The sequence below is a fragment of the Mycolicibacterium fluoranthenivorans genome, assembly GCF_011758805.1.
Classification (GTDB): domain Bacteria; phylum Actinomycetota; class Actinomycetes; order Mycobacteriales; family Mycobacteriaceae; genus Mycobacterium; species Mycobacterium fluoranthenivorans.
The window spans coordinates 1,943,107-1,999,427 of the sequence record NZ_JAANOW010000001.1 but is presented as its reverse complement, the minus strand read 5'-3'; the positions used below and the strand labels follow the sequence as shown (position 1 = coordinate 1,999,427).

General features: G+C 66.6%; 57 protein-coding genes and 1 other RNA gene (2 of these 58 only partly in view). 43 read left to right on the top strand and 15 right to left on the bottom strand.

What is annotated here, in order from left to right; translation table 11 throughout:
* A protein-coding gene (locus FHU31_RS09790) for a UTP--glucose-1-phosphate uridylyltransferase (protein ID WP_167157821.1) crosses the window boundary here: on the bottom strand, window positions 1–634 show its 5' portion. The gene continues 293 nt to the left of window position 1, outside the view; 634 of the gene's 927 nt are visible here — the first part of the coding sequence; the start codon lies at window positions 632–634; the stop codon falls past the left edge of the window.
* 619 nt (window positions 635–1,253) lie between these two features.
* On the opposite strand from FHU31_RS09790, the gene FHU31_RS09785 reads away from it, so the two are divergent.
* Window positions 1,254–3,605 (top strand): glycosyltransferase family 2 protein, encoded by a 2,352-nt coding sequence (locus FHU31_RS09785; RefSeq protein WP_167157820.1) that lies wholly within the window; start codon window positions 1,254–1,256, stop codon window positions 3,603–3,605.
* 53 nt (window positions 3,606–3,658) lie between these two features.
* Here FHU31_RS09785 and FHU31_RS09780 read toward each other — a convergent pair whose 3' ends face one another.
* Entirely contained in the window at window positions 3,659–4,687 is a 1,029-nt protein-coding gene (locus FHU31_RS09780) for a glycoside hydrolase family 26 protein (protein WP_167157819.1), read from the bottom strand.
* On the opposite strand from FHU31_RS09780, the gene FHU31_RS09775 reads away from it, so the two are divergent.
* Both FHU31_RS09775 and FHU31_RS09770 read left to right on the top strand, forming a co-directional pair.
* A complete protein-coding gene (locus FHU31_RS09775; RefSeq protein WP_234901173.1) occupies window positions 4,686–5,984 on the top strand; it encodes a glycoside hydrolase family 26 protein in 1,299 nt (432 codons plus the stop codon). The two genes, FHU31_RS09780 and FHU31_RS09775, sit on opposite strands and share 2 nt — an antisense overlap.
* A gap of 249 nt (window positions 5,985–6,233) precedes the next feature.
* The gene (locus FHU31_RS09770) at window positions 6,234–6,890 is read left to right on the top strand and encodes a helix-turn-helix transcriptional regulator (protein WP_167157818.1); all 657 of its coding nucleotides are present in this window, start codon (window positions 6,234–6,236) and stop codon (window positions 6,888–6,890) included.
* Window positions 6,891–7,008: 118 nt separating this feature from the next.
* Here FHU31_RS09770 and ssrA read toward each other — a convergent pair.
* Together ssrA and FHU31_RS09760 are read right to left on the bottom strand one after the other, a co-directional pair.
* Window positions 7,009–7,380: a transfer-messenger RNA gene (gene ssrA / locus FHU31_RS09765) on the bottom strand.
* A 79-nt stretch (window positions 7,381–7,459) separates the two neighbouring features.
* On the bottom strand, window positions 7,460–8,293 hold the full coding sequence (locus FHU31_RS09760; protein WP_263988140.1) for a maleylpyruvate isomerase family mycothiol-dependent enzyme: 834 nt from the start codon (window positions 8,291–8,293) through the stop codon (window positions 7,460–7,462).
* A 109-nt stretch (window positions 8,294–8,402) separates the two neighbouring features.
* On the opposite strand from FHU31_RS09760, the gene FHU31_RS09755 reads away from it, so the two are divergent.
* The 6 genes from FHU31_RS09755 (at window position 8,403) to FHU31_RS09730 (ending at window position 14,373) form a co-directional block, all read left to right on the top strand.
* Window positions 8,403–8,615 carry a hypothetical protein gene (locus FHU31_RS09755; protein WP_167154297.1) on the top strand — a complete coding sequence of 71 codons (213 nt, stop codon included), beginning with the start codon at window positions 8,403–8,405 and terminating at the stop codon, window positions 8,613–8,615.
* Between the two features lie 31 nt (window positions 8,616–8,646).
* A complete protein-coding gene (locus tag FHU31_RS09750) occupies window positions 8,647–10,494 on the top strand; it encodes a serine/threonine-protein kinase (RefSeq protein WP_167157817.1) in 1,848 nt (615 codons plus the stop codon).
* Window positions 10,495–10,609: 115 nt separating this feature from the next.
* On the top strand, window positions 10,610–11,350 hold the full coding sequence (locus tag FHU31_RS09745) for a CDP-alcohol phosphatidyltransferase family protein (RefSeq protein ID WP_234901172.1): 741 nt from the start codon (window positions 10,610–10,612) through the stop codon (window positions 11,348–11,350).
* Window positions 11,347–11,958, top strand: coding sequence for a lysophospholipid acyltransferase family protein (locus FHU31_RS09740; RefSeq protein WP_167157816.1), 612 nt, complete (start codon window positions 11,347–11,349; stop codon window positions 11,956–11,958). The genes FHU31_RS09745 and FHU31_RS09740 overlap by 4 nt, the downstream gene beginning before the upstream one ends.
* Window positions 11,942–12,790 (top strand): phosphatidate cytidylyltransferase, encoded by an 849-nt coding sequence (locus tag FHU31_RS09735; protein ID WP_167157815.1) that lies wholly within the window; start codon window positions 11,942–11,944, stop codon window positions 12,788–12,790. The genes FHU31_RS09740 and FHU31_RS09735 overlap by 17 nt, the downstream gene beginning before the upstream one ends.
* On the top strand, window positions 12,787–14,373 hold the full coding sequence (locus FHU31_RS09730) for an ABC transporter ATP-binding protein/permease (protein WP_167157813.1): 1,587 nt from the start codon (window positions 12,787–12,789) through the stop codon (window positions 14,371–14,373). The genes FHU31_RS09735 and FHU31_RS09730 overlap by 4 nt, the downstream gene beginning before the upstream one ends.
* A gap of 67 nt (window positions 14,374–14,440) precedes the next feature.
* On the opposite strand, the gene FHU31_RS09725 is transcribed toward FHU31_RS09730, so the two are convergent.
* From FHU31_RS09725 to prfB, 7 genes are read right to left on the bottom strand one after another with little or no spacing between them, the layout of a single operon-like run.
* Window positions 14,441–15,274, bottom strand: a complete 834-nt coding sequence (locus FHU31_RS09725) for an EamA family transporter (RefSeq protein ID WP_263988139.1) — start codon at window positions 15,272–15,274, stop codon at window positions 14,441–14,443.
* Between the two features lie 8 nt (window positions 15,275–15,282).
* Complete coding sequence (smpB, locus tag FHU31_RS09720; protein WP_090355375.1) at window positions 15,283–15,777, bottom strand: SsrA-binding protein SmpB; 495 nt, start codon at window positions 15,775–15,777, stop codon at window positions 15,283–15,285.
* Window positions 15,778–15,779: 2 nt separating this feature from the next.
* Window positions 15,780–16,673 (bottom strand): permease-like cell division protein FtsX, encoded by an 894-nt coding sequence (ftsX, locus tag FHU31_RS09715; protein ID WP_167157811.1) that lies wholly within the window; start codon window positions 16,671–16,673, stop codon window positions 15,780–15,782.
* The gene (ftsE, locus tag FHU31_RS09710; protein WP_167160842.1) at window positions 16,674–17,363 is read right to left on the bottom strand and encodes a cell division ATP-binding protein FtsE; all 690 of its coding nucleotides are present in this window, start codon (window positions 17,361–17,363) and stop codon (window positions 16,674–16,676) included.
* Window positions 17,364–17,398: 35 nt separating this feature from the next.
* On the bottom strand, window positions 17,399–17,929 hold the full coding sequence (locus FHU31_RS09705) for an Rv3103c family proline-rich protein (RefSeq protein WP_263988138.1): 531 nt from the start codon (window positions 17,927–17,929) through the stop codon (window positions 17,399–17,401).
* Entirely contained in the window at window positions 17,926–18,834 is a 909-nt protein-coding gene (locus FHU31_RS09700) for a mechanosensitive ion channel family protein (RefSeq protein ID WP_234901171.1), read from the bottom strand. The genes FHU31_RS09705 and FHU31_RS09700 overlap by 4 nt, the downstream gene beginning before the upstream one ends.
* A 3-nt stretch (window positions 18,835–18,837) precedes the next feature.
* Window positions 18,838–19,962, bottom strand: a complete 1,125-nt coding sequence (gene prfB, locus FHU31_RS09695; RefSeq protein ID WP_167157809.1) for a peptide chain release factor 2 — start codon at window positions 19,960–19,962, stop codon at window positions 18,838–18,840.
* 140 nt (window positions 19,963–20,102) lie between these two features.
* Between prfB and FHU31_RS09690 the strand changes: the two genes are divergently transcribed.
* Complete coding sequence (locus FHU31_RS09690; RefSeq protein WP_167157807.1) at window positions 20,103–21,458, top strand: FAD-dependent oxidoreductase; 1,356 nt, start codon at window positions 20,103–20,105, stop codon at window positions 21,456–21,458.
* On the opposite strand, the gene FHU31_RS09685 is transcribed toward FHU31_RS09690, so the two are convergent.
* Window positions 21,459–21,866, bottom strand: a complete 408-nt coding sequence (locus tag FHU31_RS09685) for a PPOX class F420-dependent oxidoreductase (protein ID WP_090355387.1) — start codon at window positions 21,864–21,866, stop codon at window positions 21,459–21,461.
* Between the two features lie 125 nt (window positions 21,867–21,991).
* On the opposite strand from FHU31_RS09685, the gene FHU31_RS09680 reads away from it, so the two are divergent.
* A complete protein-coding gene (locus FHU31_RS09680; protein WP_234901170.1) occupies window positions 21,992–22,939 on the top strand; it encodes a type IV toxin-antitoxin system AbiEi family antitoxin in 948 nt (315 codons plus the stop codon).
* Here the strand turns inward: FHU31_RS09680 and FHU31_RS09675 are convergent.
* Window positions 22,936–23,283, bottom strand: a complete 348-nt coding sequence (locus tag FHU31_RS09675; RefSeq protein WP_167157803.1) for a hypothetical protein — start codon at window positions 23,281–23,283, stop codon at window positions 22,936–22,938. The two genes, FHU31_RS09680 and FHU31_RS09675, sit on opposite strands and share 4 nt — an antisense overlap.
* A gap of 23 nt (window positions 23,284–23,306) precedes the next feature.
* On the opposite strand from FHU31_RS09675, the gene hisN reads away from it, so the two are divergent.
* The 4 genes from hisN to FHU31_RS09655 all read left to right on the top strand — a co-directional run bounded on the left by hisN (window position 23,307) and on the right by FHU31_RS09655 (window position 28,278).
* The gene (hisN, locus tag FHU31_RS09670) at window positions 23,307–24,083 is read left to right on the top strand and encodes a histidinol-phosphatase (RefSeq protein ID WP_167157801.1); all 777 of its coding nucleotides are present in this window, start codon (window positions 23,307–23,309) and stop codon (window positions 24,081–24,083) included.
* Window positions 24,084–24,163: 80 nt separating this feature from the next.
* Complete coding sequence (locus tag FHU31_RS09665) at window positions 24,164–25,540, top strand: acyl-CoA dehydrogenase family protein (protein WP_167157799.1); 1,377 nt, start codon at window positions 24,164–24,166, stop codon at window positions 25,538–25,540.
* Between the two features lie 20 nt (window positions 25,541–25,560).
* Window positions 25,561–26,769: an acyl-CoA dehydrogenase family protein gene (locus tag FHU31_RS09660; protein WP_090355394.1), complete on the top strand. Its 1,209-nt coding sequence runs from the start codon at window positions 25,561–25,563 to the stop codon at window positions 26,767–26,769.
* Window positions 26,770–26,883: 114 nt separating this feature from the next.
* Window positions 26,884–28,278 carry an FAD-dependent oxidoreductase gene (locus FHU31_RS09655; RefSeq protein WP_208410185.1) on the top strand — a complete coding sequence of 465 codons (1,395 nt, stop codon included), beginning with the start codon at window positions 26,884–26,886 and terminating at the stop codon, window positions 28,276–28,278.
* A 67-nt stretch (window positions 28,279–28,345) separates the two neighbouring features.
* Here the strand turns inward: FHU31_RS09655 and FHU31_RS09650 are convergent, their stop codons facing one another.
* Window positions 28,346–29,314 (bottom strand): esterase family protein, encoded by a 969-nt coding sequence (locus FHU31_RS09650; protein ID WP_167157797.1) that lies wholly within the window; start codon window positions 29,312–29,314, stop codon window positions 28,346–28,348.
* A gap of 231 nt (window positions 29,315–29,545) precedes the next feature.
* Here FHU31_RS09650 and FHU31_RS09645 point away from each other — a divergent pair, with 231 nt between their 5' ends.
* The 28 genes from FHU31_RS09645 (at window position 29,546) to nuoN (ending at window position 56,041) form a co-directional block, all read left to right on the top strand.
* Entirely contained in the window at window positions 29,546–30,112 is a 567-nt protein-coding gene (locus tag FHU31_RS09645) for a TetR/AcrR family transcriptional regulator (protein ID WP_167157795.1), read from the top strand.
* Window positions 30,113–30,156: 44 nt separating this feature from the next.
* Window positions 30,157–31,314: an acyl-CoA dehydrogenase family protein gene (locus FHU31_RS09640; RefSeq protein ID WP_167157794.1), complete on the top strand. Its 1,158-nt coding sequence runs from the start codon at window positions 30,157–30,159 to the stop codon at window positions 31,312–31,314.
* On the top strand, window positions 31,314–31,754 hold the full coding sequence (locus FHU31_RS09635; protein ID WP_167157792.1) for an NAD(P)H-dependent oxidoreductase: 441 nt from the start codon (window positions 31,314–31,316) through the stop codon (window positions 31,752–31,754). The genes FHU31_RS09640 and FHU31_RS09635 overlap by 1 nt, the downstream gene beginning before the upstream one ends.
* A 153-nt stretch (window positions 31,755–31,907) precedes the next feature.
* Window positions 31,908–33,011, top strand: a complete 1,104-nt coding sequence (locus tag FHU31_RS09630; RefSeq protein ID WP_167157790.1) for a homogentisate 1,2-dioxygenase — start codon at window positions 31,908–31,910, stop codon at window positions 33,009–33,011.
* A gap of 8 nt (window positions 33,012–33,019) precedes the next feature.
* Window positions 33,020–34,210, top strand: coding sequence for an alpha/beta hydrolase family protein (locus tag FHU31_RS09625; protein WP_167160838.1), 1,191 nt, complete (start codon window positions 33,020–33,022; stop codon window positions 34,208–34,210).
* Window positions 34,207–35,409, top strand: coding sequence for a CaiB/BaiF CoA transferase family protein (locus FHU31_RS09620; RefSeq protein WP_167157788.1), 1,203 nt, complete (start codon window positions 34,207–34,209; stop codon window positions 35,407–35,409). The genes FHU31_RS09625 and FHU31_RS09620 overlap by 4 nt, the downstream gene beginning before the upstream one ends.
* Complete coding sequence (locus FHU31_RS09615; RefSeq protein WP_167157787.1) at window positions 35,406–36,296, top strand: hydroxymethylglutaryl-CoA lyase; 891 nt, start codon at window positions 35,406–35,408, stop codon at window positions 36,294–36,296. The genes FHU31_RS09620 and FHU31_RS09615 overlap by 4 nt, the downstream gene beginning before the upstream one ends.
* A gap of 1 nt (window position 36,297) precedes the next feature.
* Window positions 36,298–36,912, top strand: a complete 615-nt coding sequence (locus tag FHU31_RS09610; RefSeq protein WP_167157784.1) for a TetR/AcrR family transcriptional regulator — start codon at window positions 36,298–36,300, stop codon at window positions 36,910–36,912.
* Window positions 36,913–36,932: 20 nt separating this feature from the next.
* Window positions 36,933–38,171 carry an acyl-CoA dehydrogenase family protein gene (locus FHU31_RS09605; RefSeq protein ID WP_167157783.1) on the top strand — a complete coding sequence of 413 codons (1,239 nt, stop codon included), beginning with the start codon at window positions 36,933–36,935 and terminating at the stop codon, window positions 38,169–38,171.
* Window positions 38,168–39,148, top strand: a complete 981-nt coding sequence (locus FHU31_RS09600) for a phosphotransferase family protein (protein ID WP_263988137.1) — start codon at window positions 38,168–38,170, stop codon at window positions 39,146–39,148. Before FHU31_RS09605 ends, FHU31_RS09600 begins: the two co-directional genes overlap by 4 nt.
* Complete coding sequence (locus tag FHU31_RS09595; RefSeq protein WP_167157781.1) at window positions 39,145–39,471, top strand: DUF6285 domain-containing protein; 327 nt, start codon at window positions 39,145–39,147, stop codon at window positions 39,469–39,471. Before FHU31_RS09600 ends, FHU31_RS09595 begins: the two co-directional genes overlap by 4 nt.
* Before the next feature lie 19 nt (window positions 39,472–39,490).
* Window positions 39,491–39,859 carry a nuclear transport factor 2 family protein gene (locus tag FHU31_RS09590; RefSeq protein WP_167157779.1) on the top strand — a complete coding sequence of 123 codons (369 nt, stop codon included), beginning with the start codon at window positions 39,491–39,493 and terminating at the stop codon, window positions 39,857–39,859.
* The gene (locus tag FHU31_RS09585; RefSeq protein WP_167157777.1) at window positions 39,856–40,365 is read left to right on the top strand and encodes a YceI family protein; all 510 of its coding nucleotides are present in this window, start codon (window positions 39,856–39,858) and stop codon (window positions 40,363–40,365) included. The genes FHU31_RS09590 and FHU31_RS09585 overlap by 4 nt, the downstream gene beginning before the upstream one ends.
* 10 nt (window positions 40,366–40,375) lie before the next feature.
* Window positions 40,376–40,777, top strand: coding sequence for an Rv3143 family two-component system response regulator (locus tag FHU31_RS09580; protein WP_167157775.1), 402 nt, complete (start codon window positions 40,376–40,378; stop codon window positions 40,775–40,777).
* Window positions 40,778–40,936: 159 nt separating this feature from the next.
* Complete coding sequence (locus FHU31_RS09575) at window positions 40,937–41,311, top strand: NADH-quinone oxidoreductase subunit A (protein WP_167157773.1); 375 nt, start codon at window positions 40,937–40,939, stop codon at window positions 41,309–41,311.
* Complete coding sequence (locus FHU31_RS09570) at window positions 41,302–41,856, top strand: NuoB/complex I 20 kDa subunit family protein (RefSeq protein WP_090355436.1); 555 nt, start codon at window positions 41,302–41,304, stop codon at window positions 41,854–41,856. The genes FHU31_RS09575 and FHU31_RS09570 overlap by 10 nt, the downstream gene beginning before the upstream one ends.
* Window positions 41,853–42,527 carry an NADH-quinone oxidoreductase subunit C gene (locus FHU31_RS09565; protein ID WP_167157771.1) on the top strand — a complete coding sequence of 225 codons (675 nt, stop codon included), beginning with the start codon at window positions 41,853–41,855 and terminating at the stop codon, window positions 42,525–42,527. Before FHU31_RS09570 ends, FHU31_RS09565 begins: the two co-directional genes overlap by 4 nt.
* Window positions 42,527–43,852: an NADH dehydrogenase (quinone) subunit D gene (gene nuoD / locus FHU31_RS09560; RefSeq protein ID WP_167157769.1), complete on the top strand. Its 1,326-nt coding sequence runs from the start codon at window positions 42,527–42,529 to the stop codon at window positions 43,850–43,852. The genes FHU31_RS09565 and nuoD overlap by 1 nt, the downstream gene beginning before the upstream one ends.
* Before the next feature lie 7 nt (window positions 43,853–43,859).
* Window positions 43,860–44,570 carry an NADH-quinone oxidoreductase subunit NuoE gene (gene nuoE, locus FHU31_RS09555; protein ID WP_167157767.1) on the top strand — a complete coding sequence of 237 codons (711 nt, stop codon included), beginning with the start codon at window positions 43,860–43,862 and terminating at the stop codon, window positions 44,568–44,570.
* The gene (gene nuoF, locus FHU31_RS09550; protein ID WP_167157766.1) at window positions 44,567–45,871 is read left to right on the top strand and encodes an NADH-quinone oxidoreductase subunit NuoF; all 1,305 of its coding nucleotides are present in this window, start codon (window positions 44,567–44,569) and stop codon (window positions 45,869–45,871) included. The genes nuoE and nuoF overlap by 4 nt, the downstream gene beginning before the upstream one ends.
* A complete protein-coding gene (locus tag FHU31_RS09545) occupies window positions 45,868–48,237 on the top strand; it encodes an NADH-quinone oxidoreductase subunit G (protein WP_167157764.1) in 2,370 nt (789 codons plus the stop codon). The genes nuoF and FHU31_RS09545 overlap by 4 nt, the downstream gene beginning before the upstream one ends.
* Window positions 48,234–49,451: an NADH-quinone oxidoreductase subunit NuoH gene (gene nuoH / locus FHU31_RS09540; protein ID WP_167157762.1), complete on the top strand. Its 1,218-nt coding sequence runs from the start codon at window positions 48,234–48,236 to the stop codon at window positions 49,449–49,451. Before FHU31_RS09545 ends, nuoH begins: the two co-directional genes overlap by 4 nt.
* Window positions 49,444–49,983 (top strand): NADH-quinone oxidoreductase subunit NuoI, encoded by a 540-nt coding sequence (gene nuoI, locus FHU31_RS09535; protein WP_167157760.1) that lies wholly within the window; start codon window positions 49,444–49,446, stop codon window positions 49,981–49,983. The genes nuoH and nuoI overlap by 8 nt, the downstream gene beginning before the upstream one ends.
* A complete protein-coding gene (locus tag FHU31_RS09530; RefSeq protein WP_167157758.1) occupies window positions 49,980–50,717 on the top strand; it encodes an NADH-quinone oxidoreductase subunit J in 738 nt (245 codons plus the stop codon). Before nuoI ends, FHU31_RS09530 begins: the two co-directional genes overlap by 4 nt.
* Window positions 50,714–51,013: an NADH-quinone oxidoreductase subunit NuoK gene (gene nuoK, locus FHU31_RS09525; protein WP_090356218.1), complete on the top strand. Its 300-nt coding sequence runs from the start codon at window positions 50,714–50,716 to the stop codon at window positions 51,011–51,013. The genes FHU31_RS09530 and nuoK overlap by 4 nt, the downstream gene beginning before the upstream one ends.
* The gene (gene nuoL, locus FHU31_RS09520) at window positions 51,013–52,887 is read left to right on the top strand and encodes an NADH-quinone oxidoreductase subunit L (RefSeq protein ID WP_167157756.1); all 1,875 of its coding nucleotides are present in this window, start codon (window positions 51,013–51,015) and stop codon (window positions 52,885–52,887) included. Before nuoK ends, nuoL begins: the two co-directional genes overlap by 1 nt.
* Window positions 52,881–54,461 carry an NADH-quinone oxidoreductase subunit M gene (locus tag FHU31_RS09515; RefSeq protein ID WP_167160834.1) on the top strand — a complete coding sequence of 527 codons (1,581 nt, stop codon included), beginning with the start codon at window positions 52,881–52,883 and terminating at the stop codon, window positions 54,459–54,461. The genes nuoL and FHU31_RS09515 overlap by 7 nt, the downstream gene beginning before the upstream one ends.
* Window positions 54,458–56,041 (top strand): NADH-quinone oxidoreductase subunit NuoN, encoded by a 1,584-nt coding sequence (nuoN, locus tag FHU31_RS09510; RefSeq protein ID WP_167157754.1) that lies wholly within the window; start codon window positions 54,458–54,460, stop codon window positions 56,039–56,041. Before FHU31_RS09515 ends, nuoN begins: the two co-directional genes overlap by 4 nt.
* Here nuoN and FHU31_RS09505 read toward each other — a convergent pair.
* Window positions 56,031–56,321: the 3' end of an alpha/beta hydrolase gene (locus FHU31_RS09505; RefSeq protein WP_167157752.1), read on the bottom strand. The gene runs 600 nt beyond the window's last position; only the last 291 of its 891 coding nucleotides appear in the window; its start codon lies beyond the right edge, outside the window — the gene reads right to left on this strand; its stop codon occupies window positions 56,031–56,033. The two genes, nuoN and FHU31_RS09505, sit on opposite strands and share 11 nt — an antisense overlap.

The following is a 56,321-nucleotide window of genomic DNA, read 5'->3' as shown; positions in this document are numbered from 1 at the left end:
CGAAGTTCGAAGGCGCCGTTCCCGGAGCGGGCTTCTCGACCATTCCTTTGACCCGCAGAACATCTGGATTGATGATCGGCGGCATCGGAGCGACGTCGAAGACGCCGTACGCCCCGATATCCTCCTGGGGTACGTCGATCGCGCACAACACCGATCCGCCGAAAGCCTCGCGGACCGCCATCATCGTTTCGAGCACGCCCGTCGGGAATACCAGATCATCAGGCAGCAGAACAGTGATCGCAGTCTCGTCGGGCGAGAGCAGCGGTTCCACACACGACACCGCGTGCCCGAGACCCAGCGGTTCATGCTGAACAACCGCTTCGACCTTGATCAGCGCGGGGGCTCGACGGACTTTCTCCAGCATCGAGTGTTTCCCACGGGCCTCCAAAGTGCCTTCCAAGACAAGGTCCTCGACGAAATGTGCTACCACTCCGTCCTTCCCGGGTGAGGTGATGATGACGAGTCGCTCGGCGCCGCCCTCGGCGGCTTCTGCGGCAACCAGCTCAATTCCTGGCGTGTCGACCACGGGAAGAAGTTCTTTCGGCACAGTTTTGGTCGCGGGCAAGAAGCGGGTGCCGAGTCCTGCAGCGGGAACTACGGCGGTACGGGGCAGCAGTACCTGTGGCGCTGACATGGGTGAACGATAACCGAAAAGCCTCGGCGCGGCTTATCTCTCCCAGTAAATTTTCAGTGATTAGTACGTTCGTATCACTGAGTCGTTCAATCGTATGACGTCATACGTACTAATATCGGCATCGATATCGCCTTTCGTGATGCACATCACAGATTATGGCCTTATCTCGTCGCGCGGGTCCATGTGCAGGCTTGTATAAGTTAATCGAGGCGACGAGCCTTGATTGGGGGTGATTGTTGCGAGCGCAATCAAAGGGGACTGCGGGTATGTGCGATCACGCGGATTCCACGGGGAGGACTGCTGCTACGGACATATTTCTGCAGGTAATGCCTCATGCCTTCGTGAACGCCCGGGGGAACTTCGGGATTCACGGCCGCCAAAACGTTTCGGCTCGAATATCTCGATGAATTACCGTCTTGCGCGCCTTACGATTCTACGGCGCGGGCGATTAATACGCTTGAACGCTCTGATTTCATGAGCAGAATAGGACTACTTCGATAGGCGTCGCATCGAATACTCAAATTCAGTTGAACGTCGATATGACACTATCGATAAATGACAAACAATTAGCTGTTGTGCGATTTTGGCAACTCTAATATCGAGATGGAAAGAGCTCAGAATGACTAGTGGCCGACTCTTGGTCGTACGTTGTCTGGCACTGCTGGTCGTGGCTTTCGGCGGGACCTACATGGTGTGGCGGTGGTCGTCGACCATCGCCTGGGGCGCCTGGTGGATTGCCATTCCGTTGGTGCTGGCAGAGACCTACAGCTTCGGCGAATCCGTGCTCTATGGCGTGACCATGTGGAACTCTCGCCGACGACCCGCTCCCCCGCCGGCGCCGCGCGGTCGGACCATCGACGTCTTCATCGCGACGTACAACGAGCCACTCGAGATCGTGCTCACGTCGGCGATCGCGGCGCGCGACATGACCTACCCGCACAAGACGTGGATTCTCGATGACGGCAATCGGCAGGAGTTCGCCGACGCGGCCAAGCGGATCGGCGTGGGCTACATCGTCCGTGGTCCTGACTGGGATGGACGACCTCGATTTGCCAAGGCGGGCAACGTCAACAATGCGCTCTTCCGCACATCCGGCGAGTTCATCGCTGTTTTCGATGCTGACCAGGTCCCCGATCCCGCGTTCCTTGACCGCGTCCTGGGCTACTTCGACGATCCAGAGGTCGCGTTCGTCCAAACGCCGCAACGTTTCTGGAACGTACCGCGATCTGATCCCCTCGGCAGCGGTGCGGACCTGTTCTACGGTCCCATCCAGCAAGGTAAGGACGGTTGGGGTGCGGCGTTCTTCTGTGGATCCAACGCCGTCCTGCGTCGCGAAGCTCTTATGGCGCTTGGCCTGACCATGTTCTCGCGGTCAGCCGCAGAACGCGTTCGTAAGGCGCTACACGATGGGCGCCGGCGCGTACAGGCGGCCGTGAACATCCATCTCCCCGGCGACATCGGGCAGATCATCGGCCGGCGTGCGGTCGGGCTGCTGGTCGAAGCCGAGGCGCGGGTCCGCCGTGGCGACGTGCTCGCCGACGTGACCTACGTGCTGCGTCGCCAGATCAAGAGCATCGCCCTGTCGGACATGCTGCCCCAGCCCGTAATCGATGCGATCACCGACACTCTCGGTGCAGCAGAAGTGGCCCGCACCGACCGGGCACTGGCCATCGATCCGATCGTCACGTCATCCATCACCGAGGACATGGCCACCGCGATGCACCTGCATGCGCTGGGCTGGGCCAGCGTCTATCACCACGAGGTGCTGGTCCAAGGGCTTGCTCCCGAGGACGTGCGGACCATGCTCTCCCAACGCCAACGCTGGGCGACCGGAACCATGCAGGTTTTCTTCTCCGACAATCCGCTGTTGCTGCGTGGACTCACCATCGGTCAGCGCCTGATGTACCTGGCCACCATGACCAGCTATCTCAACGGGTTTGCCGCTGTCGTGTACATCGCGGCGCCGATGGTGTTCCTGGTCAGCGGGATCTTCCCGATCAGATGTGACTCGATCGCGTTCTTCGTGTACTTCATGCCGTTCTTCTTGTGCTCGCAAACGCTGTTCGTCGTCGCCGGCAATCGCTCCCGAGGGCTATGGCGCGGGCAGCAGATGTCGTTCGCGCTGTTCCCGACCTGGATTAAGGCCACGATTGCCGGGGCGAGTGCGGCGTTCTTCGGTAAGACGCTGACCTTCGCCGTCACCCAAAAGACCAAGCAAGCAACAGGTATCGGGCTACGGCACATCCGCCCGCAACTGATCGCGATGGCGGCCCTGGTGCTCGCCGGCGGGTACGGCGCCATCCAAGCGGCCGACGGTCAACGTCCGTTGTTCGCCTCGATCATCACCCTGATCTGGGTCGGCATCGATATCGTGCTGCTGTCGGCCATGACGCGCGCCGCGCGGTACCGCGGGCCCGGCCACATCGACAGCCCGTTCCCGCGGGCGCTGACCGATGAGGTGCGCGACGTCATCGTCGATATCCACCATCCCACCATCGCTGGAAGCACCGCCGCCAGCCAGCCATGCCACGCTCCGACACCCCCCGCCGCGAACGTGCCGGTCCGGGCAGCAGGCGCGGAGTTGGCCATCCTCCTCTATGCGGCAGCCAGATTCGATGCCGTCGCGGCGTTGGCATTGCGTTCTCACGTCGCGGAGAGCGTCCTCGACGGTGCACCGGTCGTCCTTGTCGATGTGTCCGGCGTCCGCACCATCACCCCGTCGGCCGTGGCCGTTGTCGTGGACCTGCTTCGGCTGCTGCGCACCAGTGGCGGCGATCTCAGAATCTTCGGCGACTCTCGCTCGTTCGCGTTGGCCTACGAGACGATGGCGCTGTCACACGTGACGCGATTGCACGGTGACCCGGAAGAGGCCGCCGACTCGGCATACGCGAACGGTCCGTGGCGCAGAGGCCCAGCACAGCGTGGCCGCGGGGCACACCGCCAATCCACGATCATGTCCGGCCCGAGGTGACGGCAAGAACATCGACGGATGCCGACGCCGAGATGAACTGTCGATCATGGCCGTTACCGGTCGGCGAGGGCCCGCTTGAAGGCTTCCTGGGATTGGCCGGACGAATTCAGGCGCCAATCACGCTCCTTGTCCATCTGAAACCAGACCACGGCAGCGACCCGGTCCTCGCGGCTGAGGAACTCGAACAGCTTGTTGATCCAAGCGGCCTTGTCGGTGCCCGACTGCGGTCCCTCGACGCTGGCTGTCTCGGCGATCACGATCGGACGATTTCCTTCCAATGCCCGAAGTTGGTTCAGACCATCGGTGAAGATCTGTTCCGGATTGCGCCATGTATGCCCGCTGCCGTCACCCCAGTTGTAGCCATCCAGGCACAACAAGTCGACCGACTCCGCACCGGGATAGGCGCCGGCAAGGTCGTTGGACCCCTCCCCTGGCGCATCGGGGCACCACATGAACGACACATTGCTCGCCCGTGCACGCGAAAAGCGTTCCCGCACATGAGTCCACGCCGCGCGGTAGTCCTGCGCCGAGTTGCCGTTGACGCCGACCGACCATGGATAGTGATCGCTGTTCATCTCGTGCGCGAAACGCAGCACGACGGGCTGGCCCCACTCTGCGAGGTTGTGCGCCCATGTGTCTATCTGAGGATCGAAATCACCAGAAGCGATATGCGACAGCGCATATTCTGGTTGGTCTACACCCGCGCCCGGCTGCCAAGGCTCCAAGGTGATGATCGGTTGCGCACCGGAACTCGCGATGACATTGAGTTCGGGAATCGGTGTGCGGTCGTCGAGCGCGGCGAACCGCATGACATAACGCGGCTGAGAGCCGGTCATTTCCCGGACGGTCCACAGATTGCTGGACGGCGCCCCGTCGTCGGGCAGGAAGACACCCCAGTCGATCCAGTGGGACGCACGCTCCCCGGCGACCGCCGGGGAGGTGTCATGCCCACAGCCGGTGAGCACCGCAAGTACGGAGACAGTCACAGGCAACGTCAACTGCGAGAACCTCGGCCGACGAAACGCAATGTCGCGGATTTTCGTCCGGTCATTCGACCTGTGTCGATGAAAGGCGCTGGGCATGACACATGATATGCACGACAACGGAGTTCGCACATTCCCTAGACCGGGCGAGGACAGTGACACCTCGGCCCGTCACGACGGGGAGGAACCGGAGTTCGTCGCCCACCCCACCCGTCGTCGACGGCGCGGCCAGAATGTCGTGGTGCCGCTGATCGCCATGCTGCTGGGCGTCATCCTGGTCATCGTCATCGAACCGCAGATCAGGCCCCTGCAGCTGCTGCTCGGACGATGCAAAGTCAGCAATGCCAGTGCGGTGATTCCGAAGGACGGCGTGCTGTTCGGCGTCAACCTGGATTGGAAGTCCGAAACACTCGGTGAGCACCGAGCGAACCTGGGGCATGCCCCGGCGATGGCGGTGGAATTCTCCGACATCCCGTACGACCGGCCGACCTGGGAACACACGAAAAGCGCTGCCCGCCAGATCAAAGAGAACGGTGGGGCATTGCTGTTGACGCTGGAGCCGCACGGTGGACTCGATACGGTGAGCCCCGAGGTGATTCGGACACTCGCCTATGACCTCCTCGATTTGAACAACAGCGGTGTCGCCGTCATCGTGCGGTTTGCCCACGAGATGAACGGATCCTGGTACGCCTGGGGCCAACAGCCCGACCACTACAAGGCGGTCTTCCGTCAGGTGGCTGATGCCGTGCACCATATCGCGCCGGGGTCGGCCATGATGTGGGCGCCGAATTATGGTGGCGGGTACCCATTCTCGGGTGGGAAGTTCGCCGCCGCGCCCGGCACCGAGGTCTATCACGAACTCGACACCGACCACGACGGTGTACTGACCATGACTGACGACTCCTACGAGCCCTACTATCCCGGCGACGCCTACGTCGACTGGGTTGGCGTGTCGCTCTACCACTGGGGTAACCGACGGCCGTGGGGCAACAACGAGATCACCGAGCCCCATAAGTTCATCGATATGTTGACCGGCACGTACGACGGAACAGCCGGCGACGACCTGGGAGTGCCCGACTTCTACCAGGTGTACGGAGTGCAGCACCACAAGCCGGTCGCCATCGTGGAAACAGCCGCCATCTTCACCCCGTCCCGCAGCGGCCAGTCCGAACTGGATGTCAAACAGGCATGGTGGCGTCAGGTGTTCTCGGCGGAGACACGCCGGCGCTTTCCGCAGCTCAAGATGATCAACTGGTTCGAATGGCGCAAGTTCGAGATCGAGATCAACGACTGGGTGGACTGGCGCGCGGCAGGTGCGCCCGCCATCAAGAACGCCTTCGTTGCCGACCTGCCGGATTGGTTGCACTACGCGGACTCCGTCGATGCCTGCGAGTGACGTCGACCGTCACCGGACGATCGGGGTCCTGTCGAGACGTGGCACAACGAGCAATTCAAAAGCGCATCTAGGTAGTCCACTACTCACGTGCGGAAATGAGGTGATATGTCATCATGAGGTTGAAACATAGCGAACCACCACCACTCTTCCTTCAGTGCCGAGGGTGAGCACCGGCCACGTCCATCGCTGGTTGGGTGCCGCGGGAACCTGCACGGGTGAGTGTGTTCAGGTGTGAGCCAAGGAGTGGGTATGGCCGAAGACCATCGGTCGCACTTATCGGTCGTCATCGTGTGCCCACCGACGCAGCGGTCCCACACCAGCATCTACAGGTGGCTGGAGGAGGTCGGCGCCCCGGCCACGGTGTCGGCCGTGTACACGACCCTGAGCGACTTTCTCGAAGGTTCACCTCTGTCGGCCACCACTCGCATCGACCTTGTACTCGTTGCGCGAACCTGCGATGACGACGACGCGGATATCGCGGCCACGCGACGAATCTCGTCTGCCGGGCACCGCGTAATACTCTTCGGGACAACCCTTCTCGATGATGCCGTGCTGCACTATCTTGACGCCGGGGCTGCCGCATTCGTCGCGGGAGACCGCCGACCGTCGGGCTACACCGCGGTGACCACGTGCACGGCGTCGGAGTTGTACGCTCCGGCGTCAAGCCCGGCCAGCGTCGCGTCGCCGGGCTTGACGCATCGGGAATCCGAGGTCCTCATCGCATGGTGTCACGCCAGCACCAAGGAGGATGTCGCCGAACGGCTGGCCATCGAACGCGCCACGGTGAGTTCACATCTGCAGCGGATCCGGGCGAAGTATGCCGCGGTGGGACGATCGGCCAGCACCAAGGCCGCCCTGATCGCACGGGCCGTCCAGGATGGATTGGTCGACGTCTACGAGTTGTAGACGCAATTCCGCGTCAGTGGATCGCCTGCGACGGCGCCCGGAGGTCTGGGCGGCAGTCGCGGCGCGGGACCGATCCGCATACGAAAGAAGGCCAGGGCTTGTGTGCCCTGGCCTTCTCTTGTGGAGCTGCCGGGAATTGAACCCGGGTCCTACGGCATTCCCTCAAGACTTCTCCGTGCGCAGTCCGCTATGCCTCTACTCGGATCTCTCGGTCACGCAGACAAGCCGAGATGACGATCCCAGTCGCTGTTTGGTGTCCCCACGGGTCCCGCGACCGAACCCGTGGGTGGGTCCCTCTAGCTGATGCCAGGGTCCGGGCCGAGGGCGCTCCCGGTCTGACAGACACGCAGTCGCTACTTAGGCAGCGAGGGCGTAGTCGCGCTGATTGGAATCGGCGCTTAATTGGTTGCAACGACGCTTACGGTGGTCTCTTGCCTGCACCGGCACGCTTCCCTTGATTCGATGCGCGAAGTCGAAACCGTTCAGCCCCTCGCATCCCCGCCGAGTTTCGGCAGGACGATCAATCATAGCGCTTTGTTCAACGACGGCCAGCGATTAAATGTTCCAGGTCAGATGACGAACGCCAGGTTCGCCACGATCAGCTCCCCGACCTCGACGTCTCCGTCGTACTCCACCTCGTCCGGCCTGGTCACCGCCAACGACCGGCCCCCGCAACGCCTGGTGAACTGCAGCCCGTCCATCCGGATCACCGTCGTCGGGTCACCGTCGAACTCCTCCACCACGGCCGCACGCTCATCGACGGCGACGCGGATCTCCCGCGACAGCGGCCCGGTCAACGAGAACAACACGCGTGATCCGGCAGGCGCCTTACCCTGCTTGCCGACGACACGGGCCATGCCCGCCGCGATCTCGTCGAGCGCCATCCGGGCACCCGGACAGGACAGGTCCTCATCGGTGGACGGCCGGCCCAGTCCCGCCCGAATGTCCTGCTCGTGCATCCAGCAATCGAAGATCCGTACCCGCATGAACCGGCCATAGGTCTCCGGCCCCACCGGTGTCGCCATCACCGCGTTCCACTCCTCGGTGGACATCGCCGTGAGTTCGGCCCGCCGTTTCGCGGTGACCTCCCGGAACCGGGCGAACAAGCGATCGGGGGTCAGCGCACCGAGGTGCTGCACCCAGGCCTCGTTCATCTCACCGATCGGGTTGCGTACATGGGTCAGGCCGGACACCTCGGCCGGCGGCGCCGACTCCCCCTGCAGGAGCAGTTCGGTACCCAGGACGTGGGCCACCACGTCGCGCACCCGCCAGGCGGGCAACGGCACCCGTGCCTGCCACCTCACCTCGGGAAGTCCGTCCAGCAGGCGGTCGATATCGGCCCAGACGCCGAACAGCGCCGGCACGACTTCGGCTTTGGGCAACACGGTGACGGGGCGGCTCACGGGGCAGACGCTACGTCGCCACGGCCCCGATCGGGCGGAAAACCACGCCAAGAATGCGCCAAGCGCCGCCGTGCAGGCTCGCCTCACCACCCCACCGAAAGGGCCCGAAATGCACAGCTTCAGGCAAGTAGTCCTCGCCACCGGTCTCGCCATCGCGAGCCTGGCCATCGCGTCCGGGACCGCCTCGGCGTTCAACCCCCAGCCGGAACCGCCCGGACTCACGGGCCACGTGACCCCGGCCGAGAGCCATGGCTTCAACCCGCAGCCCGAACCGCCGGGACGACCGGTCCTCAAGGTGAACACCCAGGTCAATCAGCACTGACCGGGGGCCCGCACTGGTTTATCTTGAACCCGTGGAGGGGACGCCTTTCGGCCGCTACCAGCTGATCGAACTGCTGGGCCGCGGCGGGATGGGCGAGGTATGGCGGGCGCACGACACCGAGATCGATCGTGTCGTCGCGCTGAAGATGCTGCTGCCGCACTTCGCCCGGGACCCTGACTACGAGACGCGGTTCCGCCGTGAAGCCCGCGCCGCGGCGCGGCTGGACGATCCGCATATCGTGCCCATCTACGACGTCGGCGAGATCGACGGGCGCCTCTACGTCACCATGCGCCTCATCAACGGCACCGACCTGCAGACCCTGATCAACAACGGTCCGCTCGATCCCGGACGTGCGGTGTACATCATCGCCCAGATCGCCTCGGCGCTGCACACCGCACACCAGGCCGGCCTCATCCACCGCGATGTGAAGCCCTCAAATATCTTGTTGGCGCCCAACGACTTTGCCTATCTCATCGATTTCGGCATCGCCCGCGCCACCACCGACACCGCACTCACGTCGGCGAACACCACGATCGGTACGTGGGCGTATATGGCACCCGAACGCTTTCGCACCGGCGAGAGCGGACCCAGCTCCGACATCTACGCGCTGACATGTGTGCTCTACCAATGCCTCACCGGCAACCTGCCCTTCCCGGGTGACACCTTGGAACAAGTCGCAGTCAGCCACATGATGATGCCGCCGCCACGGCCGTCGCAGGAACTCGCCACCGTGCCCGCCGCCATGGATCCCGTGATCGCCACCGGCCTGGCGAAGGAACCCGCCCAGCGCTTCCCCACTACCGTGGAACTGGCCGGCGCCGCCCACCGCGCCCTCACCTATCCTTCTGGTCCCCCCGGTCCTTCTGGTCCCCCCGGCCCCGACCCCGCTGCTCCCACCCAGTTGTGGCAGCAGCCGCCGGCACCGCGCAAGAAGCGCACCGGGTTGATCCTCACCGCACTGGCGGCGGTCGTCCTGCTCGTCGCCGGCGGCGTCGTCGCCACCGCCGCACTCACCAAGGACGATGCTCCCACCGCTGCGCCCACCACGACCACCAGCGCCTCCGTGGTCCCCGAGACGCCCCCGTTCACCGGGATCTACCAAGCCGTGTTCAGCGCGCCGACCCTGATCGACGGCGGCCCCTTGGACGACGCGAAGCCGTCGACGGCGATGTGGGCGGTGCGTTCGGCCTGTCGCCCCGACGGCTGCGTGGCCATCGCCGAGCGGCAGAGCGGCGACGGTGGTCCCCCGATGGCGAAGTTGGAGTTCGACCGGATCAACGACCGCTGGGTGGCCGTCGCGCTCGCCGCCGAGAAGTGCCACGACATCGCCGACGAGATCTGGTACGTCTTCACGCTGCGCGAACGTCCCAACGGCAGCCTCACCGGTGACTACACCGGCGCCGCGGGCAATTCGTGTTCCGGCAGGTCCACCCTCACCTTCAACCGCACCACCGACGTCGACGTGGACACACTGCCGGACCCCGCCGAGCTGCCCCCGCGGGTCGTCTCCCCGGCCGAAGCCCTGCACGGCACCTACCGCAGCACCCGGACCTTCCGCAATGGCGTGGCACCCATTCAGGGCGACTACACCGTCAAAACCGACTGCCTGCGGACCGGGGACCGGTGCATGAGCTACTTCCACAAACCCGAGGATTTCCGGCCGTTGCTGTTCACCAACGGCACCTGGTCACTCAACAGCCAATCCGAGGGTATGTGCGACGGCAAGGTCATCAAGATCACCGCGACCGGACAGTACCCGATGCCACAGCCGGCGCAGAAGCCGATCAATCTGCTACTGGGGCACGGTAATTGGGAGGAGTCTGCGCCCTGCGCGATGACGTCCGAGTTCGATGAGACCTTCACTCGTACCGGGGACTGACATCACCTGCGCGTATCGACGGCACGTCCTCGTTTCGTGACAAGAATCCCCCAAGCACGTGGCCGCAACCTGTTCGTGACCAGGCGACAACGCCTCGACACGAAAGGAGCCAGCCATGAACCAGCATGTGCCCACCCCGCAGCGACGCCGCATGGCCGGACTCTATGCGCTCAAGCCGTGGTTCACCGCCCGCCTCACCCCCATCCTCAATGCCGCCGTCGCCCATCACATCTCGCCTGACGTCTTCACCGCCGCCGGTGTGCTCGCCGCCGGGGTCGCCGGCGTGTTCATCGCCCAAGGCTGGTGGCATCTGGCGGCGGTGTTCCTGGTGCTGCGACTGGCCGGTGCCAACCTCGACGGTGCCGTTGCCCGCGCCCGCGGCGTCAGCCGGCCGTGGGGGTTCGTGGTCAACGAGATCGGCGACCGCACCGCGGATCTGCTCACCTTCGGCGGACTCGCGGTCTGGGCCGCCCGCCAGCACGGCCCCGGCCTGCACGTCCTGTCCTGGACCGTCCTGCAGGTGGTACTGGCCGCACTGGCCGCGACGCTGCCCACCTTCGCGTCGCTGGCCGCCGCCGGAGCGGGCGCCACCCGCGTCAACGGCGGCCCGCTCGGCAAGACCGAACGGTGCGTGTTTACCGTGCTGGCCACCGCGTTCCCCGGCCTGATGCCCCTCCTGCTGGCCCAGCTGGTCAACGGGTCGCTGATCACCACCGCGCTGCGGCTACGCGGTGCGCACCGCGAGCTGAAAGCACGGGCCGTCGCCGACGAGGACCCGATCACCGTGCCGATGACCCGCCCGCGGATCGTCGTCTCCAACATCCCGACCCGGCCGATGCGGGCGGTGGCGGCATGAGCGGCGCCGGCGTGCTGCGGCACTGGCTGTGGCGCACGGTCTGCGGCGCCTCGGGTGGATTGACCGTCACCGGCCGCTGGGAGGTCCACGGGGGCGCCGTGATCGTCGCCAACCACTCCTCCCACGCCGACACCGCGGTGCTGCTGGCCGCCCTGCCCCCTGCCGCGAAGGTGAGATTCGCTGCGGCCGTGGACTACTGGTTCGACATCCCGGCCCGCCGGCTGGTCGCCACCTCGCTGATCGGGGTGCTGCCGCTGCGTCGCTCCGGCGACGGCGGCTACACCGCCCTGCGTGATACCGCGGGTCCGCTGCTCGACGCGGGCCACACCGTGGTCATCTATCCGGAAGGCACCCGGTCCACCGACGGTGGAATCGCCGAATTCCGTTCCGGCGCAGTGCGCCTGGCTCGCGACTTCGGTGTTCCGATCGTACCGGTGGCCCTGTTGGGTATCGCCGATGTTCTGCCCAAGGGCGGCAGGTTCTCCCCCGGCTCCCCGATGGAGGTCCGCCTCGGCGATCCCGTCGACCCGCATCACACCACCGCCGCTCAGCTGCGCGCCGAGGTCGTGCAACTCGCCACCGGAGTGCGTCATGCCCTCGCTGCTTGACACCCTGCACTTCGACCGGGGCCCCTGGTTCCTGCCGATCCTGACGGTGAGCATCCTGGCCGTTGCCGGTGTCGCGGTGCTGATCTCGCGCAAACCCGAGCTGATCCGCAAATGGCGCACCTGGGTGCTGATCGCCCCCGCCGTCGGTGTCCCGACCGTCCTCGGCCCGGGCACCACCGCCGCGTTCGCCGCGGCACTGGCCGTGGTGGCCGTCATCGAGTACGGCCGGCTGGTCCGGCTGGGCCGCGCCGACACCGTCGTCCTCATCGCCCTCGCGGTCGGCTACCCGGTGGCAGCCTGGCTGCGTCCGTCGCTGCTGGGCCTCACCCCGCTGCTGGTGCTGCTGTGCGCGGTACCCGCGGTGCTGTCCGGTGATGTCGAAAACGGCGCGCGGCGTTCCGCTTTCACCGCCTTCGGGTCAATCTGGATCTGCTGGGCGCTGGCACATCTGGTGCTGGTCTGGCCGGCAGCGTTCCTGGTGTGCTTCGCGGTCGCCGCGACCGATGTCGCCGCCTGGTGCGGCGGAAACGGGTTGCGCTTCATGGCCTGGGCGCGGCGCCCCATCTCCCCGCTGAGCCCGAACAAGACCCTCGGCGGTGTGGTCGGCGCGCTGCTCGGCGCCACGGCGGTGCTGTTTCTGATCGGCACCGTCTCGGTCGGACTGGTCCTGGCCATCGCCCTCGGCGGCCTGTTCGGCGATCTGCTCGAATCGATGCTCAAGCGGCAAGCTCGCGTCAAGGACGCCGGCGACTGGCTGCCCGGATTCGGCGGCCTGCTCGACCGCATCGATTCTCTCCTGCTGGCCCTCCCTCTGGTGTACGTGCTGACATGACCACTCGATTGACCGATCCCAGCCTCGTCGTCCACGACGTCACCCTCGATACCCGACTGGACTCGGTGTCGTTCTCGGCCGCACCCGGCACGCTCACCGCGCTCATCGGGCCGTCCGGTGCGGGCAAGTCGACCCTGGCGCAGACCCTGGCCGGTGCCATCGCACCGGATTCGGGGACGGTGCGTTTCGACGGTTCCGTCGGCATGGTCCCGCAGGACGATATCGTGCACGGAAAGCTCACCGTCGCACAGGCATTGCTGTACGCGGCCGAACTGCGGGGTGCCGGCCCGCAGGCCATCGCGGGGGTGCTCGCCGAGCTGGAGATGACACCGCACGCCGGCACCCGCATCGACACACTGTCCGGCGGGCAACGCAAACGGGTCTCGGTCGCCATCGAACTGCTCACCGACCCGGCGCTGCTGATCCTCGACGAGCCCACCACCGGCCTGGATCCCGCATTGGATCGCCAGGTCATGACGATGCTGCGCACCCTCGCCGACGCCGGCCGGATCGTCATCGTGGTCACGCACTCATTGGCCTTCCTGAACGTCTGCGATCAGGTGCTGCTGTTGGCACCCGGCGGGCGGACCGCCTACTGCGGCACACCCGTTGATCTCGGGTCGTCGATGGGCAGCACCGACTGGGCCGAGATCTTCGCCGGCCTGTGCGCCGATCCCGAAGGGGCGCAACGGCGTTACCTGGACCGCCGCTGGGCGTCCAGCCCGCCGCCCCGGCTGCGTCTGATCACCCTCGCACCCACGCCGTTGCCCGAAAAGGTCACGCCGACAGATCAGTTCTTCATCCTGGCCCGCCGCCAGTTGCGGCTGCTGCTCGCCGACCGCGGTCCCTTGGCCCTGCTGGCCGTGCTACCGCTGCTCGTCGGGATCTTGCCGCTGACGGTGTCCGGGCATGCCGGATTTCTGAGCGCGGCCGCGTCGGCGCCGTTCGAAGCCAAGCAGGTGATCGCCCTGACCAACTTCGCCGCCATCCTGATGGGCGTCACGCTGACGGTGCGCGACCTGACCAACGAGCGGGCCCCGTTCCGCCGCGAGCAGGCGGCCGGGCTGTCGACGACCGCCTACCTGCTGGCCAAGATTGCCGTGTTCGGCGCGGTCGCCGTCGCGCAGTCGGTGGCGCTGGTGCTGATCGTCCGCCTCGGCAAGCCGGGACCGGCCGGCGCGTCGGCGCTGGGCAACCCGCTGCTCGAGCTCATCGTCGGTGTCGCGGCCGCGGGTCTGGTCGCCGCGATCCTCGGCCTGGCCATCTCGGCGCTGGCCCGCACGGCCGATCAGGTGATGCCGTTGCTGGCGGTGACCCTGACCGCGCAACTGGTGCTGGCCGGTGGGTTCATCCCCGTGACGGGCCGGCCGGCGCTGTCGGTGCTCGCCTCGCTGACCCCGGCCCGCTGGGGCTTCTCGGCGACGGCCTCGACCTCGGATCTGAGCAACTCGGTGGTCGGGATCGCCCAAGACGGGCACTGGCAGCACACCGCCAGCGCGTGGTGGTTCGACATGGTCATGCTCGGGGTGCTGGCGATCGGGTTCGCCGGTATCGCGCGGTGGCGGTTGTGTCGCGCTCGCTAGCCGCGAGGGTGCGCTGAATGCCGGTTTTCGCGGCGTGTCGGTGTGCAAACACGCACGGTCGCGGCGGTTAGCCGCCGGCGATCATGGCGACCGCGGCCAGCGCGGCGACCATCCCGACCACCTGCCAGCGCGTCACCTTCTCCTTGAGCACCAGCAGCGCCAGCGCGACGGTGCCCGCCGGATACAGCGAGATGAGCACCCCGGTCAACGACAGCAGGGAGTTCTGTAAAGCCCACAGCATGGCGATGTTGGCGACGGTATCCAGCACACCGGCCGACAGCGCCAGCCACAGCGGCACCCCGGTCGGCACCCGCAGTTGCCCGGCGACCAGGGCGATCAGCACCACCATCACCGAGGCGGCGATCCGCGCGAACACCAGCGGCCATAACCCGGCGTCGTGCGGGGCCTCGTTGATCACCACGAAGTTCAGCCCGAAGGCCAGGCCGGACCCGACCGTCAACCATGCCACCTTGGTGGTGAACCGGTGTTCGGTGACATCCTCATCGCTCACACCGCGGGACACCAGCACCACCGCCACCAGGGCCACCGCGATCCCGGCGAGGGCCACCGCGCTGGGGCGCTCGCCCATCAGCACGCCGAAGCCGACCGGGACGCCGGCCACCAGGATCGCGGTCAGCGGGGACACCACCGAGATCGGGCCCGAACCCAGCGCGGCGTAGAACCACCACACCCCGAATGCCTGGCAGAACCCGCACAGCAGACCCCACCACACCGCAGGGCCCGTCACGTGCCCGTCGACGAACAGCGCCAGCACGCTCAGCAGCACCATCGCCAGCGGGTAGGACACGATCACCACGCGCAGCGCGGCGACCCGGCGCGAGGCGATACCCCCGACGAAATCGCTCACGCCGTACCCGGCGGCCGAGACCAGCGCGAGCACTACGCCGATCAGCGCATGCCCTTGTTGCGCCGGCCCAACTCGCGGGTGATCTCACGCTGCGCGTCGCGTTTGGCCAGATCCTGACGTTTGTCGTGGGCCTCTTTACCGCGGGCCAGCGCGAGCTCCACCTTCACCTTGCCGTCGGTGAAGTACAGCGACAGCGGCACCAGAGTCAGGTTGCCGTCGCGGATCTTGCCGACCAGGTTGTCGATCTCACGCCGGTGCAGCAGCAGTTTGCGATTGCGCCGCGGCGCGTGGTTGGTCCAGGTGCCGTGGTGATACTCGGCGATGTGCAGGTTGCGCAGCCAGATCTCGCCGTCGTCGATGGTGGCGAACGCATCGACCAGCGAGGCCTGACCTTCGCGCAGGCTCTTCACCTCGGTACCCACCAGCACCACCCCGGCCTCGTACACATCCAGAATCGAATAGTTGTGCCGGGCTTTGCGATTGGTCGCAACAACCTGGTTGTTGGCCTTGTCGGGCTTGGTGGTTTTCTTGGACATCTCTATCTTCGGACGTACAGGCGCAACGTGACGTAGGACGTGAGCCCCGCCATCGCCACGCCGACGAATAGCAGGGCGGGGGTGATGTAGAAAATGTCAGCGTAGTCGATGGGCGCAATCAAATTAGCCTGCGTGAACTGGCTCAGCGCCTTGTCCAGGAACAATGCCCGCACCACGACCAGGCCGAGGATCGCGAGCACCACACCGATCAGCGCGGCCAGCATCGCCTCGACGAGGAACGGCAACTGGGTGTACCAGCGGGTGGCGCCGACGAGTCGCATGATGCCGATCTCGGTGCGCCGGGTGTACGCCGCGACCTGAACCATGTTGGCGATCAGCAGCACCGCACCGACGGCCTGCACCAGCGCGACCGCGAACGCGACACTGCTGATCCCGTCGAGCACGGCGAACAGCCGGTCGATCAGGTCCTTCTGGTTGAGCACGTTGAGCACACCGGGCTGGCCCTGCATGGCGACGTCGAAGTCCTTGTGCTGCTCGGGGTTGTCGAGCTTGACGATGAACGATGCCGGGAACGCGTCCTTGCCGGCGACGTCCTTGTACTGCGGGAACTTCCTGATCGCGTCGTCGTAAGCCTGGTCCCTGTTCAGGAACCGCACCGACTTGACGTCGTCGCGCGCCTCGATCTGGGCGCGCAGCGCCTTGCACGGATCCGAGTCGCAGGTCAGGTCGTTGGCCGACACGTCGTTGGTGAGGAAGACCTGGCTCTCGACCCGGTCCAGGTAGATGGTGCGGGAATGGTCGGCCAACAGCACCACCAGCAGACCACCACCGAACAGACCGATGGAGATGGCCGTCGTCAGGATCATCGCCACCGTCATGGTGACGTTGCGACGAAAACCGGTCAGAACCTCATTGACGAGGAAGCCAAAACGCACTTAGCGATCCATTCCGTAGACGCCGCGCTGTTCGTCGCGGACAAGCCGGCCCAGTTCGAGCTCGATGACGCGCTGACGCATGGAGTCCACGATGTGGTGGTCATGCGTCGCCATCAGCACGGTGGTGCCGGTGCGGTTGATCCGCTCGAGCAGATCCATGATGTCTTTACTGGTCTCGGGGTCCAGGTTGCCGGTGGGCTCGTCGGCCAGCAGCACCAGCGGCCGGTTCACGAACGCCCGGGCGATCGCCACCCGCTGCTGCTCGCCACCGGAGAGTTCGTGCGGCAGCCGGTTGGCCTTGCCGGACAGTCCGACCATCTCCAGCACGTCGGGTACCACCCGGTTGATGACATCGCCGCGCTTGCCGATCACCTCCAGCGCGAAGGCCACGTTGTCGAACACCGTCTTCTGCTGCAGCAGCCGGAAATCCTGGAACACGCAGCCGATCACCTGGCGCAGGTTCGGGATATGCCGGCCGGAGAGCTTGTTGACGTGGAACTTCGACACCCGGATATCGCCCTTGGACGGGTGTTCGGCGGCCAACAGCAGACGCATGAACGTCGACTTACCCGATCCGGACGGACCGATGAGGAAGACGAACTCGCCCTTGTCGATCTTGAGCGACACATCGTCGAGCGCGGGCCGCGCCGAGGATTTGTACTGCTTGCTCACTTTGTCGAGCGTGATCATCACGGCACGCCAGTGTAGCCGGAAGGTGACGCGTGTCAGCTGGCGCTGCGTGCGGGTGGCACCGGTGTCGCGGGCGCCGCGTTCGGATCGACCGTCGTCTGCGTCGTCACCGCTGGGGTCGGGCCCGGGATGACGGGCAAGGTCAGCGGCGGAATCGGACCGGGCCCGTCGGGGTCGATCACCGTCGTGGTCGGCGCCGCTGGAGTCGAGGTCGTTGTGGTCGGCGGCACACCCGGGGAGGTGGTCGTGGTGCCGGTCGACTCGGTGGTCGTGGTCGGCTCGGTCGTCGTCGGAGTCGGGGTGGTGGTCGTCGTGGTACGTGTGGTGCGCGGCGACTGCACGTTGGTGCGCGGCACCCAGGTGTACGCGGGGTCGGGCACGAAACCGGGCGGCACCACCTGCCGGGCCGGGACCGCCGGCTCCGGCGGCGGTTGATAGGTGTCGTACAGCCACCAGGTGAAGCAGAACGCGACGATCAGCCCGGCGGTGGAGGCGCGCACCCGGCCCCAGAACAGATAGTTGGGCCAGTGCCGGTTCTCGCCTTCGCGGCGCAGCGTGAATTTCACTGGTGCGGCTCCTGCGGCACGATCGGGGCCAATGCCGCGGACTCCGCGGGTGAGGCGATACCCGCGCCGGCCAGGGCGGCGATCACCAGCAGCCGCAGCCGGCGGCCCACCTCGAACTGCTTGCCGGGCAGCGTGCGGGCCACCATGCGCAGGTTCACCGTGTCGACCTGGATGCTCTCCACACCCATGAGCTGCGGCTTGTCCAACAGCAGTTCCCGCATCTGCGGATCGTTCATGGCGGACTCGCACACCCCGCTGAGCAACTCGTTGACGGTGTGCAGGTCTGCGGTGGTCGGCACGGGGATATCCACGACCGCGCGGGCCCAGTCCTTGGACAGGTTCACTGTCTTGACGATCTGGCCGTTCGGGATGGTCAGCATCTCGCCCTCCGACGAGCGCAGCTTGGTCACCCGCAACGTCACGTCGATCACCGTGCCCTCGGCGGGTAGTGCGATACCGGAGACGGTCAGCGCGACCAGGTCACCGAAGCCGTACTGCTTCTCGGTGATGATGAAGAAACCCGACAGCAGATCCTGCACCAGCCGCTGGGCGCCGAAACCGAGCGCGGCACCGATCACCGCGGCCGGTGCCACCAGCGAGGCGATGGGGATGGCCAGGATGTCGGTGAACTCGACGAAGACGATGACGACGAGCATCGCGATGGTCACCCAGGAGATGACCGAGGCGACGGCCTGACGGTGCTTGGTGGTCTCCGAGCGCACCAGAGCGTCGCTCTCGCGGAAGTCCGCATCGATGCGCTGGGTGATCTTCTGCGCGATCCAGTTGACGAACCGGGCGGCCAGCATCGCGGCGAGCACGAGCATGACGATCCGCAGGCCGCGGGTCAGGATCCATTCACCGATCTGACCGTGCCAGAAGTTGTGCCACTGCTGGGACCAGTTCAAGGGCTACGTCTCGTCATCGTCTTTGCGGTTACGCCAACGGATTCCCGCTTCCAGGAAGCCGTCGATATCGCCGTCGAGGACGGCGGACGGACTCCCCACCTCGTACTCGGTGCGCAGGTCTTTCACCATTTGATACGGGTGTAGCACGTATGAGCGCATCTGGTTGCCCCAGGAGCTGCCGCCGTCGCCCTTGAGGGCGTCCATCTCGGCGCGTTCCTCCAAGCGCTTGCGTTCCAGCAGCTTGGCCTGCAGCACCCGCATGGCCGACACCTTGTTCTGCAGCTGCGACTTCTCGTTCTGGCAGGTGACGACGATGCCGGTCGGGATGTGCGTGAGGCGCACCGCGGAGTCGGTGGTGTTCACCGACTGCCCACCGGGGCCGCTGGAGCGGTAGACGTCCACCCGCAGATCGCCTTCCGGGATGTCGATGTGGTCGGTGGTCTCCACCACGGGCAACACCTCGACATCGGCGAACGAGGTCTGGCGTCGGCCCTGGTTGTCGAACGGGCTGATGCGCACCAGCCGGTGCGTGCCCTGTTCCACCGACAGCGTGCCGTAGGCGTAGGGCGCGTGCACGGCGAAGGTGGCGCTCTTGATACCGGCCTCTTCGGCGTAGGAGGTGTCGAAGATCTCGACGGGATACTTGTGCGCCTCGGCCCAGCGGATGTACATCCGCATCAGCATCTCGGCCCAGTCGGCGGCGTCCACCCCGCCCGCCCCGGAGCGGATCGTCACGACGGCTTCGCGTTCGTCGTATTCGCCGGACAGCAGGGTGCGGACCTCGAGGGCCTCCAGGTCCTCGCGCAGCTGCGCCCGCTCGGCGTCGGCTTCCTCCAGGGCCGCCGTACGAGCGTCCTGGTCTTCCTCTTCGGCGGCCATTTCGTAGAGCACCGGCAGATCGTCGATGCGCTGGCGCAGTTCCTCGACCCGGCGCAGCTCGCTCTGGGCGTGCGACAGGCTGCTGGTCACCTTCTGCGCGTTGGCCTGGTCGTTCCACAGGTTCGGATCGGTGGCCTCGGCCTCGAGCGTGGCGATGCGGGCACGCAGACCGTCGACATCGAGCACCCGCTCCACGGTGGTGAGCGTTCCGTCGAGTGCGGCGATATCTGCAAGAAGGTCTGGATCCACGAAAGTTCAGGGTACCGGCCGCTTATCCAGAGTCCGCCCTCGATCGGCGCGGCGCGGCTAGCATCGGCCTGGTAACCGCTGCGGCGACGTCGCGACAGCCCCTTGCGCGCCGCCGGTCAGCCTCACGAAAAGGCTCGCACATGCGCCCGTACCACGTGGCGATCGTCGGCTCGGGACCCTCCGGGTTCTTCGCCGCCGCATCGCTGTTGAAGTCCGCCGATGCGTCGCAGGATCGGGAGATTCGCGTCGACATGTTGGAGATGCTCCCCACGCCGTGGGGCCTGGTGCGCTCGGGCGTGGCGCCCGATCATCCGAAGATCAAGTCGATCAGCGCGCAGTTCGCGAAGACTTCGGCGAACCCGCGGTTCCGTTTCTTCGGCAACATCACCGTCGGTGAGCATGTGCAGGCCGCGGAGTTGGCGCAGCGTTACGACGCGGTGGTCTACGCCGTCGGCGCGCAGTCCGACCGGGCCCTGGGCATCCCCGGTGAGGACCTGCCCGGCAGTGTCGCCGCCGTCGACTTCGTCGGCTGGTACAACGCCCACCCGCACTTCCAAGGCATCGCACCGGACCTCAACGCACAGCGCGCCGTGGTGATCGGCAACGGCAATGTGGCCCTGGACGTGGCGCGGATCCTGATCAGTGATCCCGAGATCCTGGCGCAGACCGATATCGCCGACCACGCCCTGGACTCGCTCGGTGTGCGCGGTGTGCAGGAGGTGATCGTGGTCGGTCGGCGCGGACCCGTGCAGGCCCCCTTCACGACGCTGGAACTACGCGAGCTGGGCCACCTGGAACAGATGGCCGAGGTGGACATCGTGGTGGACCGAGCCGACTTCGACGCCATCACCGACGAGGAGCTGGAGGCGGCCGGCAAGGCCGTCAAGCAGAACGTGAAGGTGCTGCGCGAGTACGCGGAGATGGACCCGCGGGGAGCCAAGCGCAGGGTGGTCTTCAAGTTCGCCACCTCACCGATCGAGATCCGTGGCGACGGCCGCGTCGAGTCGATTGTGTTGGGGCGCAACGAACTGGTGAACGAGGGCAGCCGGGTGGTCGCCAAGGACACCGGGGAGCGCGAGGAGATTCCGGTACAGCTGGTGGTGCGCGCGGTCGGCTACCGCGGGGTGCCGCTGAGCGGACTGCCGTTCGACGACCGCTCCGGCACCATCCCGCACACCGACGGTCGCGTCGAGGGTTCACGCAACGAGTACGTGGTGGGCTGGATCAAGCGCGGCCCCTCGGGCGTGATCGGTTCGAACAAGAAGGATTCGGCGGATACCGTCGCCACGCTTCTGGCCGGGCTCGGCGAACCCGGTTTCCCCGCCGACCATTCCGAGGTGCTCGTCGAGTGGCTGCTGTCGCGGCAACCCAAGCTCGTCACCGACGATCACTGGCAGCGCATCGACGCGCACGAGCGCGCCACCGGCGAGGCCCAGCACCGGCCCCGGGTGAAGCTGGTCAGCGTCGCCGACATGCTGGGCATCGCGCACGGTTGATCACCCACCCATGGGCGGGGTGATCTTGTCGGCTTCGATGGTGACGATGAGCCTTGTCTCGTCCGGGTTTCCGCTGAAGTTCGGGTACGGGATCCCGAGGTACTTGTGTGAGATCTCGTCGATGCTCTCCCTGCCGCCCTCGGTGGTGACGGCGCTGACCCGACCACGGACCGCGTAGAACCGGCGGATGTCGTCGGGATCGGCGATGTTCACCGCCACACGCGGGTCGCGCGCGATGTTCCGCGCCTTCTGGTGGCCGTCGACGATGTTGATGACGACATGTTCACCGTCGGTGTGCACCCAGGTCTCGGTGAGCTGCGGTGACCCGTCCGGCATCAACGTCGCGACGAAGCACGGGCTGGGCTTGCGCAGCAGGTCGAGCAGGTCTTCGGGCAGCGGCTGGGGCACGAATGTCAGCGTAGCCATCCCCCGCCCGTCCGCGAGATTGCCGTTATCGCGGACGCCACTCGCACTTGTGCACAACAACCGCAATGTCGAGGAGATCTGTCGGCACCCGGGGTGAACATCCCGGTATGAGGAAGCTCATCGTGGGCACGCAGGCCCTGGCGCACGGTTCGGTCACGCCACACGAATTGCGCCGCCACCACGACCGCATCCACCGTGACGTCTATGCGCCCAGGGGGCACGAATTGACCCTCGACGAGCGCATCGACGGCGCCTTCCTCCGCTCCCGCAAGCTGGGGGTCATCGCCGGCCTCGCCGCGTCGGCACTGCACGGCGCCCGCTGGATCGATATGGACATCGACGTCGAGATGATCTGGACCATCAGTCGGCCGCCGCCGGGGATCGTGGTGCGGCGCGACCGCCTCGGCGCCGACGAGGTGATGGTCGAGGATTGCGTCCGGGTGACAACGCCGGCCCGTACCGCGTTCGACCTGGGACGATACCGGCCGCGGACCGAGGCGCTCGCCCGGATGGATGAACTCAAGCGCGTCACGGCATTCGACACCGCGGACGTGTCCATGTTGGCGGAGCGCTATCGCGGCGTCCGTGGGCTCAAACAACTGCGCGCCATACTGCCCCTTGTGGACGGCGGCGCGGCCTCACCTCAGGAAAGCCGCCTGCGCTTGTTGTTCCTCGACACCGGCTTCCCGCGGCCGGTCACCCAGATCCCCATCCTGGACGGCCGCAGGGTGCTGCGCACCGTCGACCTGGGCTGGGCGGAGCATCTGGTCGTCGTCGAGTACGACGGAGATCAACACCGCACCAATCGGTTTCAGTACGTGAAAGACCTACGCACACTCCCCCGGATCGAACGACTCGGGTGGAACGTCGTGCGGGTGATCAAAGAGGACAGCGACTGGGAGATCCTGGAACGGACGTACCGCACCCTGCTCGCCCGCGGTTGGGACGGGAAACTCGGCCCACCACATCCGGCACGGGCCCGGCTCGCCGCGAGATTGCAGTTGCTGCGGCGTGCACTCGTTCTTTCGGGCGATAACTGCAATCTCGCGGGCTAGGACAACTCGCCCGGGTGGTCGGGCACCTGCGACGGCGCGAATCGCCAGTTGTCGGGATTCTTCGGCGAGTAGACGACGGCGATCAACTGGCCCACGGTCGGCCACTGGTCGACGTCGACCGCCAGCTGCTGGTACACCACGTGCTCGGCCACCGTGGGGCCGTTGATCACGCCGGTGATGGTGACGAACTGTTCACCGGTGGCGTCCGGCCGGGGGCTCAGACCGGTCACCAACAGCTGGCCGGACTGCCAATCGCCGGGAGTGCCCCGCCGGTTGCGCAGTCGCGGCACGACGATCAGGACCAACGCGCCGACCAACAGCAACAGCAGAGCGAATTCCCACATAGCCCCATGGTAGGACTGCAGCCATGAGTACCGATCTCACGCTCGCCCTGCAGCTCGCCGATCAGGCCGACGCGCTCACCATGGAGCGCTTCGGCGCGCTGGATCTGCGCGTCGAGACAAAACCGGATCTGACCCCGGTCACCGACGCCGACCAGGGCGCCGAGGAGGCGTTGCGCGCGGCACTGGCGCAGGCGCGGCCCGCAGACGCGGTGTTCGGCGAAGAGTTCGGCGGCGCAACGACTTCCGGGACGACAGCGGGCCGCATCTGGATCATCGATCCGATCGACGGCACCAAGAACTTCGTGCGCGGGGTGCCGGTGTGGTGCACGTTGATCGCTTTGGTCGACGACGGTGTGCCGGTGGTCGGCGTGGTGAGCGCACCGGCGCTGGGCCGGCGCTGGTGGGCCGCTGCCGGCGAGGGTGCGTACGCGTCGTTCAACGGGTCGACCCGCCGGATTCAGGTGTCCGGCGTGACCGAACTGAGCGCGGCCAGCCTGTCGTACTCCGACCTCACCACCGGGTGGGAGGACCGCCGTGAGGAGTTCGTGGCACTCACCGACGAGGTGTGGCGGGTGCGGGCCTACGGGGATTTCTGGTCGTACTGCCTGGTCGCCGAGGGCGCGGTGGACATTGCCTGCGAACCCGAGGTGAAGGTGTGGGACATCGCGCCGCTGGACATCCTCATCAGGGAAGCCGGCGGAACCTTCACCAGCGTGGACGGCCGGCCCGGCCCGCACGGCGGCAGCGCGCTGGCCACCAACGGCCTCTTGCACGACCAGGTCCTGCGCCGCCTGGTGTGAACTTAGTAACAGCTTTTGCCGATCTTACTCGGGAGTAAGATACGGTCATGGCACACCGCACCTACTAGACGAGGCTGCACATGACCCAGATCGAATCCCGCCCCAAGCGCACCGGACCCGAGAGTGCCATCGGGCTGCAAAAGCACAAGCGGACAGCGACCGATATTGGATTGGCGCTGATCACCCCCATCGTCGGCCAGGAATTCCTGGACCGCTACGGCCTGCGCGATCCGCTCAACAAGGGCCTGCGCTACGGCGTCAAGACGGCGTTCTCCGCCGCTGGCGCCTCGACGCGCCAGATCAAGCGCATCCAGGGACTCGGCAAGCCGGCCACCCGGCTCAAGCCCAGTGGATCCGACTACTTCGACCTCACGCCCGACGAGGATCAGAAGCTCATCGTCGAAACCGTCGAGGAGTTCGCCGCCGAGATCCTGCGCCCCGCCGCGCACGACGCCGACGATGCCGCGACCTACCCCGTTGACCTGATCGCCAAGGCAGCCGAACTCGGCATCACCGCCATCAACATCCCCGAAGATTTCGACGGGATCGCTGCCCACCGTTCCACCGTCACCACCGCGTTGGTCGCCGAGGCGCTGGCCTACGGCGATATGGGCTTGGCCCTGCCGATCCTGGCGCCCGGTGGTGTCGCCTCGGCCCTGACCCACTGGGGCAGCGCCGACCAGCAGGCCACCTACCTGCCCGAGTTCGCCGGCGAGAACGTCCCGCAGGCCTGCGTCGCCATCACCGAACCGCATGCGCTGTTCGACCCGACCGCGTTGAAGACGACCGCGGTCCGCACCCCCAGCGGGTACCGGCTGTCCGGCGTCAAATCGCTGGTGCCTGCCGCCGCCGACGCCGAACTGTTCATCATCGGCGCCCAGCTCAACGGCAAGCCGGCGCTGTTCATCGTCGAATCGAAGTCCGAAGGGTTGACCGTCAAGGCCGACCCGAGCATGGGCATCCGCGCCGCCGCCCTGGGCAAGATCGAACTCGACAACGTCGCCGTCCCGCTGCACAACCGGCTCGGCGAGGACGAGGCCACCGACAACGACTACTCCGAAGCCATCGCCCTGGCCCGATTGGGTTGGGCCGCACTGGCTGTCGGCACGTCACACGCCGTGCTGGACTACGTCATCCCCTACATCAAGGAGCGCCAAGCGTTCGGCGAGCCCATCGCCAACCGCCAGTCGGTCGCGTTCATGGCCGCCAACATCGCCATCGAACTCGACGGCTTGCGGCTGATCACCTGGCGCGGCGCCGCCCGCGCCGAGCAGGGCCTGTCCTTCACCCGTGAGGCCGCGCTGGCTCGCAAGTTCGGCGCCGACAAGGGCATGCAGATCGGCCTGGACGGCGTCCAGCTGCTCGGTGGCCACGGCTACACCAAAGAACACCCGGTCGAACGCTGGTACCGCGATCTGCGGGCAATCGGTGTCGCCGAAGGCGTTGTGGTTCTCTAAGACAAGCTCAGGAGGCTTGCATGGCAATCAATCTGGAACTCCCGAAGAAGTTACAAGCGGTCCTCGAGAAGGGCCACCAGGGTGCAGCCGAGATGTTGCGGCCGATCTCCCGCAAATACGACAAGGCCGAGCACGCCTACCCGGTCGAGCTGGACACCCTGGCCAGCCTGTTCGAGGGGATCTCGGAGGCCAAGACCCTCTCCCTGGCCGGCGCCGACGCGTTCACCGCCGGCGAGGGCTCCGAGAAGAACGTCAACGGCGCCAACATGTCTGCCCTGTTGAATGCGCTGGAGGTCAGCTGGGGCGATGTCGCCCTGCTGCTGACGGTGCCCTATCAGGGCCTCGGCAACGCCGCCATCTCCAGCGTGGCCACCAAGGAGCAGCTGGAGCGTTTCGGCAAGGTGTGGGCCGCCATGGCCATCACCGAGCCGAGCTTCGGTTCCGACTCGGCGGCCGTGTCGACGACGGCCACGCTCGACGGCGATGAGTACGTCATCAACGGCGAGAAGATCTTCGTGACGGCGGGCTCCCGGGCCACCCACATCGTGGTGTGGGCGACCGTGGACAAGTCACTGGGCCGGGCCGCCATCAAGTCGTTCGTGGTGCCACGCGAACATCCCGGCGTGATCGTCGAACGCCTCGAGCACAAACTCGGCATCAAGGCCTCCGACACCGCCGTGATCCGCTTCGACAACGCCCGCATCCCGAAGGAGAACCTCCTTGGCGATCCGGAAGTCAAGGTGGACAAGGGCTTCGGCGGGGTCATGGAGACCTTCGACAACACCCGGCCCATCGTGGCCGCGATGGCTGTCGGCGTCGCCCGGGCGGCGCTGGAGGAACTGCGCACCATCCTCACCGACGCCGGGATCGAGATCTCCTACGACAAGCCCGCACACGCGCAGAGCGCCGCCGCCGCGGAATTCCTGCGGATGGAGGCTGACTGGGAAGCCGGCTACCTGCTGACGGTGCGCTCGGCATGGCAGGCCGACAACAAGATCCCGAACTCCAAGGAAGCCTCGATGGGTAAGGCCAAGGCCGCCCGGGTGGGTACCGACATCACCCTCAAGACCGTCGAGATGGCCGGCACCGCAGGCTATTCCGAAGAGGCACTCCTGGAGAAGTGGGCGCGGGATTCGAAGATCCTGGACATCTTCGAGGGCACGCAGCAGATTCAGCAGCTGGTCGTCGCACGACGGCTGCTGGGGCTGTCCTCAGCCCAGCTGAAGTAATTTCACGACGTTGGCGGCGCCCGTACGGAATTTCGTGCGGGCGCCGTCGGCGTGTGCCGATTCGAGTACCGAATTACCCTACGTCGCGCCGACCAGCGCGCCGACACTCCAAGAATGGCTGTTCTCGGTGAGCACGCGGTGGTGTTGGGCGCGAGCATGGGAGGGCTACTGGCGGCGCGGGTGCTGTCCGAGCGCTATCACCGCGTCACGATCGTCGAACGCGATGAGCTGAACGACGAGCCCGTCCCCCGCCGCGGCGTGCCCCAAGGCCGGCACGGGCACGTCCTGCTGGCCCGAGGCGCGCAGATACTCGAAGAACTGTTCCCCGGGTTCGGTGACGAACTGGTCCGCGACGGTGCCGCCACCCTGTCCACCGAGATGACGCGCATGCAGGTGGCGATTGCCGGCCACGTCCTGGCCCACCACACCGATGCCGAATCGCCGGACGCCGCCCGACTGTACTTTCCGAGCCGGCCTCTGCTCGAACGCAATGTCCGCCGGCGGGTCCGCGCGATCGACACGGTGACGGTCCTCGACGGCCACGATGTGGTCGGGCTGACCTGCTGCCCGGACGCCGGTCGTGTCACCGGCGCGACAATCGTCAGCCACGGCGGCGAGGATCCCCGGGTGACGGAAGCCGACCTCGTCGTCGATGCGACCGGTCGCGGCTCCCGGACGCCGACGTTCCTGCGCGAGATGGGCTACAGCAGCCCACCCACGGACGAGCTCGTCGTCAAACTCGCCTATGCCAGCCAATTGCTGCAGATACCGGCCGGCGCCCTGCCCGAGCAGATGATCGGCTATTTCCCGGCGCCGGGCCGGCCGAGGGCGTGGACGATCGTCGGCCATGAGAACGACACCTGGATGATGACGGTGGGATCCATGTGCGGCCAGGACGCACCCGCGAACCGAGCCGAGATGCTCACCTTCGGCGCGGGATTCGCGCCGCCGCACGCCGTCGCAGCGGTCCGCGCGGCCACCCCGCTCGGCGAGGTCGAGCACTACCGCGTGCCCTCGAATCGGTGGCGGCGCTACGACAAGATGAAGCGCTTTCCGCAGGGGCTGTTGGTATTCGGTGACGCGATCTGCAGCTTCAATCCGGTGTACGGGCAAGGTATGACGATGGCCGCCATCGAGTCCACCATCTTGCGGGAGTGCCTGCGCCGGGGCGATCGCGACGTGTCTCGGCGCTTCTTCCAGGCCAGCGCCCGCCGGCTCCGGGTGGCATGGCAGACCGCGGTGGGCTCGGATCTCTCCCTGCCCGAGGTGGCCGGTCCGCGCCCGCTGTCGATGCGGCTGTCCAACGCCTACCTCGACTGGGTGATGAGGGCGGCCGAGACCGACGTCGATATCGCGGTCCAGCTGTTGCGCGTCACGGGCATGATGGACTCCCCGATCCAGCTGCTCCGGCCCGACTTCGCGGCCCGCGTCGCCCGGGTGAATCTGCGGCGCCCCGCGCCCACCGCGGCCCTCCAGCCGGTAGCGGCTTCCGCGGGCGAGAACGCATAAAAGAGATCCCCCGGGACCTTTTCAGGCCCCGGGGGATCTCTTCTATCTCGCAGATCTATGGCGCAGATCAGCCCAGCACGCGCTGCATGTCGGGGATCATCGCCTGCAGCTCCCGGCCCCAGTACGCCCAGTTGTGCGTGCCGTTGTCCGGGAAGTTGAAGACACCGTTCTTACCGCCCGCAGCCAGGTAGTTGTCGCGGAAGGTGATGTTGGTCTTGATGGTCAGGCCTTCGAGGAAGGTGGCGGGCAGATCGCCGCCGCCGAGCTCATTGGGCTGGCCGTTGCCGCAGTACACCCAGATGCGGGTGTTGTTGGCCACCAGGCGGTCGATGTTGACCATCGGGTCGTTGCGCTTCCAGCCGCTGTTCGGGTCCTCGGTCTTGCCCCACATGTCGTCGGCCTTGAAGCCGCCGGCGTCACCCATGGAGATGTTGATGAGGAACGGCCACCAGCCCTCGGAGGGGTTCAGGAAGCCCGACAGCGAGCCCGCGTAGACGAACTGCTCGGGGTGCCAGATCGCCAGGGTCAGCGAGGCGGAGCCGGCCATCGACAGACCGACGGCGGCGCTACCGGTGGGCTTGACGCCGCGGTTGGCCTGCAGCCACTGCGGCAGCTCCTGGGTGAGGAAGGTCTCCCACTTGTAGGTCAGCGTCGGGCCCTTGTTGCGGGCCGGGGAGTACCAGTCGGCGTAGAAGCTGGACTGTCCACCGACCGGCATGATCGCCGACAGGCCACTGTTGAGGAACCACTCGAAGGCCGGGGTGTTGATGTCCCACCCATTGAAGTCATCCTGTGCACGCAGACCGTCGAGCAGGTAGACCGCAGGCGAACCTTCGCCACCGCTTTGGAACTGGATCTTGATGTCGCGGCCCATCGACGGAGACGGCACCTGCAGGTACTCCACCGGCAAACCCGGGCGGGAGAAGGCTCCCGCCGGTGCGGTTTCGCCGGTCATGGCGACCGCGCCCGGAATGACAAGGGCGGCCGCGGCGGCGGCCCCGATCCGGCGCATCCACCGGCCTAAAACGTTCTGCATAAATCCATCCCAACTCACATTGTCCGCGGTCACGCTCGGCTCTGGACGATGGCGGCACCGCCCAGCGACACCGCAGCGCTCCGTTGCACGGCGATATCACGCGTCCGCTCGACCTGACGTTCGGGCAGCAGAGCGGACCGAGAAATTCAGTTGTCGCGGATTGCAGTAAAACACGGTGCCAGCAAGTTCAGAAAGTCCGGGGTCACGGCGTGCCGCCGTAGGCTTCGCTTCATGGCGGGTGAACGGACCTCTTCGAGCAATCGTCTATCAGTCGATGACTGGCTGCAAGCCGGCTATACGATCCTCGCCGCCGAAGGGATAAAAGCCCTGAAAATCGATCGTTTGTGCCGCCACCTCGAGGTGACCAAAGGCAGCTTCTACTGGCACTTCGACGGCATGCCCAGCTACCGCACAGCGCTTGTGCAGGGTTGGGGTGAGCTCCGCGACCGGGATCGCCGCTCGATAGAAGAGATCGGATCGTTGCCACCCCGCGACCGATTGCGGCACATGATGGCCTCGCTCATCACCCCTGGACATTGGACCTTGGAGCGCGCCATGCGCGAATGGGCCCGCACCGATGACGAGGTGGCAGAGAGTGTGCGCGCCGCCGACCGCCGGGTGTGGGCGGCTGTGCGCACCGCGTTTCTCGACTCCGGCTTCGCCCCCGACGAGGCCGAGTTGCGGGCCGACGCGACGTTTGCCGTGGGGATCGGCCTACTGCATCTGTCGGGGCCCGTCCCCCATCCGCGCCAGGCCGCCCGCAGCGAACGATTTCTGGATCTCATGCTGGCCACCTGACGCACCCATCGATTCCATACTAAAAGGTATGGTACGTTCTGGCCATGCTGACCACGCAGCCCGAGATCACCGGCGAGTTCGTCACCGCGCTCGCCGCCCGCGCCGACGAAGCCGAAGCCTTGCGCCGACTGCCCGACGCCACCGTCGAAGACCTGCTGGCCTCGGGTTTCACCGATCTCCTGGTGCCGGCACGGTACGGAGGAGCCCAGGCCCCGTTTCCCGCCCTCCTTGATCCGGTCCGGCGGCTGGCCCATGGCTGCACCTCGAGCGCGTGGACCATCGGCTTCTTCGCCCTGCACAACTGGATGCTGGCGCTGTTCGGCGAGCAGGCCCAGGAGGAGGCCTTCGGCAGCAGGCCGTTCCTGGCGCCCGCTCCCCTGGCCCCGACGGGCCGCGGCGTGGCCGTCGACGGGGGGATCCGGCTGACCGGCCGGTGGTCCTGGTCGACCGGCGTGATGCACGGCAACTGGATCATCGTCGCCGCGCTCTGCGGGCCGGATGACGCTGCCTATCCGGCGCTGGCGCTGCTGCCGATGAGCGAGGTCACCGTCGAGGACGTCTGGCACACCGATGGCATGCGGGCCACCGGGTCCAACGACGCGATCGTCACCGACACCTTCGTGCCGGAGCATCGCCTGGTGAAGGTGACCGACATCTATGCCGGCACCGCGCCGGGAGCCGGGTTGCACGACGCGGCCACCTACCGCTGGCCGATGGTGCCCGCCCTGGCGCTGCTGGCGTCGATGCCCGCACTGGGCGGCGCCGAGCGGGTCACCGAGATCTACGCGGAACGACTCGCCGAACGGGTGCTGCCGTATGAGGGCGTGATGCAGAAGGACAAGCCGATCGCCCAGGCACACCTGGCGGGGGCACACGTCCGGCTACGCGCCTTGCGTGGGCTGCTCGCCGACACCGTCGGTGAGATCGAGTCCATCGTCGAGGCCGGCGATGCCGTCGAGAGACCCGTCCGCGCACAGGCCCGGCTGGCCGCAGCGCATATCGTCACCGAATCACGGGCCGTCATCGCGGAACTGCTGGGCGCAGGTGGGGCGAGCATCCACTTCCTGTCCAACCCGCTGCAACGGTTCAAACGGGATGTCGACGTGCTGGCCGGGCACGTGGTGTTCGACTACGACACCAGCCGCGAGCTGGCCGGGGCGCTCAGCCTGGGCTTGAAGATCCCCCGTACCTCGATGATCTGATGGCGACGCTGTGGATCGAGGCCAGTCCCAAGGGTGACGACGCGCTGTCGTCTCAGCTGGCGCTGGCCTATCTGGAAGGCCAGGAATACGAACGCTTCTCGGTGTGGGGCGATGATGTACTGCGCTTCGGCCGGGACGCCGCCCTGGCCAAGTTCGCGCAGTTGTTCGGTGATCCGATCACCGATGATCAGCAGAGTGCGTGGCAGCGGGTGCTCGACGAGATCGAACGGGTACGCGGCTTCGACCGGCTGGTGGTGTCCTCACCGATGTGGAATTGGCATGTGCCCCATGCCCGGAAGGCCTGGATCGATATCATCGTGCAACCCATCGCGAGCTTCACCCTCAACGAACGCGGCGAACACGTGGGCACCCTCGGCGAGGGAAAACCGCTGCAACTGCGGGCCGAGGCGATCGAACTGGCCCGCGCGGCAGGACGTTAGCGCTCCGGCCCGAGGTTCCCCGACGAAGGGTGTGCCGGCTCCCTGACGGTCCGGTTCTAAGCGCAAAGCCGACGCCCGAGCACCCTTGCCTCTTCGCGAAACAAAAAGTAAAGTCACTTTCAGTTTTGCATCGCCCGATCATCGAGGAGCGAGATGGAATCCTTCGTCCACCTACGCAAGGGCAAGACGCCCAAGCGTGTGCACGCCGACCTGGACGGCCTCAAAGACGACGAACTCGGTCGCGGTGGGTTCGTCGGTCGCACCGCGAACATGTACCGGCGCCACGACCCCACGGCCTACCGCACCGTCGGTCCTCTGCGGCCCACCGATGTGTTGTCATCCGAACTCAAGCCCAGCGACGCCACCGACGCTCACGGCGGGCCGCTGCTGATGTACTCCAATGATGACTGCCTGGTGCTGCTGAGCCGGCGCAGCGAGGAGATGCCGTTCTTCGTCCGGTATGTCGACGGTGACCTTCTGGTGTTCGTCCACAAGGGCGCCGGCCTGCTGGAGACCGAGTTCGGCCCGCTGCGGTACCGCGAAGGCGACTGGGTGTACATCCCGAAGGCGTGCACGTTCCGGCAGGTGCCCGACGAAGAATCGACCTGGCTGATGATCCAGGCCACCGACGACTTCCGGGTGCCGCCGGCCGGCATCCTGGGCCGGCACTTCCCGTTCGACCCGGCGCAGGTGACCGTCCCCGAACCGGCACCGATCGACGATGGCGTGGGGCCAGCGGCCGACGGAGAATACGAGGTGCGGCTGATCCACGCAGGTGGGCCGACTTCGCTTTTCTACCAGCACAATCCGCTGGACGTCGAGGGATGGCGCGGAGACAACTTCCCGTTCACCTTCAATATCGAGGACTACACCGTCATCACCTCCGAGAGCGTGCACCTGCCGCCGACGGTGCATCTGTTCATGCAGGCCACCGGGGTGTACGTGATGAACTTCCTGCCCAAGCCGGCCGAGAGCGTGCCCGGCACCGAGCGCACACCGTGGTATCACCGCAACGTCGACTATGACGAGATCGCGTTCTTCCACTCCGGCTCGCTGTACGGCATCCCGATGCCACCCGGTCTGGTTTCCCATGCGCCGCAAGGCGTTCACCACGGCGCACCCGAGAAGGCGCGGGAACGGGCCCGGCGCAGGTTCGACGATTACGACCGGGTCGACTGGTCGGTGATCGCCATCGACACCCGCCGCCGGCTCACACCCTCCGCCGAAATCCTCGCCAACGATCTGGGGCAGCACTAGTGACCACCGTGGAAACACCCGTGAAGTACGAGTACGAGCGCATCCCCTATCTGGTCGCGTACCAGAACACCTCATCGGTCCGCGACGTCTACGGCGGCGTGGCCGAACTGGTGGTGCTGGAGAGCTATCTGCTCAAGCCCAAGACCAAACAGAGTGACACCGTGCTGGTGTTCATGCACCCGATCGGCGGGGGCGCCTACCTGCCGATGATCAACGCACTGGCCCGCGCCGGCCACCATGTCATCTACTGCAACAGCCGGTTCCGCGGCACCGACTCCGCGCTGCTGATGGAGAAGGTGGTCGAAGACCTCGGCGAGTGCATCAAAGACGCCAAGAACCGGCTCGGCTACTCCAAGGTGGTGCTCGCCGGCTGGAGCGGCGGCGGCTCACTGTCGGTGTTCTACCAACAGCAGGCCCAGCACCCGACCGTCACCGCCAGCCCGTCCGGCGACGGCCCCGACCTGACCAAGCTGGGTCTCATCCCGGCCGATGGCATCATGCTGCTGGCCGCCCACATCAGCCGCCACGGCACCATGACCGAATGGATGGACGCTTCCATCCTCGACGAGAACGACCCGTCCAAGCGGGACCCCGAGTTGGACCTGTACAACCCGGACAATCCCAATCAACCGCCCTATACCCCGGAATTCCTGGAGCGCTACCACCAGGCCCAGATCGCCCGGAACCGGCGAATCACGGCCTGGGTCAAGGACAAGCTCGCCGAACTCAAGGCCGCCGGCCGAGCGGACGACGAATTCGCGTTCGTCGTGCACGGCACCATGGCCGATCCGCGCTGGCTGGATCCGACCGTCGATCCCAATGACCGCACCCCCGGCCAGTGCTACCTGGGCGACCCCCAGGTGGTCAACATGAGCCCGGTCGGCCTCGCCCGGTTCTGCACCCTGCGCAGCTGGCTGTCACAGTGGAGTTATGACGACGCCAACGGTGACGCCGTGAAGGCCGGCCCTGACATCGCGGTGCCCGCACTGGTGATCGGCAACCTCGCCGACGATGCCTGCACCCCCAGCCACACCCGTCGGCTGTACGAGGCGATCGGGCATCCGGACAAGGAGATGCACGAGATCCCCGGGGCCAACCACTACTACTCCGGACCCGATCAGCGCGGCACGCTGCGCCAGGCCGTGGGGATCTGCACGGACTGGCTGCACCGGCACGGATTCTCGCTGGAAACGCCATGACCACCGGCGCACTCGATGGCATCAGAGTGCTCGAACTCGGCACCCTGATCTCCGGCCCGTTCGCGGGCCGGCTGCTCGGGGACATGGGCGCCGAGGTGCTCAAGATCGAGCTGCCCTCCGCCCCGGATCCGTTGCGCACCTGGGGACAGGCCGAACTGGACGGGCACCACTTCTTCTGGACTGTGCACGCCCGCAACAAGAAGGCCGTCACCCTGGATCTGCGAAAGGAAGCCGGCCGGGCGCTGTTTCTCGAACTGGTCGACCGTTCCGACGTGATCGTGGAGAACTTCCGGCCCGGGACCCTGGAGAAGTGGAACCTGGGTTACGACGTGCTGCGCGAACGCAATAAGGGCATCATCCTGGTGCGGGTGTCCGGGTACGGGCAGACCGGGCCGGACGCCGGCAAGGCCGGGTACGCCTCGGTCGCCGAGGCCGCCAGCGGCCTGCGGCATATGAACGGATTTCCCGGCGGCCCTCCCCCACGGCTGGCGCTCTCCCTCGGTGACAGCCTGGCCGGGATGTTCGCCGCCCAGGGGGCACTGGCCGCGCTGTACCGGCGCAGCGTCACCGGCGTCGGTCAGGTCGTCGACACCGCGCTGACCGAATCATGTCTGGCCATCCAGGAATCCACCATCCCCGACTACGATGTCGGCGGCGTGGTGCGCGGCCCGTCAGGTACCCGGCTGGAGGGTATCGCGCCGTCGAACATCTATCAGAGCGCCAACGGCAGCTGGGTGGTGATCGCCGCCAATCAGGACACCGTGTTCCGGCGCCTCTGCGAGGCGATGGGCCGGCCCGAGCTGGCCACCGACGACCGGTTCGTCAATCACGTTGCCCGTGGCCGCAATCAGGATGAACTGGACAAGATCATCGGCGACTGGGCCGCGGAACGGCAGCCCGCCGAGATCATCGATACGCTGTCGCAGGCCGGCGTGATCTCCGGGCCGATCAACACCGTCGCCGAAGTGGTCGCCGACCCGCAGTTGCAGGCCCGCGGCATGATCGCCGACCACTGGGATGAGCGGATCGAGCGAAATGTCAAGGGACCCGGTGTGGTTCCCGTGCTGACCGAGTCCCCCGGTTCGGTGCGCAACGCCGGTTCCGCGCGCCCCGGCCAGCACAACGACGAGGTGTTCGGTGGCCTGCTCGGCCTGTCGGCCGACCAGATCACCGCGCTACAGGAGGAGGGCGTCCTATGAAGGTCGACATCCGTGAGGTCTGCCTGCGCGACGGCCTGCAAATCGAGAAGCCGATCTCCCTGGCGGCCAAGGTCGCACTCCTGGAGGCCATCGTGGCGACCGGGGTGCGTGAGGTCGAGGCCACCGCGTTCGTCTCACCGTCCAAGGTGCCCGCCCTCGCCGACGCCGCCGAACTCGCCGAGGAGCTGTACCGGTTCCCCGACGTGGAATTCTCCGCTCTGGTCGCCAGCGCCAACGGCGCCAAGCGCGCCATCGCATCCGGGCTGCGGTCCATCGAGTACGTGGTATCGGCCTCGGATGCGCACAGCATGGCGAACGTCGGACGCTCCAGCAGCGAGGCCACCGCCGCGATCGCCGACGTGGCCCGCATCGCGCACGACAGTGACGCCACCGTCGAGGTCATCATCGCGACCGCGTGGGACTGCCCATTCGACGGCCCGACACCTGCCCGCCACGTGCTCGATATCGCCATCGCCGCAGTGGAACTCGGCGTCGACCGGATCGCCATCGCCGATACCATCGGCACCACCACCCCGCGGCGCGTCAGCGTGCTGATCGGCAAGCTGAAACCCCTCATCGGGGACATCCCCCTCGGCGCGCATTTTCACAACACCCGCGGCGCGGGACTGGCCAGCGCGTATGCCGCGGTGCAGGCCGGGGTGACCCGGCTGGACGCCTCCGTCGGCGGCCTGGGCGGCTGCCCGTTCGCCCCGGGCGCCTCCGGCAACATCGCCACCGAGGATCTGGTGTACCTGTTGCGCGACAGCGATATCGACGTCGACGTCGACCTGGACCGCGCGATCGACGCCGCCAAGGTGGCACAGGACGCCGTCGGCCACGAACTGCCCAGCGCGCTGTTGCGCGCCGGGGATCGCATCCTGGCCTGATATGGCGCCCGCCCAAGCACTGACCGCCAAAGGCCGCCAGACCCGCGAAGCCATCGAGCTGGCGGCCCGGAAACTGTTCGCCGAACGCGGCTTTCACGGCACCACCCTGGCGGACATCACCTCGTCGGCGGGCAAATCCTCGGCGGTGTTCTACCGCTACTTCGACGATAAGGAAGACCTGCTGGCCTCGCTGGCCGAATCCTTCCTGCATGACATCGTCGAACCGTCCGGCACCCGGGTTCGGTTGCCCGACTCCCCCGAAGACACCGAGTACTTCACGACGGTGGTGACCGGGTACTGGAATCTGTTCAAGCAGAACATCGGGATCATGATCGCCGTCGCCCAACTGGGCGCCACCCAGCCGCGATTCGCCAAGGTGCAGCACGAGTTCCGCCGGTTCGGCATGGACATGGTCGCCGGATCGGTGCGCAGAGCCCGCCAACAGGGTTACGCCCAAGACCTGGCCGATGAGCACGTCGCCGCCGCGATCGCGCTGCTCTTCGAGAACTTCACCGTCGTCGTGGTCGGCAATCCGGGATCCGAACTGCAGATCAGCGACCAGGACGCGATCAAGACACTGTCGACGATCTGGAAGCGAACCCTGTACGGCTTCTAAAGGACGAAAGAGAGATCAGAGTGGATTTCGCTTTACCCGAACATCTTCCGGTGCTGCTGGCCGAGATGGATGCGTTCATCGAGGCGGAGATCACACCGCTGGAACGCGAGAACATGCAGTACTTCGACCGGCGCCGCGAGTTCGCGCGCACCGACCTGGACAACGGCGGCGTGCCGGCCAGAGAATGGGAGGATCTGCTCGACGAGATGCGCCGGCGCGCCGATGCCGCGGGTTGGCTGCGGTATGGGCTGCCGGTGGAGTTCGGTGGGCGCGGCGGCAGCAACCTGGACATGGCCGTCATCCGGGAACACCTGGCGCACAAGGGCCTCGGACTGCACAACGACCTTCAGGACGAATCGTCGATCGTCGGGAACTTCCCGCAGGTCATCATGATGAGCCGGTTCGGCACGGAGGCGCAGAAGGCCGAATGGGTCGAGGCGATGCTCACCGGCGAGCGCTCCATGGCCTTCGGGTTGACCGAACCCAACCACGGCAGCGACGCCACCTGGATGGAGACCACCGCGGTACGCGACGGCGACGACTGGGTGATCAACGGCGCCAAACGCTGGAACACCGGGGTGCACCGGGCCACCCACGACCTGGTCTTCGCGAGAACGTCCGGCTCGGCTGGGTCTGCCACGGGGATCACCGCCTTCCTGGTGCCCACCGACACCCCGGGCTTCACCGTCCCCTACTACTGGTGGACGTTCAACATGCCCAGCGACCACGGTGAGGTCGAACTCTCCGATGTCCGGGTGCCCGCCGACGCGGTGCTCGGCGAGGTGGATCACGGCCTCGAGGTCGGTCAGACCTTCCTGCACGAGAACAGGATTCGGCAGGCAGCCAGCAGCCTGGGTGCAGCGCAATACTGTATCGACCGGGCCGCGCAGTACGCCGGTGACCGGATCGTGTTCGGCAAGCCGTTGTCGGTGAACCAGGCGGTGCAGTGGCCACTGGCCGAATTGCAGACCGAAGCGCAGATGGTGCGGCTGCTGGTGTACTACGCAGCCTGGCACCTGGATCGCGATCACCATATGGAGGTCTCGGACAAGGTCTCGATGGCCAACTACCGGGCCAACCGGCTCGTGTGTGAGGCGGCCGACCGCGCCATGCAGATTCACGGCGGCGTCGGCTACAGCCGCCACGAACCGTTCGAACACATCTACCGCCACCACCGCCGATACCGGATCACCGAGGGGGCCGAGGAGATCCAGATCCGCCGCGTGGCCCAGCGGATGCTGAAGTTCGGCCGCAAGTGATCGATCCGCAAGCCCTCGCAGGGGTGCTCGAACCGGTACTCGGCACCGTCCGCATCGCCGATCTTCGGGTGCTCACCGGGGGCGCCAGCCGAGCCACGTGGGCGTTCACAGCAGACGACCGCCCACTGATCCTGCGCACCGGCCCACCCGATGAGGTTCACGCCGGGATGGAACTGGAGGCCGCGGCGCTGCGCCGGGCCGCGGCCGGCGGTGCGCCGGTGCCCGGTGTCCTTGCGGCTTCCAACTCGGTTGAACCGCTTGGCAATCCCTACCTGGTGTGCGATTTCATCGCCGGTGAGACGATCGTCCGCAAGATCGCACGCACCCTGGACGACAGCTCCCGGGCCGCACTGCTGACGCAATGCGCGCAGGCACTGGCACAGATCCACCGTGCCGATCCCGAGGGTATCGGGTTGCCCGTCTCGGATCCGCTGACAGATTGGCGACACGAGCTCGACGAAATGGGCGACACCACGGCCACCTTCGAGTATGCGTTCCGGTGGTTGGAACAACGCCGTCCGGCCCCGACCGCCCCGGTGCTCGCACACGGCGACTTCCGGATGGGCAACCTCATCGTCGCCGACGGCAGCCTGGCGGCCGTCCTGGACTGGGAACTCACCCATATCGGTGAAGCCGCCGACGATCTGGCGTGGTTCTGCATCAGGGCGTGGCGATTCGGCGCGCCCAGAGACCTCGGTGCGGGCGGGCTGGGCAGCATCGAGGAATTCGTCACCGCCTACGAGAACGCCGGCGGCGCCGCAATCGACCGGCCCGCCCTGCACTGGTGGCTGGTGCTGGCCACCCTGCGCTGGGGAGTCATCTGCCGCTATCAGTACGAGCGGCATCGATCCGGGCAGACCCGTTCGGTGGAACTGGCCGCCATCGGACGACGGGTGTGCGAAACCGAATACGACCTGCTGACGTTGTTGGAGGGTTCCGCAGGGCTGGAGCGCAGCGACTCGGGAAGTTCCGCATGAATCTGCACTACAAACCGACCGCGGCCGAACTGGTGGCCGCCGTCGCCGAGTTCCTGGAAACCGAGGTCCGAGACGGCACCAGCGGGGCGGTGAACTTTCACGCCCGCGTCGCGGCCAACGTGCTGCGTACCGTCGAACGCGAACTGCTCGACGACAGCGCCGAGATTCCCCGCCGGGCTCTGGACGCACTGGGTTTCGCCGACGAACCCGCCTTGGCGGCGTCCATCCGCTCCGGGGCCAGCGGCGACGAGGTGCTGCCTGCACTGCACGCGCTGGTACGGCACCGGCTGGCCGTCGCACATCCCGGCTATGAACGCGAGTGATTCAACAGCAGGAGGCCAGATGAGCATCGATGTGGCGAACCGGTTGTTCGGCGCCATCGAGCGCGGCGACTACCCCGGCGTCGAGGCGCTGTGGGCCGACGACGTCACGGTGTGGCACAGCGGCGATACCCACGACAACGACAGGCGGCGCGCGCTGAAGGTGATCCGATGGTTCATCGACACCACCACCGCGCGACGATACGAGATCCTCGACCGTCAGTTCTTCGACGGCGGGTTGGTCCAACAGCACATCCTGCACGCCGACGCGACCAACGGCGCGTCCATCGCGCTGCGGGTCTGCATCGTCCTCAAAGTGGGCACCGACGGGCTCATCACCCGGATCGACGAGTACTTCGACCCGGCGGATATGGCACCGTTGATGTCATGACGAATAGCGATTGGTTCGGCGACTGGCAGCTCGACCCCGAGCGCACCACGCTGGAGTTTCACAGCCCGACCTTCTGGGGCCTGGCCCACGTCAAGGGAACGTTCACCGACGTGAGCGGATCGGCGCGGGCCACCGAGGACAGCGTGACCGGGCAGTTGCAGATCGGCGCCGCATCGCTGCGCACCGGTATCCGCAAACGCGACGAGCACCTGCGGTCGCCGGATTTCTTCGACGTCCAGGCCTTTCCCAGCATCGCGGTCTCGATCGAGTCCGCCGAGGCCACCCAGCCGGGCTGGGTGTCGCTGCGCGCCCAATTGACGGTCAAGGGCGTGCAGCGCGAGCTCGAACTGCCCACCCACGTCCGTGCAGACGGCGAGGGTGCGCTGCGACTGCAGACCACCACCACCCTGAACCGGCTGCACTACGGCGTGGACGGCAACCTGTTCGGAATGATGGGCGAAGCGGTGAACATCGAAGCCACCGCGGTCTTCGTCCGGCAGTCGTAGCATCGCAGGCGTGGCCGACACCGACGCGCAGGTCCGGATCCTCGTATACAGCTCCAATCCCCGCACCCGCGACGCAGTGCGGTCGGCACTCGGCCGCCGTGTGCACCCGGATCTGCCCGAACTGAGCTATCTCGATGTCGCGACCGCACCGGTCGTCGTCCAGCAGCTCGCCGACGGCGGGTTCGATCTGGCAATCCTCGACGGTGAGGCCGCGCCGACCGGCGGCCTGGGACTGGCCAAGCAACTCAAGGACGAGATCACCGACTGCCCGCCGATCCTGGTGCTGACCGGCCGGGCCGACGACGCCTGGCTGGCGACGTGGTCACGAGCCGAGGCAGCGGTATCGCATCCGATCGACCCGATCCGGCTCGGTGAGGCGGTCGCATCCCTGCTCCGTGGGGCAGCTCTCTAAGCAGCACGAAAAGCGCTGTGGCCGTTAATTCTTCACGTCGTCGCCGGTGAGGACGTGGTAACCCAGCTGTCATTTTCATCCTAGCCAAAATGCGCCGGTCCGACCGGTAGCGTGACTAAGCTGTGTTCTAGCTCACATCGAAAGCCCAACGGGGGAGCTATGAACATCTACCTACCCATCCTCGTACTCGGGGTGATCGCAGCGGCCTTCGCGGTCGGCTCGGTCGGTATCGCCGTGCTGATCGGCCCGCGCCGCTACAACAGGGCCAAACTCGAGGCCTACGAGTGCGGTATCGAACCGCTGCTTGCGGCCGAGGACGCCAAGCTGGCCACGGGGCAGCGATTTCCGATCAAGTACTACCTGACGGCGATGCTGTTCATCGTCTTCGACATCGAGATCGTGTTCCTCTATCCCTGGGCGGTCTCATTCGACTCCCTGGGGATGTTCGCGCTGGTCGAGATGATTCTGTTCATGCTCACGGTGTTCGTCGCCTACGCCTATGTGTGGCGACGGGGAGGTCTGTCATGGGACTAGAGGAACAATTACCCGGCGGAATCCTGCTCTCGACGGTGGAGAAGGTGGCCGGCTACGTCCGCAAAGGATCGTTGTGGCCCGCGACGTTCGGATTGGCGTGCTGCGCCATCGAGATGATGGCGACCGCGGGTCCGCGTTTCGATATCGCCCGGTTCGGAATGGAGCGCTTCTCCGCCACTCCGCGGCAGGCCGATCTGATGATCGTGGCGGGCCGGGTGAGCCAGAAGATGGCACCGGTGCTGCGCCAGGTGTACGACCAGATGGCCGAACCGAAATGGGTACTGGCCATGGGCGTATGCGCGTCGTCGGGCGGTATGTTCAACAACTACGCCGTGGTGCAGGGCGTCGATCACATCGTGCCGGTGGACATCTACCTGCCTGGCTGTCCCCCGCGTCCGGAAATGCTGCTCAACGCAATCCTCAAGCTGCACGCCAAGATTGCCGAGATGCCGCTCGGGGTGAACCGGGCCGAGGCCATCGCCGCCGCCGAGCAGGCCGCCCTGGCCTCACGGCCCACGATCGAACTGACCGGGCTGCTGCGATGACGGACAAGGTGACCGACAAGGAGATCATCGGCGAGCGCCGGGGCATGTTCGGTGTGCACGGCTCCGGTGACACCTCCGGATATGGTCGCCTGGTCCGGGAAGTCGCACTGCCCGGCAGTTCACCACGTCCCTACGGCGGGTACTTCGACGACGTGGTCGACCGGCTGGCCGAAACGTTGGGCCAGGAGATATTCGAGGCAGCGGTCGAGCGCGTCGTGGTGTTCCGCGACGAGCTGACGCTGGAGGTGCGCCGCGCTCACCTGATGGCGGTGGCGCAGACGCTGCGCGACGATCCCGGTCTGCGCTTCGAGCTGTGCCTGGGTGTGTCGGGCGTGCACTATCCCGATGAGCACGATCGGGAACTGCACGCGGTCTATCCGCTCATGTCGATCACCCACAACCGCCGGATTCGCCTCGAAGTCGCCGCACCCGATGCCGATCCCCATGTGCCGTCGCTGTTTTCGGTGTATCCGACCACCGACTGGCACGAACGGGAGACCTACGACTTCTTCGGCATCATCTTCGACGGCCATCCCGCACTGACCAGGATCGAGATGCCCGACGACTGGGTCGGCCATCCTCAGCGCAAGGACTACCCGCTGGGCGGAATCCCGGTGGAGTACCACGGCGCCGAGATCCCGCCGCCCGATCAGCGGAGGTCCTACAACTGATGACGCTGCAGGGCAACATTCCCACCATCCCGCCCGACGGCCCGCCCGTCGTCGTGGTCGGCGGTCAGGACTGGGATGCGGTCGTGGCCGCCGCCCGGGAACACGCCGGGGAACGCATCGTCGTCAACATGGGTCCGCAGCACCCGTCGACGCACGGGGTGTTGCGGCTGATCCTGGAGATCGAAGGCGAGACGATCACCGAGGCCCGCTGCGGAATCGGCTACCTTCACACCGGCATCGAGAAGAACCTCGAGTTCCGCACCTGGACGCAGGGCGTGACCTTCGTGACCCGGATGGACTACCTGTCCCCGTTCTTCAACGAGACGGCCTACTGCCTCGGGGTGGAGAAGCTGCTCGATGTCACCGACGACATCCCCGAGCGGGCCACCGTCATCCGGGTACTGCTGATGGAGCTCAACCGCATCTCCAGTCATCTGGTGGCATTGGCCACCGGGGGGATGGAACTGGGTGCCATGTCGGCGATGTTCTTCGGGTTCCGCGGCCGCGAATCCATCCTCTCCATGTTCGAGACCATCACCGGCCTGCGGATGAACAACGCGTTCATCCGGCCCGGCGGGCTGGCGGCCGATCTTCCGGACGAGGCCATGCCCCAGCTGCGCGACCTGCTCAAGAACCTGCCGGGGCAACTGCGCGAAATGGAGAAGCTGCTGCGCGACAACTACATCTGGAAGGCCCGCACCGAAGGTATCGGGTACCTCGACCTGACCGGATGTATGGCACTGGGCATCACCGGGCCGGTGCTGCGCTCCACGGGCCTACCCCACGATCTGCGCAAGGCACAACCGTACTGCGGCTACGACACCTACGACTTCGACGTGTGCACCGCCGACGGCTGTGATGCCCTGGGCCGCTATCTGATCCGGGTCGACGAGATGAAGGAGTCGCTGAAGATCGTCGAGCAGTGCGTGGACCGACTACGGCCGGGGCCGGTGATGTTGACCGACAAGAAACTTGCCTGGCCGGCCGATCTGAAGGTCGGCCCCGACGGGCTGGGCAACTCCCCAGATCACATCGCCAAGATCATGGGTACCTCGATGGAGGCGTTGATCCACCATTTCAAGCTGGTCACCGAGGGCATCCGGGTGCCGGCCGGCCAGGTGTACGTCGCGGTCGAATCCCCGCGCGGGGAACTGGGTGTGCACATCGTCAGCGATGGCGGCACCAGGCCTTACCGCGTGCATTACCGCGACCCGTCGTTCACCAATCTGCAAGCGGTGGCGGCGATGTGCGAGGGCGGCATGGTCGCCGACGCGATCTCGGCGGTCGCGTCGATCGACCCGGTCATGGGAGGCGTAGACAGGTGAGTACCAGGTGAGCGTCATCGATTTGCGACTGGGCCAGCGGCCCGATGAGGCCGGTCCCCCGATATCGGCGGGGCCGCAATCCTATTCGGCCGAGGTGATGAGGCGCCTGGGCGCCGACGCCGAGCAGATCATCGCCCGATACCCGCATCCTCGCTCCGCCCTGCTACCCCTGCTGCACCTGGTCCAGGCGCAGGACGGATACCTGACGCCGGCCGGAGTCCGGTTCTGCGCCGAGCAATTGGCGCTCAGTCCGGCCGAGGTGACCGCGGTCGCCACCTTCTACTCCATGTACCGGCGTAACCCCACCGGGGATTATCTGGTCGGGGTGTGCACCAACACGCTGTGTGCCGTCATGGGCGGCGACGCGCTGCTGGAGATCCTGCAGGAACACCTCGGCGTGCGCGCCGGCGAGACCACCACCGACGGCTCGATCACCCTGGAACACATCGAGTGCAATGCCGCCTGCGACTTCGCTCCGGTGGTGATGGTGAACTGGGAGTTCTTCGACAACCAAACCCCCTCTTCGGTAAGGGAACTGGTCGACGATCTGCGCGCGGGGCAGCCGGTCACCCCCAGCCGCGGCGCGACGCTGTGCACCTTCCGCGAGACCGCGCGGATTCTCGCCGGTGTCGAGGACACCGCCGCCGGCGCCCCCGACACCTCTCCGCCGGGTGCGGCGACGCTCGCCGGGCTGCGGGCCGCCAGGGGTGAGCGATGACCGACCTGACACCGGTGCTGAGCAGCTATTGGGATGCTCCGCAATCCTGGACGCTGCACACCTATCTGCGTCACGACGGATACCAGGCGCTCGACGCGGCCCTGGACATGGAACCCGACGCGGTCATCGCACTGGTCAAGGAGTCCGGATTGCGCGGCCGCGGCGGCGCCGGCTTCCCGACCGGACAGAAGTGGTCGTTCATCAATCAGGCGGACTCGAAACCGCACTATCTGGTGATCAACGCCGACGAGTCGGAACCCGGTACCTGCAAAGACATTCCGCTGATGATGGCCACCCCGCATGTGCTGGTCGAGGGTGCGATCATCGCCTCGTACGCGATCCGGGCCCGGCACGCCTTCATCTACGTGCGCGGCGAGGTGGTGCCCGTGTTACGGCGGCTGCGCGCCGCGGTCGCCGAAGCGTACGAGGCCGGGTATCTGGGCCGCGACATCCTGGGGTCGGGTTTCGATCTGGACCTGGTGGTGCACGCCGGGGCGGGAGCCTACATCTGCGGTGAGGAGACCGCGCTGCTGGACTCCCTGGAGGGCCGCCGCGGGCAGCCGCGACTGCGGCCGCCGTTCCCGGCCGTGGCCGGGCTGTACGCCTGCCCGACGGTGGTCAACAACGTGGAGTCCATTGCCAGCGTGCCGCCGATCGTGCGCCGCGGGGTGGACTGGTTCAAGTCGATGGGCTCGGAGAAGTCGCCGGGATTCACGCTGTACTCACTGTCCGGTCATGTCACCCGGCCGGGCCAGTACGAGGCTCCGCTGGGCATCACGCTACGAGAACTGCTCGACTACGCCGGTGGGGTCCGGGCCGGGCACCAGCTGAAGTTCTGGACCCCGGGCGGCTCCTCGACCCCGATGCTGACCCCCGAACATCTCGACGTCCCACTGGATTACGAGGGAGTCGGTGGCGCGGGGTCGATGCTGGGCACCAAGGCACTGCAGATCTTCGACGAGACCACCTGTGTGGTGCGAGCGGTGCGCAGGTGGACCCAGTTCTACGCGCACGAGTCGTGCGGCAAGTGCACGCCGTGCCGGGAGGGCACCTACTGGCTGAGCCAGATCTTCGAGCGGCTGGAGACGGGGTCCGGCAACCGGACCGACATCGACACCCTGCTGGACATCTCCGACGCCATCCTGGGCAAGTCGTTCTGCGCCCTGGGCGACGGCGCCGCCAGCCCGATCATCTCGTCCATCAAGTATTTCCGCGACGAGTACGAGGCACATCTGGGCAGCGGATGTCCGTTCGACCCGCACGCCTCGACAGTGTTCGCGACGGAAGGGGCAGGGGTATGACGCTGGCCGAACCGGCTGGGCCGCTTGGCGACACCACACCCGTCGACATGGTGACGCTGACCATCGACGACCACCAGATCAGCGTGCCCAAAGGCACGCTGGTGATCCGGGCGGCCGAACTGATGGGTATCCAGATCCCACGGTTCTGCGACCACCCGTTGCTGGAGCCGGTCGGCGCGTGCCGGCAGTGCCTGGTCGAGGTGGAGGGGCAACGCAAACCGCTCGCCTCGTGTACCACGACCGTCACCCCGGACATGGTGGTGCGCACCCAGCTGACCTCCCCCGCCGCCGACAAGGCCCAGCACGGGGTGATGGAGCTGCTGCTGATCAACCACCCGCTGGACTGCCCGGTCTGCGACAAGGGTGGCGAATGCCCCCTGCAGAACCAGGCGATGTCCAACGGCCGCACCGACTCCCGGTTCACCGACGTCAAGCGCACCTACCCCAAGCCGATCAACCTGTCCGCGCAGGTGCTGCTGGACCGCGAGCGCTGCGTGCTGTGCGCGCGCTGCACCCGGTTCTCCGATCAGATCGCCGGAGACCCGTTCATCGAGTTGCTGGAACGCGGTGCGCTGCAGCAGGTCGGCATCGCGGACCAGACTCCCTTCGACTCGTACTTCTCCGGTAACACCGTGCAGATCTGTCCCGTCGGTGCGCTGACCGGCACCGCCTACCGGTTCCGCGCCCGCCCGTTCGACCTGGTGTCCTCGCCGAGCGCGTGCGAGCACTGTGCCTCGGGCTGTGCGCAGCGCACCGATCACCGGCGCGGAAAGGTGTTGCGGCGCCTGGCCGGCGACGATCCCGAGGTCAATGAGGAATGGAACTGCGACAAGGGTCGGTGGGCGTTCGCCTACGCCACCCAAGGCGACCGGATCACCACCCCGCTGCTGCGCGACCCCGACGGAACACAACGGCCCGCCTCCTGGTCAGAAGCGGTGGCGGTGGCCCTGCGGGGACTGACCGCGGGCAGGGCCGGGGTACTGACCGGCGGCCGCCTGACCCTCGAAGACGCCTACGGTTACGCCAAGTTTGCCCGGATCATGCTGGGCACCAACGATATCGACTTCCGGGCCAGGGCCGGCTCGCAGGAGGAGCTGCACTTCCTGGCTCACGCGGTGGCCGGTCAGCCGTTCGCGGTGACCTACGCCGACCTGGAGACCGCACCCGCAGTACTGCTGGCCGGGCTGGAACCCGAAGAGGAATCCCCCATCGTGTTCCTGCGGCTGCGCAAGGCGGTCCGCAAGCACGGGCTGCCGGTCATCTGCGTGGCCCCCTTCGCCACCCGCGGGCTGACGAAGTTGGGCGGCCGGCTGGTCAGCGCGGCGCCGGGCGACGAAGCCGCGGCACTGGACGGACTGCGCGCCGAGCTCCCCTCGGGCAGCATCATCCTGGTCGGCGAGCGGTTGGCCACCTCACCGGGCGCCTACACCGCAGCGGTCCGGCTGGCGGAGGTGACCGGTGCCCGGATCGGCTGGGTGCCCAGGCGCGCCGGCGACCGGGGCGCGCTGGAAGCCGGTGCGGCACCGAACCTGTTGCCCGGCGGGCGGCCGGTCACCGACCCGGCCGCCCGCGCGGAGGTGGCCGCGGCCTGGAATGTCGAAGAGCTGCCGGAGCAGCCGGGCCGCGACACCGCAGGCATCCTGGCCGCCGCGGCCGCCGGCGACCTGGCCGCCCTGCTGATCGGCGGGGTGGACGTCGACGACCTGCCCGACCCGGCCGCCGCACTGGCCGCCGTCGAGGCTGCGGGTTTCGTGGTCAGCCTCGAGTTGCGCCACAGCGCGATCACCGACCGCGCCGACGTGGTGTTCCCGGTCGCACCCGTGACCGAGAAGAGCGGCGCCTTCGTGAACTGGGAGGGCCGTCCCCGCGTATTCGACGGTGCCCTGCCCCCGGCGGCGACCAGCGATATGCGGGTACTGGCCGCGCTGGCCGACGAGGTGGGCGTCGACCTCGGCCTCGTCGACGCGCCCCGGGTGCGCGCCGAACTGGCCCGCCTCGGCGGCTGGCAGGGCAAGCCGGCACCGGCACCGGATATCGCCCCGGCGCCACAGGAGGCCAGGCCGGGCCAGGCCGTGCTCGCCTCATGGCGGATGCTGCTCGATGCCGGCCGGCTCCAGGACGGGGAACCGTACCTGGCCGGTACCGCCCGCCCGGTGGTGGCCAGGCTGTCCGCGGGCACGGCCGCCGAAACCGGTTGCACCGACACGGTTCGGGTCAGTACCGACCTGGGATCGGTCACCGTTGCCCTGGAGATCACCGAGATGCCGGACCGGGTGGTGTGGCTACCGCTGAACTCGGCCGGGTCGGCGGTGCATACGACGCTGGGCGCCGGCGTCGGCGATATCGTGCGGATCGAGCCGGTATGAACACCCCGGATCTGACCTCATTCGGCCACGACCCATGGTGGCTGGTGATCGCGAAAGCGCTCGGCATCTTCGTGTTCCTGCTCCTCACCGTGCTGGTGGCCATCCTGGTGGAACGGAAGGTGCTGGGCCGCATGCAGATGCGGTTCGGTCCCAACCGGGTCGGCCCGTTCGGGCTGCTGCAGAGCCTGGCCGACGGCGTCAAACTCGCACTCAAAGAGGGGCTCATCCCGGCCGGGGTCGACAAGCCGATCTACCTGCTGGCCCCGGTACTGGCGGTGATCCCCGCGATCATGGCGTTCGCCGTCATCCCGATGGGCGGCTACGTATCGGTGTTCGGGCACACCACACCGTTACAGCTGACCGACCTGCCGGTGGCGGTGCTCTACGTGCTGGCGGTCACCTCCATCGGGGTGTACGGCATCGTGCTGGCCGGCTGGGCCTCCGGTTCGACCTACCCACTGCTGGGTGGTCTGCGCTCCAGCGCCCAGGTGATCTCCTACGAGATCGCGATGGCACTGTCCTTCGCCGCGGTGTTCCTGTACGCGGGCACCATGTCGACCTCGGGCATCGTCGCCGCCCAGCACGACACCTGGTATGTCTTCCTGCTTCTGCCGAGCTTCCTGGTCTATGTCACCTCGATGGTCGGCGAGACCAACCGGGCGCCGTTCGACCTACCGGAGGCCGAAGGTGAACTGGTGGGCGGGTTTCACACCGAGTACTCGTCGCTGAAATTCGCGATGTTCATGCTCGCCGAGTACGTCAACATGACCACGGTGTCGGCCCTGGCCACCACGATGTTCCTCGGTGGCTGGCGTGCACCGTTCCCGTTCAACATGATCGACGGCGCGAACTCCGGGTGGTGGCCACTGCTGTGGTTCGTCGCGAAGGTGTGGACCTTCCTGTTCTTCTACATCTGGCTGCGTGCCACCCTGCCCAGGCTGCGCTACGACCAGTTCATGGCATTGGGCTGGAAGATCCTCATCCCGCTGTCCCTGGGCTGGATCGTCGTCGTCGCCGTCACCCACGAGTTGCGGGCCCAGGGCTCGCCGTCGTGGATGACCGCGGTGGTCAGCGTCGGCGTCATCGCTGCCGCCGCCCTGCTACTGCTGATGTGGAATGCGCTGCGGCACAACATCGCGGCGCCCGCCCCACCCCCTGACACCGGGGCCTTCCCGGTGCCGCCGCTACCGCACAAGGAGGCCGCAGATGTCTAAGGTCGGCGATGCACTGGCCGGGTTCGGTGTCACCTTCAAGACGATGTTCACCACACCGATCACCGAGCAGTACCCCGAACATCCCGGTCCGGTGGCCGCCCGCTATCACGGCCGCCACCAGCTCAACAGGTATGCCGACGGCCTGGAGAAATGCATCGGCTGCGAACTGTGCGCATGGGCGTGTCCGGCCGATGCGATCTTCGTCGAAGGCGCGGATAACACCGAGGGACAACGCTTCTCACCCGGCGAGCGGTACGGACGGGTGTACCAGATCAACTACCTGCGCTGTATCGGGTGCGGGTTGTGCATCGAGGCCTGCCCCACCCGGGCGCTGACCATGACCAACGACTACGAGATGGCCGACGACAACCGTGCCGACCTGATCTACGGCAAGGACAAGCTGCTGGCCCCGCTCACACCCGAGATGACCGCCCCGCCACACGAGATGGCGCCCGGCAGCACCGACGAGGACTACTACCGCGGCAACATCACCGCGACAGGCCTCGGCATTCCGAAGGTCCCGGCCCGATGACCGCGACGGTACTCGCCGCGGGCCTGGCACAAACCTCGACCACCGAGGCCGTCACCTTCTGGATCGTCGGCACCCTGGCCGTCCTCGGTGCGATCGGGGTGGTGGCCGCCACCAAAGCGGTGTACTCGGCACTGTTCCTGGCGATCACGATGATCAACCTCGCGGTGCTCTATATCGCCCAGGACGCCGTGTTCCTCGGGATCGTCCAGGTGGTCGTCTACACCGGTGCGGTGATGATGCTGTTCCTGTTCGTGCTCATGCTGATCGGCGTTGATACCTCGGAGTCCCTGGTGGAAACCATTCGAGGGCAACGGGTTGCGGCCATCGTGGCCGGTGTCGGCTTCGGGGTGCTGCTGATCGGCGGGATCGGCAATGTCGCGGTGAACGGATTCGCGGGGCTCGATGCCGCGAACCGGGGCGGCAATGTCGAGGGCCTGGCCGCACTGATCTTCACCCGCTACGTCTGGGCGTTCGAGCTCACCAGCGCGCTGCTGATCACCGCCACCCTGGGTGCGATGGTGCTGGCACACCGGGAACGGTTCGACCGTCGCAAGACCCAGCGCGAACTGGCGATCGAGCGTTTCGCCCCGGGCGGGTATCCGACCATGATGCCCAGCCCCGGGGTGTACGCACGGCACAACGCCGTGGACATTCCGGCCCGGCTACCCGACGGCACCGCGGCCCGGACATCGGTCAGCACGGTTCTGGTCCCTCGCGGAAGCGGTGAGAAGTGAATCCGGCGAACTACCTCTACCTGTCGGCCCTGCTGTTCACCATCGGCGCGACCGGGGTGCTGTTGCGCCGCAACGCGATCGTGATGTTCATGTGCGTCGAACTGATGCTCAACGCGGCGAACCTGGCCTTCGTCACCCTCTCCCGGATGCATGGTCACCTCGACGGGCAGGTGGTGGCGTTTTTCACCATGGTGGTCGCCGCGTGTGAGGTGGTGGTGGGCCTGGCCATCATCATGACGATCTTCCGGGCCCGGCGATCGGCCTCCGTGGACGCGGCCAGTCTGCTGAGGAACTGATGACCTGGCTGCTGATCGCCCTCCCCCTGGCCGGTGCGGCCGTGTTGCTGCTCGGGGGCAGAGCCACCGACGGCTGGGGTCACCTGCTGGGTTGCGCGACGGCCCTGGCGTCATTCGTCGTGGGCGTGGTGTTGTTCGCCGATCTGCTGGGTCGCGGTGCCGATGACCGGGTGATCCAGCAGACCCTGTTCTCCTGGGTACCGGTCGGGGCACTGCACGTCGACTTCGGTCTGCAAGTCGACGCGCTGTCCATCTGTTTCGTGCTGCTGATCACCGGTGTCGGATCGCTGATCCACCTGTACTCCATCGGCTACATGGCGCACGACCCGGATCGCAGACGGTTTTTCGCGTACCTGAATCTCTTCGTCGCGGCCATGCTGCTGCTGGTCCTGGCCGACAACTACCTGGGCCTGTACATGGGGTGGGAAGGTGTCGGCCTGGCGTCCTACCTGCTGATCGGGTTCTGGTCGGACAAGCCGTCGGCGGCGACCGCGGCCAAGAAGGCGTTCATCGTCAACCGGGTCGGCGACATGGGCCTGGCGCTGGCGTTGATGGTGATGTTCAGTACGGCCGGAACCGTCTCGTACGCCGGCCTTTTCGGGGCGGCACCGGGATTGTCCGAGGGTTCGCTGAACACGATCGGACTCCTGCTGCTGCTCGCCGCCTGCGGTAAGTCCGCGCAGGTGCCGCTGCAGTCCTGGTTGGGTGACGCGATGGAAGGCCCGACGCCGGTGTCGGCGCTCATCCATGCCGCGACCATGGTCACCGCGGGTGTCTATCTGATCGTGCGATCCGGGCCGGTGTTCAACCTCGCCCCCCACGCTCAGTTGGCCGTCACCGTCGTCGGCGCGGTCACCTTGCTGTTCGGCGCGATCATCGGGTGCGCGAAGGACGACATCAAGAAAGCCCTTGCCGCGTCGACGATGTCGCAGATCGGCTACATGGTGCTGGCCGCCGGGCTGGGCCCGGCCGGCTACGCGGTGGCGATCATGCATCTGCTCACCCACGGCTTCTTCAAGGCCGGGTTGTTCCTCGGCGCCGGGTCGGTGATGCACGGGATGAACGACGAAACCGATATGCGCCGCTACGGCGGTCTCCGCACGTATATGCCGGTGACGTTCGTGACATTCGGGCTGGGGTACCTGGCGATCATCGGGGTGCCGCCGTTCGCCGGCTTCTTCTCCAAGGACGCCATCATCGAGACCGCGTTCGCCACCGGCGGGGCACGCGGATGGCTGCTGGGCGGCGCGGCCCTGCTGGGTGCGGGTATCACCGCGTTCTACATGACCCGGGTGATGCTGATGACGTTCTTCGGCGAAAAGCGTTGGGAAGAGCACGAACAACATCCCCACGAATCCCCCGGCATCATGACCGCCCCGATGATCGTGCTGGCCGTCGGCTCGGTCGGCGCCGGTGCGCTCCTGGCCATCGGCGGCACCCTGGCACACTGGCTGGAACCGGTGGTCGGCAGCCACGTTGCCCACGGCGACATCCCGGTGTGGGTCATGACGGTGGTGACCCTGTCGGTGGTCGCGATCGGTGTCGGTGTCGCCTACCGGATGTACGCGATGCGCCCGGTTCCCGACACTGCGCCGCAGGGTTCGGCATTGACCGATGCGGCGCGCGCCGATCTGTACGGCGACCGGTTCAACGAATCGGTGTTCATGCGGCCTGGCCGGCAGCTCACCGCGGGTCTGGTCGAGATCGACGATGACGCCGTGGACGGGGTAACCCGCGGCCTGGCCGGACTGATCGGTGATGCCTCCCGGCGGATGCGCTCCTGGCAGACCGGGTTCGCCCGGTCCTACGCCCTGTCCATGCTCGGCGGCGCGGCCCTGGTGATCGGAGCGTTCCTGGTGGTGAGGATCTGGTGACCGGCATCGGCTGGCTGAGCGCGCTGTGGGCGGTGCCGATCGTCGGCGCCGCGGTGGTGATCCTGTTGCCCGCCAAGCAGGTCGCGCGTTATGTGGCGCTGGCGGTGTCGTGTGCGGTGCTGGCCATCGCGCTCGTGCTCGCGGTGCGGTTCGACCCGGCGGGACCGCAGTTCCAGTTCGTCGAGGACCACCCGTGGATTCCGACCTTCGGCACCGGCTACATCCTCGGCGTCGACGGGATTGCGCTGGCGCTGGTGGTGCTGACCGCGGTGTTGGTGCCGCTGCTGTTGATCGCGGGCTGGAACACCGGCGCCGGCGCAGCGGCGGGAGAATCACCGGCCGGGGACGAGACCCGCTTCGGGACACGTTCGACCCAGAGCTATCTGGCACTGACCCTCGCCGTCCAAGGCATGGTGCTGATCTCACTGGTCGCCCTCGACGTGCTGCTGTTCTACGTGTTCTTCGAGGCCATGCTCATCCCGATGTACTTCCTGATCGGCGGGTTCGGTGGCGCCGGCAGGAGCGCCGCAGCGGTGAAGTTCCTGCTGTACAACCTGTTCGGCGGGCTCATCATGCTGGCCGGGGTGATCGGACTGTACGTGGTGACCACCGATGCCCTCGGAGGGACCTTCGACTTCCGGGCCATCGTCGGTGCGGTCTCCCGCGGCGAACTCGGCGCCAGCCCCGCCGTGCTCAATGCCCTGTTCCTCGGATTCATGTTCGCCTTCGCGGTGAAGGCCCCGCTGTGGCCGTTCCACCGCTGGCTGCCGGACGCCGCCGTCGAGGCCACCCCGGCGACGGCGGTGCTGATGATGGCCGTCGTCGACAAAGTCGGTACCTTCGGGATGCTGCGGTACTGCCTGCAATTGTTCCCCGACGCGTCGATGACGTTCCGGCCGTTGATCATCACCCTGGCGGTGATCGGCATCGTCTACGGTGCCGTCGTGGCGATCGGTCAGACCGATGTCATGCGGCTGATCGCCTACACCTCGATCTCCCACTTCGGGTTCATCATCCTGGGTATCTTCGTGATGACCAGCCAGGGCCAGTCCGGGTCCACGCTCTACATGGTCAACCACGGCATCTCCACGGCGGCACTGTTCCTCATCGCCGGATTCCTGGTGTCACGCCGGGGTTCGCGGCTCATCGCCGACTTCGGCGGTGTGCAGAAGGTGGCCCCGGTGCTGGCCGGAACCTTCCTGGTCGCCGGACTGGCCACCCTGTCGCTGCCCGGGCTCGCGCCGTTCATCTCCGAATTCCTGGTGCTGATCGGCACATTCACCCGATACCCGGCGATCGCGGTGTTCGCGGTGAGTGCACTGGTGTTGTCCGCGATCTACATCCTGTGGGCGTACCAGCGGATGATGACGGGACCGGTGAAGGACGGCAACGAGCGGTTGCGCGATCTGGTGCCGCGCGAACTGATCGTGGTGGCGCCGCTGATCGCGCTGCTGCTGGTGCTGGGTATCTACCCGAAGCCGGCGCTGGATGTCATCAATCCGGCCGTCGACCACACCCTGCGCACGATTCATCAGCAGGATCCCGTCCCGACCGCGGAGGGCTCGCACCGATGACACTGCCTGGTCCAGTTCCGGTCGCTTCGCTCGCTCCGGCGCCGTCCATCGAGTACTTCCAGCTGTCACCGATGCTCATCGTGCTCGGTGTGGCGGTGGCCGGCGTTCTGGTGGAAGCGTTCCTGCCGCGCAATGTCCGGTACGCCACCCAACTGGTGCTCGCCGTGGGCGGTCAACTGGCCGCGCTGGCGGCGGTGGTGCTGGTGACACTGTCCCTCAACGGCGCGGGCGGCCCGGCGGCGGTCGGCGCAGTCGCGGTGGACCGACCGGCACTGTTCCTCCAGGGCACCCTGCTGCTCGTCGGCATCCTCGGCACGCTGCTGATCGCCGAGCGGCGGATACCCGCCGACGAGGGGCTCGGCCTGGACGGGTTCACCCCGCAGGCCGCGGCGGTTCCGGGCAGCGTCGCGGAGAAGATCGCCGCGAAAGCCGTGGTCGCCCAGACCGAGGTCTTCCCGCTCACGATGTTCGCCGTGGCAGGGATGATGTTGTTCCCGGCCGCTGACGACCTGCTGACCATGTTCGTCGCACTCGAGGTGTTCTCGCTGCCGCTGTACCTGATGTGCGGGCTGGCACGCCGGCGACGGCTGCTGTCCCAGGAAGCCGCGCTGAAGTACTTTCTGTTGGGTGCGTTCTCGTCGGCATTCTTCCTGTACGGGATCGCGATGCTGTACGGGTTCTCCGGCGGCTTCAGCCTCGGTGGGATCGCCGCCGCGGTAACCACGGGCGGGGACACCTCGATGGCGGTGGTCGGGGTGGCCCTGGTGTCGGTCGGGGTGTTGTTCAAAGTGGGCGCGGTGCCTTTTCATTCGTGGATTCCCGATGTCTATCAAGGCGCGCCGACGCCGGTGACGGCGTTCATGGCGGCGGCCACCAAGATCGCCGCGTTCGGGGCGATGTTGCGGATCTTCTATGTAGCGCTGCCCGGCCTGGCGCATGACTGGCGTCCGGTGCTGTGGGTCATCGCCATCCTCACCATGGCAGTCGGCACCATCACCGCCATCTCGCAGAGCGATGTCAAGCGGATGCTGGCGTATTCCTCGGTGGCGCATGCCGGGTTCATCCTCACCGGGGTGATCGCCCTCAACGGTGCCGGACTGTCGGCGACACTGTTCTATCTGTTCGCCTACGGTTTCAGCACCTTGGGCGCGTTCGCGCTCGCCGGCCTGGTACGCAACGCCGACGGCGAGGAGGCCACCACCCTGTCCCAGTGGGCCGGGCTGGGCCGTCGTTATCCCCTGGTGAGCGTGGTCTTTTCGCTGTTTCTGCTGGCCTTCGCGGGTATCCCGCTGACCAGTGGCTTCGTGTCCAAGTTCGCGGTGTTCAAGGCCGCCGCCGAGGGTGGAGCCGCTCCTCTGGTGATCGTCGGTGTGGTCGCCAGTGCCGTGGCAGCGTACTTCTACGTGCGCGTCATCGTGTTGATGTTCTTCACCGATCCACCCGAGAACCCACCCGTCGTGGTGGTCCCCAGCATGCTCAGCACGGCGACCGTGACCATCACCGCGGCCGTGACCTTCGCACTCGGCGCGCTACCCCAACCCCTGCTGGATCTGGTCAACGGCCAGCAGTTCAGCGGTTGACGGCCTGGCGCACCTGCCCGGCGATCAGCTCGTACATGCCACGGGTGACCTCGGTGGCATCGCTCATGATGTTGTAGCCGTGGTCCACGGCGGGCACCTCGACGTAGTCGGCGAGCGCACCGACCGCGTCCAGGCTCTTGGCGTAAGCGGCCGCCTCGTCGCGAAGCCGGTCGTACTCGCACGTGATCACCAAAGCCCGCGCCACACCGGCGATCTCGTCGGCGTTGTCACCCCACGCCGGCGAGGCCAGCGGATCACGGCGGCGCCTCTGGTCGGGAAT

What these genes read in the sequence shown, in the direction of transcription:
- FHU31_RS09665 (WP_167157799.1), top strand. Translation starts at nt 24,164, where the DNA reads ATGACCCAGATCGAATCCCGCCCCAAGCGCACCGGACCCGAGAGTGCC.
- FHU31_RS09785 (WP_167157820.1), top strand. Translation starts at nt 1,254, where the DNA reads ATGACTAGTGGCCGACTCTTGGTCGTACGTTGTCTGGCACTGCTGGTC.
- FHU31_RS09655 (WP_208410185.1), top strand. Translation starts at nt 26,884, where the DNA reads ATGGCTGTTCTCGGTGAGCACGCGGTGGTGTTGGGCGCGAGCATGGGA.
- FHU31_RS09680 (WP_234901170.1), top strand. Translation starts at nt 21,992, where the DNA reads ATGAGGAAGCTCATCGTGGGCACGCAGGCCCTGGCGCACGGTTCGGTC.
- FHU31_RS09615 (WP_167157787.1), top strand. Translation starts at nt 35,406, where the DNA reads ATGAAGGTCGACATCCGTGAGGTCTGCCTGCGCGACGGCCTGCAAATC.
- FHU31_RS09545 (WP_167157764.1), top strand. Translation starts at nt 45,868, where the DNA reads ATGACGCTGGCCGAACCGGCTGGGCCGCTTGGCGACACCACACCCGTC.
- smpB (WP_090355375.1), bottom strand. Translation starts at nt 15,777, where the DNA reads ATGTCCAAGAAAACCACCAAGCCCGACAAGGCCAACAACCAGGTTGTT.
- FHU31_RS09575 (WP_167157773.1), top strand. Translation starts at nt 40,937, where the DNA reads ATGAACATCTACCTACCCATCCTCGTACTCGGGGTGATCGCAGCGGCC.
- FHU31_RS09640 (WP_167157794.1), top strand. Translation starts at nt 30,157, where the DNA reads ATGCTGACCACGCAGCCCGAGATCACCGGCGAGTTCGTCACCGCGCTC.
- nuoI (WP_167157760.1), top strand. Translation starts at nt 49,444, where the DNA reads ATGTCTAAGGTCGGCGATGCACTGGCCGGGTTCGGTGTCACCTTCAAG.
- nuoH (WP_167157762.1), top strand. Translation starts at nt 48,234, where the DNA reads ATGAACACCCCGGATCTGACCTCATTCGGCCACGACCCATGGTGGCTG.
- FHU31_RS09620 (WP_167157788.1), top strand. Translation starts at nt 34,207, where the DNA reads ATGACCACCGGCGCACTCGATGGCATCAGAGTGCTCGAACTCGGCACC.
- FHU31_RS09650 (WP_167157797.1), bottom strand. Translation starts at nt 29,314, where the DNA reads ATGCAGAACGTTTTAGGCCGGTGGATGCGCCGGATCGGGGCCGCCGCC.
- hisN (WP_167157801.1), top strand. Translation starts at nt 23,307, where the DNA reads ATGAGTACCGATCTCACGCTCGCCCTGCAGCTCGCCGATCAGGCCGAC.
- FHU31_RS09565 (WP_167157771.1), top strand. Translation starts at nt 41,853, where the DNA reads ATGACGGACAAGGTGACCGACAAGGAGATCATCGGCGAGCGCCGGGGC.
- FHU31_RS09755 (WP_167154297.1), top strand. Translation starts at nt 8,403, where the DNA reads ATGCACAGCTTCAGGCAAGTAGTCCTCGCCACCGGTCTCGCCATCGCG.
- FHU31_RS09770 (WP_167157818.1), top strand. Translation starts at nt 6,234, where the DNA reads ATGGCCGAAGACCATCGGTCGCACTTATCGGTCGTCATCGTGTGCCCA.
- FHU31_RS09675 (WP_167157803.1), bottom strand. Translation starts at nt 23,283, where the DNA reads ATGTGGGAATTCGCTCTGCTGTTGCTGTTGGTCGGCGCGTTGGTCCTG.
- FHU31_RS09570 (WP_090355436.1), top strand. Translation starts at nt 41,302, where the DNA reads ATGGGACTAGAGGAACAATTACCCGGCGGAATCCTGCTCTCGACGGTG.
- FHU31_RS09530 (WP_167157758.1), top strand. Translation starts at nt 49,980, where the DNA reads ATGACCGCGACGGTACTCGCCGCGGGCCTGGCACAAACCTCGACCACC.
- nuoD (WP_167157769.1), top strand. Translation starts at nt 42,527, where the DNA reads ATGACGCTGCAGGGCAACATTCCCACCATCCCGCCCGACGGCCCGCCC.
- FHU31_RS09595 (WP_167157781.1), top strand. Translation starts at nt 39,145, where the DNA reads ATGAATCTGCACTACAAACCGACCGCGGCCGAACTGGTGGCCGCCGTC.
- FHU31_RS09730 (WP_167157813.1), top strand. Translation starts at nt 12,787, where the DNA reads ATGACCACTCGATTGACCGATCCCAGCCTCGTCGTCCACGACGTCACC.
- FHU31_RS09735 (WP_167157815.1), top strand. Translation starts at nt 11,942, where the DNA reads ATGCCCTCGCTGCTTGACACCCTGCACTTCGACCGGGGCCCCTGGTTC.
- FHU31_RS09660 (WP_090355394.1), top strand. Translation starts at nt 25,561, where the DNA reads ATGGCAATCAATCTGGAACTCCCGAAGAAGTTACAAGCGGTCCTCGAG.
- FHU31_RS09610 (WP_167157784.1), top strand. Translation starts at nt 36,298, where the DNA reads ATGGCGCCCGCCCAAGCACTGACCGCCAAAGGCCGCCAGACCCGCGAA.
- FHU31_RS09635 (WP_167157792.1), top strand. Translation starts at nt 31,314, where the DNA reads ATGGCGACGCTGTGGATCGAGGCCAGTCCCAAGGGTGACGACGCGCTG.
- FHU31_RS09775 (WP_234901173.1), top strand. Translation starts at nt 4,686, where the DNA reads ATGACACATGATATGCACGACAACGGAGTTCGCACATTCCCTAGACCG.
- nuoL (WP_167157756.1), top strand. Translation starts at nt 51,013, where the DNA reads ATGACCTGGCTGCTGATCGCCCTCCCCCTGGCCGGTGCGGCCGTGTTG.
- FHU31_RS09630 (WP_167157790.1), top strand. Translation starts at nt 31,908, where the DNA reads ATGGAATCCTTCGTCCACCTACGCAAGGGCAAGACGCCCAAGCGTGTG.
- FHU31_RS09585 (WP_167157777.1), top strand. Translation starts at nt 39,856, where the DNA reads ATGACGAATAGCGATTGGTTCGGCGACTGGCAGCTCGACCCCGAGCGC.
- ftsE (WP_167160842.1), bottom strand. Translation starts at nt 17,363, where the DNA reads ATGATCACGCTCGACAAAGTGAGCAAGCAGTACAAATCCTCGGCGCGG.
- FHU31_RS09590 (WP_167157779.1), top strand. Translation starts at nt 39,491, where the DNA reads ATGAGCATCGATGTGGCGAACCGGTTGTTCGGCGCCATCGAGCGCGGC.
- FHU31_RS09690 (WP_167157807.1), top strand. Translation starts at nt 20,103, where the DNA reads ATGCGCCCGTACCACGTGGCGATCGTCGGCTCGGGACCCTCCGGGTTC.
- FHU31_RS09745 (WP_234901172.1), top strand. Translation starts at nt 10,610, where the DNA reads ATGAACCAGCATGTGCCCACCCCGCAGCGACGCCGCATGGCCGGACTC.
- FHU31_RS09780 (WP_167157819.1), bottom strand. Translation starts at nt 4,687, where the DNA reads ATGCCCAGCGCCTTTCATCGACACAGGTCGAATGACCGGACGAAAATC.
- nuoN (WP_167157754.1), top strand. Translation starts at nt 54,458, where the DNA reads ATGACACTGCCTGGTCCAGTTCCGGTCGCTTCGCTCGCTCCGGCGCCG.
- FHU31_RS09645 (WP_167157795.1), top strand. Translation starts at nt 29,546, where the DNA reads ATGGCGGGTGAACGGACCTCTTCGAGCAATCGTCTATCAGTCGATGAC.
- nuoF (WP_167157766.1), top strand. Translation starts at nt 44,567, where the DNA reads ATGACCGACCTGACACCGGTGCTGAGCAGCTATTGGGATGCTCCGCAA.
- FHU31_RS09740 (WP_167157816.1), top strand. Translation starts at nt 11,347, where the DNA reads ATGAGCGGCGCCGGCGTGCTGCGGCACTGGCTGTGGCGCACGGTCTGC.